Origin of the sequence: Stenotrophomonas sp. (genome assembly GCF_050737075.1) — a bacterium.
Classification (GTDB): Bacteria; Pseudomonadota; Gammaproteobacteria; order Xanthomonadales; family Xanthomonadaceae; genus Stenotrophomonas.
Window position 1 is genome coordinate 1 of the sequence record NZ_JBOHXV010000016.1, and the last position, 56,768, is coordinate 56,768.

48 protein-coding genes and 1 other RNA gene (1 of these 49 running past the window's edge) are annotated in these 56,768 nt (G+C 67.4%); 20 read left to right on the forward strand and 29 right to left on the reverse strand.

The window, feature by feature from the left end; genetic code table 11:
- Positions 1–214 precede the first annotated feature (214 nt).
- From fabV to queA, 6 genes are all read right to left on the reverse strand, one after another.
- Positions 215–1,471, reverse strand: coding sequence for an enoyl-ACP reductase FabV (fabV, locus tag ACREPD_RS05790; RefSeq protein ID WP_431598430.1), 1,257 nt, complete (start codon positions 1,469–1,471; stop codon positions 215–217).
- Between the two features lie 170 nt (positions 1,472–1,641).
- Positions 1,642–2,622, reverse strand: a complete 981-nt coding sequence (secF, locus tag ACREPD_RS05795; protein WP_431598431.1) for a protein translocase subunit SecF — start codon at positions 2,620–2,622, stop codon at positions 1,642–1,644.
- A 16-nt stretch (positions 2,623–2,638) separates the two neighbouring features.
- Positions 2,639–4,504, reverse strand: a complete 1,866-nt coding sequence (secD, locus tag ACREPD_RS05800) for a protein translocase subunit SecD (RefSeq protein ID WP_431598432.1) — start codon at positions 4,502–4,504, stop codon at positions 2,639–2,641.
- Between the two features lie 61 nt (positions 4,505–4,565).
- Complete coding sequence (gene yajC, locus ACREPD_RS05805) at positions 4,566–4,910, reverse strand: preprotein translocase subunit YajC (RefSeq protein WP_431598433.1); 345 nt, start codon at positions 4,908–4,910, stop codon at positions 4,566–4,568.
- Between the two features lie 152 nt (positions 4,911–5,062).
- A complete protein-coding gene (tgt, locus tag ACREPD_RS05810; protein ID WP_431598434.1) occupies positions 5,063–6,193 on the reverse strand; it encodes a tRNA guanosine(34) transglycosylase Tgt in 1,131 nt (376 codons plus the stop codon).
- Positions 6,194–6,231: 38 nt separating this feature from the next.
- The gene (gene queA, locus ACREPD_RS05815) at positions 6,232–7,299 is read right to left on the reverse strand and encodes a tRNA preQ1(34) S-adenosylmethionine ribosyltransferase-isomerase QueA (RefSeq protein ID WP_431598435.1); all 1,068 of its coding nucleotides are present in this window, start codon (positions 7,297–7,299) and stop codon (positions 6,232–6,234) included.
- Positions 7,300–7,511: 212 nt separating this feature from the next.
- On the opposite strand from queA, the gene ACREPD_RS05820 reads away from it, so the two are divergent.
- Both ACREPD_RS05820 and ACREPD_RS05825 read left to right on the forward strand, forming a co-directional pair.
- Complete coding sequence (locus ACREPD_RS05820; protein ID WP_431598436.1) at positions 7,512–9,008, forward strand: aminotransferase class III-fold pyridoxal phosphate-dependent enzyme; 1,497 nt, start codon at positions 7,512–7,514, stop codon at positions 9,006–9,008.
- 155 nt (positions 9,009–9,163) lie between these two features.
- Positions 9,164–9,757 carry a TIGR00730 family Rossman fold protein gene (locus tag ACREPD_RS05825; RefSeq protein WP_431598437.1) on the forward strand — a complete coding sequence of 198 codons (594 nt, stop codon included), beginning with the start codon at positions 9,164–9,166 and terminating at the stop codon, positions 9,755–9,757.
- Between the two features lie 26 nt (positions 9,758–9,783).
- Here ACREPD_RS05825 and ACREPD_RS05830 read toward each other — a convergent pair whose 3' ends face one another.
- Positions 9,784–12,660, reverse strand: a complete 2,877-nt coding sequence (locus tag ACREPD_RS05830; RefSeq protein WP_431598438.1) for a bifunctional diguanylate cyclase/phosphodiesterase — start codon at positions 12,658–12,660, stop codon at positions 9,784–9,786.
- Positions 12,661–12,903: 243 nt separating this feature from the next.
- Between ACREPD_RS05830 and ACREPD_RS05835 the strand changes: the two genes are divergently transcribed.
- From ACREPD_RS05835 to ACREPD_RS05855, 5 genes are all read left to right on the forward strand, one after another.
- Complete coding sequence (locus ACREPD_RS05835) at positions 12,904–13,458, forward strand: RNA polymerase sigma factor (RefSeq protein WP_431598439.1); 555 nt, start codon at positions 12,904–12,906, stop codon at positions 13,456–13,458.
- Positions 13,455–14,453 carry a hypothetical protein gene (locus ACREPD_RS05840; RefSeq protein WP_431598440.1) on the forward strand — a complete coding sequence of 333 codons (999 nt, stop codon included), beginning with the start codon at positions 13,455–13,457 and terminating at the stop codon, positions 14,451–14,453. Before ACREPD_RS05835 ends, ACREPD_RS05840 begins: the two co-directional genes overlap by 4 nt.
- Before the next feature lie 34 nt (positions 14,454–14,487).
- Positions 14,488–15,096 carry an IMPACT family protein gene (locus tag ACREPD_RS05845; RefSeq protein WP_431598441.1) on the forward strand — a complete coding sequence of 203 codons (609 nt, stop codon included), beginning with the start codon at positions 14,488–14,490 and terminating at the stop codon, positions 15,094–15,096.
- On the forward strand, positions 15,089–16,855 hold the full coding sequence (locus ACREPD_RS05850; protein ID WP_431598442.1) for an ABC transporter transmembrane domain-containing protein: 1,767 nt from the start codon (positions 15,089–15,091) through the stop codon (positions 16,853–16,855). The genes ACREPD_RS05845 and ACREPD_RS05850 overlap by 8 nt, the downstream gene beginning before the upstream one ends.
- A gap of 71 nt (positions 16,856–16,926) precedes the next feature.
- Positions 16,927–17,124, forward strand: a complete 198-nt coding sequence (locus ACREPD_RS05855; protein ID WP_431598443.1) for a hypothetical protein — start codon at positions 16,927–16,929, stop codon at positions 17,122–17,124.
- A 227-nt stretch (positions 17,125–17,351) separates the two neighbouring features.
- On the opposite strand, the gene ACREPD_RS05860 is transcribed toward ACREPD_RS05855, so the two are convergent.
- The 6 genes from ACREPD_RS05860 to hrcA all read right to left on the reverse strand — a co-directional run bounded on the left by ACREPD_RS05860 (position 17,352) and on the right by hrcA (position 24,464).
- Positions 17,352–18,464: a prephenate dehydrogenase gene (locus ACREPD_RS05860; RefSeq protein ID WP_431598444.1), complete on the reverse strand. Its 1,113-nt coding sequence runs from the start codon at positions 18,462–18,464 to the stop codon at positions 17,352–17,354.
- A complete protein-coding gene (gene pdxY, locus ACREPD_RS05865; RefSeq protein WP_431598445.1) occupies positions 18,461–19,369 on the reverse strand; it encodes a pyridoxal kinase in 909 nt (302 codons plus the stop codon). The genes ACREPD_RS05860 and pdxY overlap by 4 nt, the downstream gene beginning before the upstream one ends.
- A gap of 76 nt (positions 19,370–19,445) precedes the next feature.
- Complete coding sequence (dnaJ, locus tag ACREPD_RS05870) at positions 19,446–20,573, reverse strand: molecular chaperone DnaJ (protein WP_431598446.1); 1,128 nt, start codon at positions 20,571–20,573, stop codon at positions 19,446–19,448.
- Positions 20,574–20,734: 161 nt separating this feature from the next.
- A complete protein-coding gene (dnaK, locus tag ACREPD_RS05875) occupies positions 20,735–22,669 on the reverse strand; it encodes a molecular chaperone DnaK (RefSeq protein ID WP_431598447.1) in 1,935 nt (644 codons plus the stop codon).
- A gap of 129 nt (positions 22,670–22,798) precedes the next feature.
- Positions 22,799–23,314: a nucleotide exchange factor GrpE gene (gene grpE, locus ACREPD_RS05880; RefSeq protein WP_431598448.1), complete on the reverse strand. Its 516-nt coding sequence runs from the start codon at positions 23,312–23,314 to the stop codon at positions 22,799–22,801.
- An 82-nt stretch (positions 23,315–23,396) separates the two neighbouring features.
- A complete protein-coding gene (gene hrcA / locus ACREPD_RS05885) occupies positions 23,397–24,464 on the reverse strand; it encodes a heat-inducible transcriptional repressor HrcA (protein WP_431598449.1) in 1,068 nt (355 codons plus the stop codon).
- Between the two features lie 153 nt (positions 24,465–24,617).
- Here hrcA and recN point away from each other — a divergent pair, with 153 nt between their 5' ends.
- Entirely contained in the window at positions 24,618–26,282 is a 1,665-nt protein-coding gene (gene recN / locus ACREPD_RS05890; protein WP_431598450.1) for a DNA repair protein RecN, read from the forward strand.
- A 43-nt stretch (positions 26,283–26,325) separates the two neighbouring features.
- Here the strand turns inward: recN and ACREPD_RS05895 are convergent, their stop codons facing one another.
- Complete coding sequence (locus tag ACREPD_RS05895; RefSeq protein ID WP_431598451.1) at positions 26,326–27,243, reverse strand: LysR family transcriptional regulator; 918 nt, start codon at positions 27,241–27,243, stop codon at positions 26,326–26,328.
- A 94-nt stretch (positions 27,244–27,337) separates the two neighbouring features.
- Here ACREPD_RS05895 and ACREPD_RS05900 point away from each other — a divergent pair, with 94 nt between their 5' ends.
- Positions 27,338–28,567 carry an SGNH/GDSL hydrolase family protein gene (locus ACREPD_RS05900; protein WP_431598452.1) on the forward strand — a complete coding sequence of 410 codons (1,230 nt, stop codon included), beginning with the start codon at positions 27,338–27,340 and terminating at the stop codon, positions 28,565–28,567.
- Positions 28,568–28,605: 38 nt separating this feature from the next.
- Here ACREPD_RS05900 and fur read toward each other — a convergent pair whose 3' ends face one another.
- Positions 28,606–29,022: a ferric iron uptake transcriptional regulator gene (fur, locus tag ACREPD_RS05905; RefSeq protein WP_014646807.1), complete on the reverse strand. Its 417-nt coding sequence runs from the start codon at positions 29,020–29,022 to the stop codon at positions 28,606–28,608.
- 104 nt (positions 29,023–29,126) lie between these two features.
- On the opposite strand from fur, the gene ACREPD_RS05910 reads away from it, so the two are divergent.
- Positions 29,127–29,522, forward strand: a complete 396-nt coding sequence (locus tag ACREPD_RS05910; RefSeq protein ID WP_431598453.1) for an outer membrane protein assembly factor BamE — start codon at positions 29,127–29,129, stop codon at positions 29,520–29,522.
- Positions 29,523–29,587: 65 nt separating this feature from the next.
- On the opposite strand, the gene ACREPD_RS05915 is transcribed toward ACREPD_RS05910, so the two are convergent.
- Positions 29,588–29,845: an RnfH family protein gene (locus tag ACREPD_RS05915; protein ID WP_431598454.1), complete on the reverse strand. Its 258-nt coding sequence runs from the start codon at positions 29,843–29,845 to the stop codon at positions 29,588–29,590.
- 3 nt (positions 29,846–29,848) lie between these two features.
- Positions 29,849–30,277 carry a type II toxin-antitoxin system RatA family toxin gene (locus ACREPD_RS05920; protein WP_431598455.1) on the reverse strand — a complete coding sequence of 143 codons (429 nt, stop codon included), beginning with the start codon at positions 30,275–30,277 and terminating at the stop codon, positions 29,849–29,851.
- A gap of 56 nt (positions 30,278–30,333) precedes the next feature.
- Between ACREPD_RS05920 and smpB the strand changes: the two genes are divergently transcribed.
- On the forward strand, positions 30,334–30,837 hold the full coding sequence (gene smpB, locus ACREPD_RS05925) for an SsrA-binding protein SmpB (RefSeq protein ID WP_431598456.1): 504 nt from the start codon (positions 30,334–30,336) through the stop codon (positions 30,835–30,837).
- Between the two features lie 88 nt (positions 30,838–30,925).
- Here the strand turns inward: smpB and ACREPD_RS05930 are convergent, their stop codons facing one another.
- Positions 30,926–32,143, reverse strand: a complete 1,218-nt coding sequence (locus ACREPD_RS05930; protein ID WP_431598457.1) for a hypothetical protein — start codon at positions 32,141–32,143, stop codon at positions 30,926–30,928.
- Between the two features lie 247 nt (positions 32,144–32,390).
- On the opposite strand from ACREPD_RS05930, the gene ACREPD_RS05935 reads away from it, so the two are divergent.
- From ACREPD_RS05935 to ACREPD_RS05955, 5 genes are all read left to right on the forward strand, one after another.
- Positions 32,391–32,717, forward strand: a complete 327-nt coding sequence (locus ACREPD_RS05935) for a hypothetical protein (RefSeq protein WP_431598458.1) — start codon at positions 32,391–32,393, stop codon at positions 32,715–32,717.
- Positions 32,718–32,828: 111 nt separating this feature from the next.
- Positions 32,829–33,221: a transfer-messenger RNA gene (ssrA, locus tag ACREPD_RS05940) on the forward strand.
- Between the two features lie 274 nt (positions 33,222–33,495).
- Complete coding sequence (locus tag ACREPD_RS05945) at positions 33,496–33,960, forward strand: hypothetical protein (protein WP_431598459.1); 465 nt, start codon at positions 33,496–33,498, stop codon at positions 33,958–33,960.
- A gap of 161 nt (positions 33,961–34,121) precedes the next feature.
- On the forward strand, positions 34,122–34,466 hold the full coding sequence (locus ACREPD_RS05950; protein WP_431598460.1) for a DMT family transporter: 345 nt from the start codon (positions 34,122–34,124) through the stop codon (positions 34,464–34,466).
- On the forward strand, positions 34,463–35,026 hold the full coding sequence (locus ACREPD_RS05955) for a TetR/AcrR family transcriptional regulator (protein WP_431598461.1): 564 nt from the start codon (positions 34,463–34,465) through the stop codon (positions 35,024–35,026). The genes ACREPD_RS05950 and ACREPD_RS05955 overlap by 4 nt, the downstream gene beginning before the upstream one ends.
- A gap of 14 nt (positions 35,027–35,040) precedes the next feature.
- On the opposite strand, the gene ACREPD_RS05960 is transcribed toward ACREPD_RS05955, so the two are convergent.
- Both ACREPD_RS05960 and ACREPD_RS05965 read right to left on the reverse strand, forming a co-directional pair.
- Positions 35,041–35,352: a hypothetical protein gene (locus ACREPD_RS05960; RefSeq protein WP_431598462.1), complete on the reverse strand. Its 312-nt coding sequence runs from the start codon at positions 35,350–35,352 to the stop codon at positions 35,041–35,043.
- A 44-nt stretch (positions 35,353–35,396) separates the two neighbouring features.
- Positions 35,397–35,720, reverse strand: a complete 324-nt coding sequence (locus ACREPD_RS05965) for a hypothetical protein (RefSeq protein WP_431598463.1) — start codon at positions 35,718–35,720, stop codon at positions 35,397–35,399.
- 261 nt (positions 35,721–35,981) lie between these two features.
- Here ACREPD_RS05965 and ACREPD_RS05970 point away from each other — a divergent pair, with 261 nt between their 5' ends.
- The 3 genes from ACREPD_RS05970 (at position 35,982) to ACREPD_RS05980 (ending at position 45,587) form a co-directional block, all read left to right on the forward strand.
- Positions 35,982–43,826, forward strand: coding sequence for a deaminase domain-containing protein (locus ACREPD_RS05970; RefSeq protein ID WP_431598464.1), 7,845 nt, complete (start codon positions 35,982–35,984; stop codon positions 43,824–43,826).
- Between the two features lie 75 nt (positions 43,827–43,901).
- Positions 43,902–44,627 (forward strand): hypothetical protein, encoded by a 726-nt coding sequence (locus ACREPD_RS05975; protein WP_431598465.1) that lies wholly within the window; start codon positions 43,902–43,904, stop codon positions 44,625–44,627.
- 93 nt (positions 44,628–44,720) lie between these two features.
- Positions 44,721–45,587, forward strand: coding sequence for an endonuclease/exonuclease/phosphatase family protein (locus tag ACREPD_RS05980; RefSeq protein WP_431598466.1), 867 nt, complete (start codon positions 44,721–44,723; stop codon positions 45,585–45,587).
- Positions 45,588–45,829: 242 nt separating this feature from the next.
- On the opposite strand, the gene ACREPD_RS05985 is transcribed toward ACREPD_RS05980, so the two are convergent.
- From ACREPD_RS05985 to ACREPD_RS06015, 7 genes are all read right to left on the reverse strand, one after another.
- The gene (locus tag ACREPD_RS05985) at positions 45,830–46,096 is read right to left on the reverse strand and encodes a hypothetical protein (RefSeq protein WP_421570946.1); all 267 of its coding nucleotides are present in this window, start codon (positions 46,094–46,096) and stop codon (positions 45,830–45,832) included.
- Positions 46,097–46,246: 150 nt separating this feature from the next.
- Positions 46,247–47,677, reverse strand: coding sequence for an efflux transporter outer membrane subunit (locus ACREPD_RS05990; protein WP_431598467.1), 1,431 nt, complete (start codon positions 47,675–47,677; stop codon positions 46,247–46,249).
- Positions 47,671–48,408 carry an SDR family oxidoreductase gene (locus ACREPD_RS05995; protein WP_431598468.1) on the reverse strand — a complete coding sequence of 246 codons (738 nt, stop codon included), beginning with the start codon at positions 48,406–48,408 and terminating at the stop codon, positions 47,671–47,673. Before ACREPD_RS05995 ends, ACREPD_RS05990 begins: the two co-directional genes overlap by 7 nt.
- Before the next feature lie 25 nt (positions 48,409–48,433).
- Positions 48,434–51,604 (reverse strand): efflux RND transporter permease subunit, encoded by a 3,171-nt coding sequence (locus ACREPD_RS06000; RefSeq protein ID WP_431598469.1) that lies wholly within the window; start codon positions 51,602–51,604, stop codon positions 48,434–48,436.
- Positions 51,605–51,788: 184 nt separating this feature from the next.
- On the reverse strand, positions 51,789–52,991 hold the full coding sequence (locus ACREPD_RS06005; protein WP_431598470.1) for an efflux RND transporter periplasmic adaptor subunit: 1,203 nt from the start codon (positions 52,989–52,991) through the stop codon (positions 51,789–51,791).
- Positions 52,992–53,083: 92 nt separating this feature from the next.
- On the reverse strand, positions 53,084–53,857 hold the full coding sequence (locus tag ACREPD_RS06010) for an SDR family NAD(P)-dependent oxidoreductase (RefSeq protein WP_431598471.1): 774 nt from the start codon (positions 53,855–53,857) through the stop codon (positions 53,084–53,086).
- On the reverse strand, positions 53,854–54,081 hold the full coding sequence (locus tag ACREPD_RS06015; RefSeq protein WP_431598472.1) for a hypothetical protein: 228 nt from the start codon (positions 54,079–54,081) through the stop codon (positions 53,854–53,856). The genes ACREPD_RS06010 and ACREPD_RS06015 overlap by 4 nt, the downstream gene beginning before the upstream one ends.
- A gap of 142 nt (positions 54,082–54,223) precedes the next feature.
- On the opposite strand from ACREPD_RS06015, the gene ACREPD_RS06020 reads away from it, so the two are divergent.
- A complete protein-coding gene (locus tag ACREPD_RS06020; RefSeq protein WP_431598473.1) occupies positions 54,224–55,246 on the forward strand; it encodes a LysR substrate-binding domain-containing protein in 1,023 nt (340 codons plus the stop codon).
- Between the two features lie 259 nt (positions 55,247–55,505).
- Here the strand turns inward: ACREPD_RS06020 and ACREPD_RS06025 are convergent, their stop codons facing one another.
- The gene (locus tag ACREPD_RS06025; protein WP_431598474.1) at positions 55,506–56,201 is read right to left on the reverse strand and encodes an OmpA family protein; all 696 of its coding nucleotides are present in this window, start codon (positions 56,199–56,201) and stop codon (positions 55,506–55,508) included.
- Between the two features lie 118 nt (positions 56,202–56,319).
- Positions 56,320–56,768 carry the final stretch of a cryptochrome/photolyase family protein gene (locus ACREPD_RS06030; protein ID WP_431598475.1) on the reverse strand. It continues 961 nt past the right edge of the window, so the window shows 449 of its 1,410 coding nt (coding positions 962–1,410); its start codon lies off the right edge, out of view — the gene reads right to left on this strand; it ends in the stop codon at positions 56,320–56,322.

Below are 56,768 nucleotides of genomic sequence, written 5' to 3' on the forward strand. Positions count from 1 at the left end.
GTAGAAAACATCCATGTTTTCTACAGTCCCGCAAACCCACCCCCGCCGACCCTTTGACGGTTGGCTGGTGGCCATGGAAAACAACGCGTAGAGACACGCCATGCGTGTCTGCTCTTTTTGTACGCACGCGATAGCCCAAAAAAAATGCCGCCCATCGGGCGGCATTTTTCATGGATTGCCGGTAGATGCCGACCGTGGGTCGGCATGCCGTCAATCAGGTCATATCCACCAGGTTCGGAATCGCCACATCGGTCGCCACATCCGCGTCGTAATCCACGCCGTCCACGCCGAAGCCGAACAGGCGCAGGAAGTCGGCCTTGTAGCCGGCCAGGTCGCTGATCTCGTACAGGTTCTCGTTGGTCACCTGCGGCCACAGGGCAACGACTTCGCCCTGCACTTCCGGTCCCATTTCCTTGTAGTCGGCGCGCAGGCGACCTTCTTCGTCGACCAGTTCGACGGTGCGGCCATCGGCCAGCAGCTGGTGGCGCAGGCGCTCGACGGCGGTGCCGGTGTCCTTGCCGCCGTAGAGGATGTCGTACAGGGTGTCGAGCTGTTCGATGCAGCCCTCGTGCGTGCCCTTTTCCTTCATCACCTTGAACAGCAGCGAGAGGTACAGCGGCATGGTCGGAATGGCCGAGCTGGCCTGGGTGACGACGGCCTTGAGCACGGACACGCGGGCGTCGCCGCCGATCGGGGCCAGCTTGGCGCGGATGCCCTTGACCTTGTCGTCCAGGTCCTTCTTGGCGGCACCGATCGAGCCGTTCCAGTAGATGGCCTGGGTGATCTCTTCGCCCACGTAGGTGAAGGCGGTGGTGGTGGCGCCGTCGGCCAGCACGCCTGCGGCGAGCAGCGCGTCGATCCACATCTGCCAGTCTTCGCCGCCCATGACGGCGACGGTGCCGGCGATCTCTTCCGGGGTGGCCGGCTGGATCGTGGTTTCGGTGATCACTTCCTTGTCGGTATCCAGCCCGCGCAGGGTGATCGGCGCGCCGATCGGCTTGAGCGTGGAGGTGATGACTTCACCGGTCTTGGGATGCTTGCGGCGCGGCGCGGCGAGGCTGTAGACGACCTGGTCGACCTGGCCCAGGTCCTGCTTGATGAGCTCGATGACCTTGGCCTTGACCTCATCGGAGAAGGCATCGCCATTCACGCTTCGCGCGTACAGGCCGGCCTGTTCGGCGTACTTCTGGAACGCGGCGGAGTTGTACCAGCCGGCGGTGCCGGGCTTGGTCTCGGTGCCCGGGCGTTCGAAGAAGACGCCCAGGGTGGCGGCGCCGCTACCGAACGCGGCGGTGATGCGCGCGGCCAGGCCATAGCCGGTGGAGGCGCCCAGCACCAGCACCCGCTTCGGACCGTTGGGGATCTTCGGCTGGGCCTGGATGTAATCGATCTGCTGCTTGACGGCGGCGTCGCAACCGACCGGATGGGTAGTGACGCAGATGAAGCCGCGCACACGCGGTTTGATGACCATGAAGACCTCGGAGGGAACGGTGGGCCTCGGGAACGGCCGCACGCAACCCGGGAATCGTAGTGCGCGCGGCTGAACAGCACAACCGACGCCCCGGTACGGTGGAAACGAAAACGCCGCGCAGGGCGCGGCGTTTTCGTTGGCGTGGCGCCGGGCTCTGCCCGGCACGCACATCAAGGCCGGCGCGCGAGCGCCTCGACGTCCTTCGCCTTCGGCAGCAGGTCCTGCTTGCTGACGCGCAGGAAGCCGATGGTCAGCATGGGCACGGCCACCAGGATGGAGGACAGCACGACCACCACCGCACCCACCATGTGGGTCTCAGCCAGGCCTTCCATCGACGCACCGCCGTACATGTACAGCGCCAGGGCCGACAGGAAGAACATCACCGCAGTGATCACCGTACGCGACAGCGTCTGGTTGATCGAACGGTTCAGCACTTCCAGCGGCTCCACGCGCAGGCTGCGGAAGTTTTCGCGGACGCGGTCGAACACCACAATGATGTCGTTGATGGCAAAGCCCATCACCGACAACAGGCCGGCCAGCACGTTCAGGTCGAACTCGCGACCCAGCAACGACACGTAGGCCAGGGTCACCAGCAGGTCGAACAGGGCCACGATGCTGGCGGTGACCGCGAACTTCCATTCGAACCGGAAGCCGATGTAGATCAGGAAGCCGGCCAACATGAAGATGGTGGCGTACAGGCCATTCATCGCCAGGTCCTTGCCGATCTGCGGACCCACGAACTCGTTGCGCAGGATGGTGGCCGGGTTCTCGGTGGTGGTGATCGCCTTGAGCACGGCGGCGCCGGTGGCCTTGTCCTCGGCACTGGCGGCGCCGGTACCGGGGGCATGTTCACCGTGCGGGGCCAGGCGGATCAGGACGTCGGTGTTGCCACCGAAGCTCTGTACCTGGGTGCCCTCGAAGCCGGTGGACTCCAGGCGGGAGCGGACCTGCTCGACGTCCACCGGACGCTCGAAGCGGGCTTCGATCAGGGTGCCACCGGTGAAGTCGAGCGCGAAGGTGAAGCCCTTGAAGGCGACAATACCGACGGACGCCAGGAAAACCGCGATGGTGACGGCCATAGCAACATGGCGCCAACGCATGAAGTCGATCTTGGTGTCGTTCGGGAGGATATGCAGCGGAAACAGTTTCATTGTGCGTGTCGTCCCGTCAGATGGCCACGTTCTGGAGCTTCTTGCGGCGGCCGTAGATCAGCGTCGCCAACGCGCGCGATACGGTGATCGCCGTGAACATCGAGGCGAAGATACCGATGATCATCGTCAGGGCGAAGCCCTTCAGCGGACCCGTGCCGAAGGCAAACAGGGCCACGCCGACGATCAGGCCGGTCAGGTTGGCGTCGAGGATGGTGCCGCTGGCACGCTCGTAGCCGGTGACGATGGCCGTCTTGCCCGGCACGCCCGCCCGCAGCTCTTCACGGATGCGCTCGTTGATCAGCACGTTGGCGTCGACCGACAGACCCACCGACAGCGCCAGACCGGCGAAGCCCGGCAGGGTCATGGTGGCGCCGAACAGCGACATCACGGCCACCACGATCAACAGGTTGAACAGCATCGCCGCCGAGGTGATCAGGCCGAACATGCGGTAGTACACGGTGAAGAAGATCAGCGTGAACATGAAGGCGTAGATGACCGCGGTGATGCCGCGCTCGACGTTCTCGGCACCCAGGCTGGGGCCGACCACGCGCTCTTCGACGAAGTCCATGGGCGCTGCCAGCGAACCGGACTTGAGCAGCTTGGCCAGGTCTTCGGCTTCCTTCTTTGCCAGACCGGTGGTCTGGAACTGCTTGCCGAACACGCCGTTGATGTTGGCCACCGAGATCACTTCCTCGTTGACGCGGAAGCTGCGCACTTCCTTGCCATCCACCTCGGTCACCACCGGCACGCGCTCGGTGTAGACCACCGCCATCGGCTTGCCGACATTGGCGCTGGTGAAGTCGAACATGCGCTGGCCGCCGACGCTGTTCAGCGTGACGCTGACCGACGGGGTGCCCGTGGTGGCGTCGGTGACAGCCTGCGCGGCCACCATCTGGTCACCGGTGACGATCACGCGCTTGTTCAGGATGATCGGACCGCGCCCTTCACGCTGCTGGAAGACCTTGCCCTCCGGCGGAATGCGGCCGGTAGCGATCTTGTCCGCGACACTCTGCGGGTTGCTGTCGACCACCGCGCGGTATTCCAGCGTCGCGGTCGCGCCGATCATGCGCTTGGCTTCGGCGGTGTCCTGCACGCCCGGCAGCTGCACGACCACGCGGTCGGCACCCTGGCGCTGGATGATCGGTTCGGCCACGCCCAGCTGGTTGACGCGGTTGCGCAGCGTGTTGATGTTCTGCTCGATCGCGCCGTTGGTGATCTGGCTCAGCTCGGCGTCCGGCACGGTCATGGTGATGCGCTTGCCCGCAACGTCGTAGCCCATGGTCGGCTGCGCCTTGGCCAGCGCCAGGCGGGCACGCTCCACGGCGGCATCGTCGGTGGACGGGCTCAGCGTGGCGACAATCGCGTTGTCCGCGCGGCGTTCAACCGACTGGAACGGCACGCGCGACTCGCGCAGCGTACCGCGCACGTCTTCGGCGTAGGCATCCATGCGCTTGTCGACCGCGGCCTTCTGGTCCACCTGCAGCACGAAGTGCACGCCGCCCTGCAGATCGAGGCCGAGCACCATCGGGCGCCCGCCCAGTCGGGCCAGCCAGTCCGGCACGGTCGAGGCCAGGTTCAGCGCCACGGTGTAGTTTTCGCCCACGCTGTCGCGCAGCTTCTCGCTGGCGGCCGCCTGGGTCGGCAGGTCCGCCAGGCGCACGATCAGGCTGTCGCCCTCCACCTCGGCACCGATGGTGCTGATGCCGGCCTGCTTCAGGTCGGCCAGCACGCGGTCGCGCAGGGCGTCGTCGACCTGGCCGCCACGGTTGGCGGTGATCTGGACGGCGGGGTCCTTCTGATAGATGTTGGGCAGAGCGTACAGCGCGCTGAGCGCCAGTACGATCAGGATGACGACGTATTTCCAGCGTGGAAATTCAAGCATTGCCAGGTTCCTGCGCGGCGCCAGTCCCGGCGCCGCGGTTGTGCTTCGGAAAGGGAGTGGCTTAGTTGGCCGACTTCAGGGTGCCGGTCGGCAGCACGTTGCCCACGGCGCCCTTCTGCACGCGGATGTTGACGTTGTCGGACACTTCGATGGTGATGAAGTTGTCGCCGATGGCCTTGACCACGCCGGCAATGCCGCCATTGGTCAGCACTTCGTCGCCGATCTTGATCTTCTCCAGCATCGCCTTGTGTTCCTTCTGGCGCTTCATCTGGGGGCGGATCATCAGGAAGTACATGATCGCGATCAGGATGATCGGGAACAGCAGCGTGGTCAGGCCGAAGCCCTGCGGCTGGCCGCCAGCGGCCTGGGCGTGTGCGGCGGGGATCAGGAAAGCGAGCAGGTTCATGGTGTGTCCTTGGGTTGGGAGGCGCCCTGCCCCTTGTGGGGCCGGGTGTCGCCGCGAAACAGTGGTCAGCCGCGAAGTATGCCACGGCCCCGGCACTTCGTCCTTGGGCCGTTTGGCAGGGTCCGCGCGCCGGATCGGGGCCGGTGGGCCGGTTACAGCGGCGGCGTGGCCATGCCCCGGGCCGCATAGAAGGACTCGCGGAAGGCCTCGAAGGTTCCCGCCGTGATCGCCGCGCGCATGTCGGCCATCAGCTTCTCGTAGTAATACAGGTTGTGGATGGTGGCCAGCATGGGCGCCAGCATTTCATTGCAGCGGTCCAGGTGGCGCAGGTACGAGCGGGTATAGCCGCTGGTGCAGGCATGGCAGCCGCAGCCCGGCTCGATGGTGTCCATGTCACGCTCGTAGCGGGCATTGCGGATGCGCACGGTGCCGAACGAGGTGAAATAGTGGCCGTTGCGGGCGTTGCGGGTCGGCATCACGCAGTCGAACATGTCCACGCCACGGGCCACGCCTTCCACCAGGTCTTCCGGCCGCCCCACCCCCATCAGGTAGCGCGGGCGGTCGGCCGGCAGGATCGGATGCATGTGCTCGAGCATGGCGTTGCGCTCGTGCTCGGGCTCGCCCACGGCCAGGCCGCCGATCGCATAGCCATCGAAGCCGATCTGCTGCAGGCCCTCGGCCGAGCGGCTGCGCAGGTCGTGGTGGACCCCGCCCTGCACGATGCCGAACAGCGCCGCGTCGTTGCCCAGTTCGTCGTGCGCATTGCGGCTGCGCTGCGCCCAGCGCAGGCTCAGCTCCATCGAGGTGCGCGCCACCGGCTCGGTGGCCGGGTACGGGGTGCACTCGTCGAAGATCATTACGATGTCCGAATCGAGCACCTTCTGGATCTTCATGCTCTCCTCCGGGCCGAGGAACACCTTGGCGCCATCGGTCGGCGAGGCGAAGGTGACGCCCTGCTCGGTGATCTTGCGGCGGTGGGCCAGCGAGAACACCTGGAAGCCGCCCGAATCGGTGAGGATCGGGCCGTTCCAGCGCGCGAAGCCGTGCAGGCCGCCGTGGTCGGCGATCACGTCCAGGCCCGGGCGCAGATACAGGTGGAAGGTGTTGCCCAGGATGATCTCGGCGCCCAGCGCGCGGATCTGCTCCGGCAGGATGCCCTTGACCGACCCATAGGTGCCCACCGGCATGAAGGCCGGGGTTTCCACCGTCCCGCGCGGGAAGGTCAGGCGGCCACGGCGGGCACGCCCGTCGGTGGTCTGGAGCTGGAACTGGAGTCGGGACATGGAGCGGTCACAGGGACAAATAGTCGCCGATTATCGGCTCAATCCCCCTGTGGAAACAACAACATGGCGTCGCCATAGCTGAAGAAGCGGTACTTCTCCTCGATCGCGGCGCGGTACGCCTCGAACACCCGTGCCTGCCCGGCGAAGGCTGAAATCATCATCAGCAGCGTGCTTTCGGGCAGGTGGAAGTTGGTGATCATCGCGTCCACGCTGCGGATCCGGTAGCCCGGGGTGATGAAGATCTGGGTCTCGCCCGAGTACGGCAGCAGCTCGCCCTCGCGCATGGCGCTTTCCAGCGCGCGCACCACGGTGGTGCCCACGCCGATTACCCGGCCGCCCGCCGCACGGGTGCGGCGCACCTGCTGGACCAGCTCGGCGCCCACGTTGAGCCATTCGCGGTGCATCACGTGGTCCTTCAGGTCGTCGGCCCGGACCGGCTGGAAGGTCCCCGCGCCCACATGCAGGGTCACGTGACCGAACCCCACGCCCTGGGCGGCCAGAGCCCCCAGCAGGGTTTCGTCGAAATGCAGGCCGGCGGTCGGCGCCGCCACGGCGCCTACTTCCCGGGCGAACACGGTCTGGTAGCGCTCGCGGTCGTCCAGCCCCGGCTCGCGCTGGATGTACGGTGGCAGCGGCAGGCGCCCGGCGTGCAGCAGCCACTGCTCCAGCGGCTCGGGCACGTGGAACTGCAGCACGTAGAACTCGCCATCGCGGCCCAGCACCTCGGCCTCGCCGCCGGCATCGAGCGCGATCCGGCTGCCCGGCTTCGGCGATTTGCTGGCGCCCACCTGGGCGCGGGCCTGCTGCGCGCCGAGCAGGCGTTCGATCAGGATCTCCACGCGGCCGCCACTGGCCTTCTGGCCGAACAGACGCGCCGGAATCACCCGGGTATCGTTGAACACCAGCAGGTCGCCGGCCCGCAGCAGTGCCGGCAGGTCGTGCACCTGGCGGTGCTCGAACGCGGCCGGGGCCTGCTGCACCACCATCAGGCGGCTCGCGGAGCGCTCGGCGAGCGGCGCCTGCGCGATCAGTTCAGCGGGAAGGTCGTAATGGAAGTCGGACTTCTTCAAGGGAGCGCACGGCAACGTGTAGACAATGTCGGGCATTGTACGACTGGCCCCCGGTAGCAGCGCAGGAAGCCCTGAACGTCGCGCAAAATGCTGCTTTGCAACAGTTTTTTGCGGGGTTATCGCGCGAAAAACCGCGTGATAGCATCGAACCGGAAGTCTGATGCACGAGTCGCATTGCCCCAGGCGCGCGCCCCCGGTCGCGCGTTTTGCTTTTGCGCCGTGCCGCCAATCGTTTCAGGAGATCTGCAATGAGCTTCATCGAACGCCTCGCCCCCCTTCGCGCCCAGCCCGGCACCCGCCTCACTGCCGGCCTGGATGACGCCACCCTCGAACGCCTGGCCGCCGGCCACCCGCAGCTGGTGGCTGCGGTGGACGCCGCCGCCGCCGAATTCGAGCGCGTCCGCGCCGACCTGGCCGCTGTCCTGCCGCTGGACGAGCGCGCCCAGATCGACGCGATGCAGGACGGTTTCGTCAATTTCTATGCCGACGACGCGGTGACCCCGTACGTCGCCCTGGCCGCCCGTGGCGCCTGGGTGGTCACCCTCAAGGGTGCGGTGCTGTACGACGCCGGCGGCTACGGCATGCTCGGCTTCGGGCACACCCCGGAGCCGGTGCTGGAGGCGATGTCCGCCCCGCAGGTGATGGCCAACGTGATGACCCCCAGCCTGTCCCAGCAGCGCTTCATCCAGGCGCTGCGACGTGAGATCGGGCAGAGCCGTGGTGGCTGCCCGTACAGCCACTTCATGTGCCTGAATTCCGGCTCGGAAGCGGTCGGCCTGGCCGCGCGCATCGCCGACGTGAACGCCAAGCTGCAGACAGACCCCGGCGCCCGCCACGCCGGCGCCAGGATCAAGCGCGTGGTGGTCAAGGGCAGCTTCCATGGGCGTACCGACCGCCCCGGGCTGTATTCCGATTCCAGCCGCAAGACCTACATGCAGCACCTGGCCAGCTACCGTGGCGAGGACAGCGTCATCGCCATCGCGCCGTACGACGAGGACGCGCTGAAGCGCGTGTTCGCCGAGGCAGAGCAGCAGCACTGGTTCATCGAGGCCGTGTTCCTGGAGCCGGTGATGGGCGAAGGCGACCCGGGCCGCTCGGTGCCGCCCTCGTTCTATGCCCTGGCCCGCACGCTCACCCGCCAGCACGGCAGCCTGCTGCTGCTGGACTCGATCCAGGCCGGCCTGCGTGCGCACGGTGTGCTGTCGATCGTGGACTACCCGGGCTTCGAAGGCCTGGACGTGCCGGACATGGAGACCTATTCCAAGGCCCTGAACGCCGCACAGTTCCCGCTGTCGGTGCTGGCCGTTACCGACCATGCCGCGCAGCTGTACCGCAAGGGCATCTACGGCAACACCATGACCTCCAACCCCCGCGCGCTCGACGTGGCCTGCGCGACGCTGTCGCTGCTCACCCCCGAGGTGCGCGCCAACATCCGTGCACGTGGCGAGGAAGCGGTGCGCAAGCTGGAACAGCTCAAGACCGAGCTGGGCGGCCTGATCACCAAGGTGCAGGGCACCGGCCTGCTGTTCTCCTGCGAGCTGGCCCCGCAGTTCAAGTGCTACGGCACCCATTCCACCGAGGAATGGCTGCGCAACCATGGCATCAACGTCATCCATGGCGGCGAGAATTCGCTGCGGTTCACCCCGCATTTCGGCATGGACAGCGAAGAGCTGGACCTGCTGGTAGGCCTGGTCGGCCGCGCCCTCAAAGAAGGCCCGCGCCGGGAGCAGACGCAGGCGGCCTGAACGCAGCCGGGCCCAGCCCGGCGCGACCGCGTTGTGCCGCCATGCGATAATGGCGGCCTGTATTGCGGAAACCACCCCGTCATGAAACCGGTTCATCGGTGTTCGGCGGGGCTTTTTCGTTTCCGCTGCAGCACCTTAGAACACAGGAAGATCCAATGAAGTCGATTTGCGTTTACTGCGGCTCCAACGCCGGCAGCAAGCCCATTTACACCGAACGCGCCATCGCGCTCGGCGACCGCATCGCCCGCGACGGCCTGCGCCTGGTCTACGGCGGCGGCAACGTCGGCCTGATGGGCACCGTGGCCAACGCCGTGCTGGAAGGCGGCGGCCAGGTCACCGGCGTCATTCCGCAGCAGCTGGCGGACTGGGAAGTGGCCCACCGCGGCCTGACCGAGCTGGAAATCGTCGGCTCGATGCACGAGCGCAAGTCGCGCATGTTCGATCTTTCCGATGCGTTCGTCGCCCTGCCCGGCGGCTTCGGCACCATGGAAGAGATCTTCGAGATGCTGACCTGGCGCCAGCTCGGCCTTGGCAACAAGCCGTGCGCCTTCCTGGACGTGGACGGTTTCTACGCGCCCCTCATCGGCATGATCGACCGCATGGTCGAAGAGCGCTTCCTGCATCCGGAGCAGCGCGCCGACCTGTGGTACGGCTCGGACATCGACGCCATGCTGGAGTGGATGCGCGCCTATGAGCCCGCGCAGGCGTCGAAATGGATCGACGAGAAGCGGCGCACCGCGTTGCGGTGAGTAGAGCGGGGCTCTGCCCCGCTGCATCACCCGGTGACGAACGTGTCCATCGGCGCAGGGCGACCCAACAGGTAGCCTTGCCCGTAGTCGCAGCCCAGCTGCAGCAGCGTCTGCTGCTGGGCCATGTTCTCGATGCCCTCGCCCACCGTTTCGATGCCCAGCGTGCGCGCCAGCGACAGCACGCCCTGCACCAGCGCGTAGGTGCTCTGGATGTCCTGGCCATGCAGCCCGGCAATGAAGCTCTGGTCGATCTTCAGCGTCGAAATCGGGAAGCGGTGCAGGTAGGACAGCGCCGAGAACCCCGTACCGAAATCATCCAGCTGGACCAGCACGCCGCGCTCGCGCAGCGTCTGCAGGATGCGCAGGGTGCGCGGGCCGTCATCGAGCAGCGCCACCTCGGTGATCTCCAGCCGCAGCCGGCGCGGGTCGGCGCCGGCCGCTTCGATCAGCCCGAACAGGCGTGAACTGAAATCCGCCGAACGGAAGTGCCGCGGCGACACATTCACCGACAGGTAGCCCTCGCCGCCGCGGGCCAGCTGGCCGATCACCTCTTCGTACAACAGCCAGTCCACCTGCTCGATCAGGCCGCTCTCCTCGCCCAGGTCCAGGAACGCGCTGGGCAGCAGCAGCCCGCGGCGTTCATGCCGCCACCGCAGCAGCGCCTCGTAGCCCACCACTTCGCCATCGGTGAGGCGCACGATCGGCTGGTAATACGGAAGGAAATCGCGGTTGTTGATCGCCCGGCGAAGGTCCGCTTCCAGGTCCAGGCTGCGCAGGGCTTCCTCGCGCATGGCTTCGTCGAACACCGCGCAGCGGTCCTTGCCCTGTGCCTTGGCGCGGTACATCGCCGCGTCGGCGTCGCGCACCATCTCCTCGCCATTGCGGTAGCGCGGGCTCCACATGGCAATGCCCAGGCTGCCGGACGGGAACAGCTCGCGGCCCTGCACCCACATCGATTCTTCCAGGGCCACCAGCATGCGTTGCGAGAACTCGCGCGCCGAAGACAGCCCCTGCTCGCATTCGAGCAGGATCGCGAACTCATCGCCGCCGAGCCGCGCCACCACGTCATCGCCAGCCACCATCGACACAATGCGCTTGGCCACTTCGACCAGCATCTGGTCGCCGGCGGCGTGGCCGATGCTGTCGTTGACCAGCTTGAAGCGGTCCAGGTCCAGGAACAGCACGGCAAAGCGCAGCCCGTCACGCGAACGCGCCCGGGCGATGGCATCTTCCAGCCGGTCCAGCAGGTGCGCGCGGTTGGGCAGCCCGGTCAGCGCGTCATGCAGCGCCTGGTGGGTCAGCCGCTGCTCGGCACGCAGGCGTTCGCCGATCTGGCCCAGCAGCTTGCCGTTGACCTCGGCCAGCTCGCGGGTGCGTTCCTCCACGCGCTTCTCCAGCTCGGCATGCGCGTTGCGCAGCCCTTCCTGGTCGCGCTGGCGGGCCAGGCCGTTGCCGATGTTCTGCGCCACGAAGGTCAGCAGCCGCTGGTCGTGCGCGGTGAAGCTGATCTCGGGTGAGTAGCTCTGCACCACGATCACGCCCACCACGTCGTCGTCGCTGAGCAGCGGCACGCCCAGCCAGCAATGCGAGCGCGCGCCGAACTCGTTCACGCTGCCGGATGCACGCAACGCGTCGATATGCGCGCGCGAGGCCAGCAGCGGCTGCCGGTTGCGCACGATGTATTCGGTCAGTCCCTTGCTGAACGGCCGCGAGGCGCGCGCCGGGTTGTACTCGTCCACGGAATAGACGAACTCCAGCCCCTCGCCGCTCTCGTCCACCAGTGCGATGTAGAAATTGCGAGCGTCCAGCAGGGTGCCTACCACCCCGTGCACCTGCACGTAGAACTGGGCCAGGCTCTCGGCGCTCATCGCCATTTCGGCGATGTTGAACAGCGCCAGCTGCAGCTTCTCCGCACGGCGCCGCTCGACGACCTCGTCCTGCAGGCTGTGGTTGGCACGCTGCAGCTCCAGCGTGCGCCGCTCCACCTGGCGCTCCAACTGCACCTGCGCCTGGCGCCGGTCCATCGCGGTCAGGATGTGCTGGGCCACATACCCCAGCAGGGTGCGGTCGGCCTCGTTGTAGCGCACCCGCTGTTCATAGCTCTGCACCACGATCGCCCCGCAGACGCGGCCCTCGCGCAGCATCGGCACGCCCAGCCAGTCCAGGCTCTCCGGCCCCCGGCGGGGGTCGTACTCGTCGGTCATCGCCGCCAGCAGCTCATTGGAGGGCCCGCTGAGCGGCTGGCCATGGCGGAGCAGCGCGAAGGTGAGGCTGCGCGGCATTTCATGTTCTTCGTAGCTGCGGTCCGGATCGGCGACGAAGCTGTCGCGCTGGTCGGCGAAGTACAGGAAGCGGATCCGCCGGCGCACATCGTCGTACTCGACGATGTAGCAGTTCTGGGCGTACATCAGCGAATTCAGCACCCGATGGAAATGCCGCAGCATCTCGGTCATTTCCAGGTCGGCACCGGCCAGGTCCGCGATCTCGTACAGCGCCTGCTGCAGGCGCTTGGACGTGTCCAGCGATGTGATCTGCTCGCGTTGCCGGGCCAGGGTCAAGGCATCCTGCAGCCAGGGGCGGGCGACGGCCCACCACGCCTCATCCGGCGGCGTGCCGTCGGGCAGCACCGCACGGATGGCCAGTTCGCCGCCCTCGTGCTGCCAGCGGCGCAGGGGGCCATCCACCGATGCGGGGCTGCCCAGCAGCACGTCCAGGGTGACGGCGTGCGCCGACGGTGCAACCGGCTCCTGCAGCCAGCCCTCGCCCACGCCCGCTTCGGACCAGCCCAGCGCCACCTGCGCGCCACTGGGCAGCAACGCGCACAGCGTCCGCACAAGCGCGGTGGAAACCACCGCGCCACGGTCAGGATGCCCCGCGGACGTCTCTACCTGGCTGGACAGCATGTTGATCTCTTCTGGCGACGGAAGCCCGGCACCTCCCCTGTCCCCCGAGCATAACGCGCCACCCCGGGGGCAGTGGAAGCCCGGCAACCCCGTTTATCGCCGATGGACGTTGTTGTTTGTGTGTTCCCTCCCTGCCCGCTCCCTGTGATGCCCATTGCTGCGCCAGCCAGGCAGGGCCTGGCTCTACCCCGCCCTCCGCTCCTCGGCTATGCGGGGGCGCATTCAGCGCTTACTCTGTGCGCCGTGGATGCCGCTGCCCTGCCAACCGACGAGTCGCTGATGCTGGCCTGGGCCGGTGGCGACCTGCGCGCGTTCGAGACCCTGTACGCGCGGCACCGCAACCGCCTGTACAGCTTCCTGCTGCGCCAGCTGCGCGATGCGGCGCTGGCCGACGAGATGTTCCAGGACGTCTGGCAGCGGGTGATTGCCGCCCGCGCAGGTTGGCAGCCCGAGGCCGCCTTCACCACCTGGCTGTTCCGCATTGCCCATAATCGGCTCAATGACCACTGGCGCGCCTCACGGCACCGCCCTGCAGCACCCGGCGATGCCGACGAGCGGGTGGCGCGGATGAGCGACAGCCGCACCCCCGAGACCCAGCTGTCCGACTTCGAGCAGCGCCGCCGGCTGCAGCTGGCGATGGAGCAGCTGCCCGAGGAGCAACGCACGGTGCTGCAGCTCCGGCTGGAGCAGGAGCTGAGCCTGGAGGACATCGCCGAGATCACCGGCGTGGGCCGCGAGACGGTCAAATCGCGCCTGCGCTACGCGATGGACAAGCTGCGTGCGGAGTTGAACCCATGAACCGCCCTGACCCGCTGACGCCGGAAGAACGCGAGCTGGCCCGCCTGCTCGGCCGGCCCGCGCCGAGCGCGCCGTCCGCCGCGCTGGACGAGGCCGTGCTCGCCGCCGCGCGTGCGGCTGTGCAACCCACGGCCGTGCGCGCTGACGACGTGCCTTCGGGCGCTGCGGTGCCGCCTGCCCGACGCCGCCCGCGTTCGCGCCTGCCCGCGGCACTGGGGCTGGCCGCATCGCTGGTGTTCGCGGTGGGTATTGCCTGGCAGCTGAAACCGGACTCGTCGCCGCCGACGGCCCCGGCGGCCGCGGATGTGGCGGTCGACACGGCCACCGCGCCGCCGGCTGCCGACAGCAGCGCCCCCCCCGCCCCGGCCCGGGTCGCGCAGGAAACGGCTGCAGTGCCGCCCCCGGCGCCAGCCGAGACGCCAGCACCCGCACGTGCGCCGGCCGAGGCACCTGCACCCGCACCTGCGCCGGCCTTGGCCAAGACCCTGCCGCCGCCGGCGCCGGCCGCCCAGATGGCGGCCTCGCCTGCGCCGCCCGATCCCACTCCCGTCCTGTCCGCGCGCAGCCAAGCCTACGAAGCGGCGGCCGCCGACACGTCGGCCGAGCTGGACAGGGTCACCGTCACCGGCGCGCGCGTGGACGGCGCGCGCGAACGCGCCGACACCGCGCCTGTTGCGTTGGCGGCACCGCCGCCCGCAGCTGCACCTGCTGCGGCACCTGCACCTGCGGCGGCAGCAGCATCGCGCGCGACCAGCGCACCGGGCGTAATGGGTCGCACAAGATCGGCGCTTGTCAGCGGCACGCTCTCGACGCGTGCGCTGGAGACCGCCGTCGACGCCGACGCCGCCCTGCCCCGCAGGCAGTGGCTGACGCGCATCCGCGAGCGCCGTGACGCGGGCGATGTCGAAACGGCGCGCGCCAGCCTGGAGCGCTATGTGCAGCAGTACCCGGAAGTGCGCGTGCCGCGCGACCTGCGCCAGCTGCTCGATCCGTGAGCCGCGACACGGCATCCCCACTAGAATGAGCGGGATGTCCGATACGCTCGCCACCGCCGTCAGCCACAGCCTGGACATCAAGCACAGCCGCTTCGTCGCCCATGCGGCGCCCATCGACGCGGTCGCCGATGCGCTGGCCTTCCTGCAGCAGGTAGCGGTGGCCGATGCCACCCACAACTGCTGGGCATACCGCTACGGCAACGAATACCGCTCCAGCGACGATGGCGAACCCGCCGGCACCGCCGGGCGGCCCATCCTGGCCGCGATCGACGGCCAGGGGTTCGACCGCGTCATGGTGGTGGTGATCCGCTGGTACGGCGGCATCAAGCTGGGCGCCGGCGGGCTGGTCCGCGCCTACGGTGGCACCGCTGCCGAATGCCTGCGGACCGCGCCGCGCCTGCCGCTGGTGGCGCTGGCGGAACTGCGCGTGCAGGCCGGCTTCGAGGATCTGGGCACGCTGCATGCGGCGCTCGCCGCCCACACGGCCGAGAAACTGGGCGAATCCTTCACCACGGTGGGGGTCGAACTGCAGGTGCGCCTTCCTGCCGATCAGGTCGAGCCATTGAAAACCCGCCTGCGCGACGCCACCCGTAACCGTATCCGCATTCATCCGCGCACCGAACCAGGCCTTGTCCATGACTGACCCCGCTTCCCCGCCCGCCCCCTCGCTGCGCCGCCTTGGCAGCCTGGGCACGCTGTGGCCGTTCGTGCGCCGTCATTCGGGTCTGTTCAGTGCCTGGCTGGTGGCATTGGCGGTCTCGTCGGCGGCAACGCTGAGCCTGCCGCCGGCGGTCAAGCTGATGATCGACCACGGGTTCAACAGCAACGGGCAGATCAATCGCGCCTTCGCGCTGCTGTTCCTTGTCGCGGTGGTGTTGGGGCTGGCCACGGCCGCGCGCTTCTTCTTCGTCTCGCTGCTGGGTGAAAAGGTCGTGGCCGACCTGCGCAGCCGGCTGTATGCGCATCTCATCGCGCTGGGCGCCGGCTTCCACGACCGCAGCCGCAGTGGCGAACTGGTCTCGCGGCTGACCGCCGACAGCGAACTGCTGCGCAGCGTGATCGGCTCCACCATGTCCGTGGCCCTGCGCAGCAGCGTCACGGTGGTAGGCAGCCTGGTGATGCTGTTCGTGACCAGCCCGCGTCTGGCCGCATGGTCGCTGGTGGGCATTCCGCTGGCGGTCCTGCCCATCATCATCGGCGCGCGGCGCGTGCGCGGCATTTCGCGCGCCAGCCAGGACCGGATCGCCGATGCCAACAGCCTGGCAGCGGAAACGCTGGGCGCGGTGCGCACGGTGCAGGCCCACGCGCGCGAACCCTACGAACGCAACCGCTTCAACGCGGCCCTTGCCGAATCGATCCGCGCCGCGCGACGCCGCATCGGCGCCCAATCGCTGGTGACCGCCACCGCCATCGTGCTGGTGTTCGGCGCGATCGTGGGTGTGCTGTGGCTGGGCGCGCATGACGTCAACGACGGCCGCATGACGGCCGGCACCCTGGGCCAGTTCGTGCTGTACGCGCTGATTGGCGGCGGTTCGGTCGGCGCGCTGGCCGAAGTATGGAATGAACTGCAGCGTGCGTCCGGCGGCATGGGCCGGATTGCCGAGCTTCTGCACGAAGACATCGAGATCTCCGCGCCGGCCGACCCGTTGCCGCTGCCGCAGCCATTGCGCGGCGAGATCCGTTTCGACAACGTGGTCTTCCACTACCCGCAGCGCCCGGACACGGCCGCGCTGCAGCACTTCGACCTGCACGTACGGCCCGGCGAGACAGTCGCGCTGGTGGGTCCGTCCGGCGCGGGCAAGAGCACGGTGCTGTCGATGCTGTTGCGCTTCCACGACCCGGCCAGCGGCAGCGTGCAGGTGGACGGCATCGATGTGCGCCGGGTCGACCCGGCGCTGCTGCGCGCGCAGATGGCACTGGTGCCGCAGCAACCCACGCTGTTTGCCAGCAGCGCGCTGGAGAACATCCGTTACGGACGCCTGGAAGCCAGCAACGAGGACGTGCAGCGTGCCGCGGAAGCGGCCGAAGCCGATGAGTTCCTGGCGGCCTTGCCCGAGGGCTATCTCACTGAGCTCGGCGAACGTGGCGCGCGCCTGTCCGGCGGCCAGCAGCAGCGCATTGCGATCGCGCGTGCCCTGCTCAAGGACGCACCGATCCTACTGCTCGACGAGGCCACCAGCGCGCTGGACGCGCAGAGCGAGCGCGCGGTGCAGCAGGCGCTGGAACGGCTGATGGCCGGGCGCACCACGCTGGTCATCGCGCATCGTCTGGCCACCGTGCTCAAGGCCGACCGGATCGTGGTCATGGACCACGGCCGGATCGTCGCGCAGGGGACCCATGCGCAGTTGCTGGCCGAGGGTGGCCTGTACGCTGAACTGGCGAAACTGCAGTTCATCGATTGATGACACACCGCTAACGGGACAGGTTGCATGGTGCTCACGCCCCATGTCCCTGTCGCTGAAGGAGGTGCTGCATGTCGTTCCGCCAATTCCCCGCCACCGATGCCAATGGCGATGACTACGTCATCATCGAATTCAAGGATGAGCAGGCCGGCGATGCCGGTAGTGCAGCCGATCCGCACGTGCGCTATGAGCTGGCCGATGGCCGGCGCCTGGTGCGCGACGGTCGCGCATTCCGGACCAGCGGTGGCGAACTCACGTTGAGTACCTGACCCCCCGATGCGTATCGACCAACGGTCGATACCTACCGATTGCGCATCTACCAACGGTAGCGCACGACCGTTGGTCGTGCGGTGCGGCGCCCCGTCGCGCGACGATGTGCGTTGGCCAATTAATCGCCATCCATCTTGACAGCCTTGCATGGCGGGGGCTGCGGAAGGTTATCCACATGCTTGTCCGCAGTTCATCCACACCCCCTGTGGATGAATGTGGCACTGCGTCAGCGTGGCAGCACGCGCCCGAGACCACTCGCGTCGATCTCCACCGCCGCCCGCTGCATCGCCTGCAGGTCGCTGCCAGCCACGAAGCCCATCCGGAAGTGCACCTCACCGCCTGGTGTGCGCGAAGAATGGATCGACGCGAGACTCACACCGTGACGCTCGAACACATGCAACAGCTCGCGCAGCGAGCCGGGGCGGTCTTCGGGCAGGTGCACGCTGATCGCATTGCGTTCGGTCAGGTCAGCCAACAGGTAGCCGACCCGCTCGAAGGTGTAGTTGCCGGCCGCCAGCAGCGCCTGTCCCTGGTGCTCGCGGTTGTCCCGCAGCAGTTGCTCACGGAACGCGGCGCGCGCGGCATCGTCGCCCTGCCCGACCTGCTCGCGCAGCTGCTGCAGCTGTGCCAGCAGTCGATCAAGCATCGGCGCCACGTGCGGGTTGCCGAACTGGATGTCCTCGTAGATGGCCGGGTTCATCGACAGGATGCGCGCGATGATCGCCGTGTCCAGCTCGAACGACGCCGAGCGGTACGGCATCAGCTCGGGCAACGCGCCCAGCAGCGGCGCGTATTCGCGCAGGACGCCGGCCTGGGCGAGGTGGGTGGCATGCACCATCGCCTGCACCAGCGCCATGACCTGGTCGTGGTGTTCGGGCGTGGCACGCACGCACTCGGCCTCCAGCGCAGCGCACAGCGACTGCAGCCACGGCTGCCACTGCGACAGGCGCGCCTCGCACACCACCATCACCCGGCCCTTGAGCGTGGGTGCCTTGGGCGGCGCGGTCATCGGGTGCAGCCCGACCACCTCCGCGAGCGAGGTGAGCATGGCGGCCACCGGCTCGCTCTTGACCGAGGTGACATCCAGCCACAGGCGACCGGCCTCGCGGCCCGCCGAGCGGGTCACGTAGTCGGCGATCAAGGCCGGCGTGTGGCGGATCGGCGCGGAGAAGATCAGCACCTGCGCACGCGACAGCAGCGTCTCCGGATCCTCCGACTGTGGGTCGGCCGGGTCGTGGCCGATCACTTCAAGGCCCATGCGCTGCTGCAGGAACCCGCGCAGCCAGCGCCCGTAGGCACCCGCACTGCCGACGATGCCGACGACCGGTTGCAGGCTCACGCCAGGCGCTCGGCAAGGAAGCGATGAGGCTGCGCGAGCGCGGCCGGCGCGGCGGCCAGGACATCGAATTCTTCGTGGTCGTTGGCCAGGGTGGCTTCCAGCGCGGCGTGCACGCCCGAGATCGAGCGCGACAGCGCCTGTTCGAAGCGCTCACCGCGCAGCAGGAAGGCGACCAGCAGCGACATCAGCACATCGCCGGTGCCGGCGACGTCCACCGGCAGGTGTGGCGAGGACCAGCGCCAGATCGCATCGCGGCTGACCGCCAGGGTGACCAGTTGCCCCGGTTCGCCGCCGACGCTGTGCGCCAGCACCCACTCCGGCCCGCGTGCCAGCAACGCCTGCGAGGCCGCGATGGCGTCGGCCTCGGCCAGGCTGGGCATGCCGGTCAGGCGGCCCAGTTCGAAGGCATTCGGCGTGACCAGCCATGCATGTGGCAGCAGGCGTTCGGCGAAGATTTTTTCCAGGCCCGGCTCCACGTAGGGGCCGGTGTGGGTATCGCCGATCACCGGGTCAAGGCAATAGCGCAGCTGGGGCGACGCCGGCAGCACCGTGTCGAGCCAGTCGGCAAAGGCGGCGCCATTGCCGACGCTGCCGAAGTAACCCGAGACCAGCATCTTCGCGCGCGCGGGCAGGCCACGCTCGGTCGTACCCAGCAGCAGTTCGGCGAACCAGTCGGCCGGCAGCACGCGGCCACGCGTGGTCGGATAGAACGGCGCATTGCTCAGCAGCGTGGTGGGGATCTCGGCGACACGCACGCCCAGCGCGCGCAGCGGCGGCACCGCCGCACTGTTGCCGGCATGGCCGTAGACCAGCTGCGACTGGACCGAAATGACGTCGACCGGCGACGGACCGTCCGGGCGCTGGCGGCGCCCGTGGACCAGATGGCTTTCGAGGGATTCGTTCATGGCTCGATTTTAACGCCGCGGACACAAAAACACCGGGACATGCCCGGTGTTTTTGTGTTGCAGGTGAAACGATCGATTACGAGGTCATGCGGTCCCAGAACCCCTTCACGCCGTCGATGAAGGTCGCCGACTTCGGCGAGTGCTTGCGCGCTTCTTCGCCGGTGAAGGTGGTCTCGAACTGTTCGAGCAGCTTGCGCTGTTCAGTGGTCAGGTTCACTGGGGTCTCCACCACCACGCGGCAATACAGGTCGCCTTCGCTGCGGCTGCGCACCGAACGCACGCCCTTGCCGCGCAGACGGAACAGCTTGCCGGTCTGGGTTTCGGCCGGAATGCGGATTTCCGCATAGCCACCCAGGGTGGCCACGCGTACGGTGTCGCCCAGCGCGGCCTGCGAGATGCGGATCGGCACTTCGCAGTGCAGGTCGTCGCCATCGCGCTGGAAGATCGCGTGCTCGCGCACACGCACTTCCACGTACAGGTCGCCTGGCGGGGTGCCGGCCGGACCGGCTTCGCCCTCGCCGGCCAGGCGGATGCGGTCGCCGGTATCGACGCCCGCAGGCACCTTCACCGACAACACCTTGTCTTCCTCCACACGACCGTTGCCATGGCAGGTCTTGCAGGGGTTCTGGATGATCTGGCCGCGGCCGTTGCAGTTGTGGCAGGCCTGCTGCATGGCGAAGATGCCACGCTGGATGCGCACCTGGCCCTGCCCACGGCAGACGCTGCAGGTTTCCACCTTGCCGTCGTCCGAACCGCTGCCGTGGCAGTCGTCGCACTCGGCCAGGGTCGGAATTTCGATACGGCGCTCGATGCCGCGCACCGCTTCTTCCAGGTCCAGCTCCATCACGTAACCGATGTCGGCGCCGCGACGTGCCTGGCGCTGGCCACCGCCGGCGCCCCCGAAAATGTTGCCGAAGATGTCGCCGAAGATGTCGCCCATGTCCGGGCCGCCCGGACCACCGCCGCCGCCCATGCCATGCTCGAACGCCGCGTGGCCGTGCGCATCGTACATGCGCCGCTTGTTGGCGTCGGACAGGGTTTCGTAGGCTTCCTTGCACTCCTTGAACGCCGCTTCCGCGGCGCTGTCGCCGGGGTTGCGGTCAGGGTGGTGCTTCATCGCGCAACGGCGATAGGCCTTCTTCAGTTCTTCTTCGCTGGCCGTGCGGGACACGCCCAGCACTTCGTAAAAATCGCGCTTGCTCATGGTGTGAATCAGTATCCGGAAGTCGGGATTCGTCAAAGCGGAAGAGCGGAACCAGGTCCGCTCTTTCGTCGGGCGCCCCGGCACACCGGGGTACGGTGGTCAGGACCCAGTGGAAACGACAACGGGACGTTGCCTGCGCAACGTCCCGCGTCATGTCCGGATCAGGACTTCTTGTCGTCCTTGACCTCGGTGAACTCGGCGTCGACCACGTCGTCCTGCGCGCCGTTGTTGCTGCCGGCACCGGCATCGGCACCCGGGGCGGCACCGCCCTGCTCGGCCGCGGCCGAGGCGGCGAACAGCGACTGACCAGCCTCTTCCAGCACCTTCGACTTGGCTTCGATCTGTGCCTTGTCGTCGCCCTTCATCGCGGTTTCCAGGTCGGCCAGGGCCGATTCCACGTTGCCGATCACGTCGCCACCGACCTTGCTGCCGTGTTCCTTGATCGCGGTACGGGTACCGTGGATCAGCGCGTCAGCCTGGTTGCGGGCTTGGACCAGCTCGTGGAACTTCTTGTCTTCTTCGCGGTTGGCTTCCGCGTCGGCGACCATGCGTGCGATCTCGTCCTCGGACAGACCCGAACCGGCCTTGATCTCGACCTTCTGTTCCTTGTTGGTCTTCTTGTCCTTGGCCGACACGTGCAGGATGCCGTTGGCGTCGATGTCGAAGGACACTTCCACCTGCGGCAGGCCGCGCTGCGCCGGCTCGATGCCGGAGAGGTCGAACTTGGCCAGCGACTTGTTGTAGCGGGCCTGTTCGCGCTCACCCTGCAGCACGTGCACGGTCACGGCCGACTGGTTGTCCTCGGCGGTGGAGAACACCTGCGAGGCCTTGGTCGGGATGGTGGTGTTCTTCTCGATGATCTTGGTGAACACACCGCCCATGGTTTCGATACCCAGCGACAGCGGGGTCACGTCCAGCAGCAGCACGTCCTTGACGTCGCCGCCCAGCACGCCGCCCTGGATCGCCGCGCCCAGTGCCACGGCCTCGTCCGGGTTGACGTCCTTGCGCGGTTCCTTGCCGAAGAACTCGGTGACGGCCTGCTGCACCTTCGGCATGCGGGTCTGGCCACCGACCAGGATCACTTCGCTGATGTCGCTCGAACGCAGGCCGGCATCATTCAGCGCGATGCGGCACGGTTCGATCGACTTCTTGATCAGCTCTTCCACCAGCGCTTCCAGCTTGGCGCGGGTCAGCTTGATGTTGAGGTGCTTCGGACCCGACGCGTCGGCGGTGACGTACGGCAGGTTCACTTCGGTCTGCTGGCTGGTGGACAGCTCGATCTTGGCGCGCTCGGCGGCGTCCTTCAGGCGCTGCAGGGCCAGCGGATCCTTGCGCAGGTCGATGCCCTGGTCCTTGTTGAACTCGTCCACCAGGTATTCGATGACGCGGTTGTCGAAGTCTTCGCCGCCCAGGAAGGTGTCGCCGTTGGTGGCCAGCACTTCGAACTGCTTCTCACCGTCGACGTTGGCGATTTCGATGATCGACACGTCGAAGGTGCCGCCGCCCAGGTCGTACACGACGATCTTGCGGTCCTTGCCGTCGCCCTTGTCCAGGCCATAGGCCAAGGCAGCCGCGGTCGGCTCGTTGATGATGCGCTTGACTTCCAGACCGGCGATGCGGCCGGCGTCCTTGGTCGCCTGGCGCTGGCTGTCGTTGAAGTAGGCCGGCACCGTGATCACGGCTTCGGTCACGGTCTCGCCCAGGAAGGCTTCGGCCGTCTTCTTCATCTTCTCCAGCACGCGCGCGGAGATTTCCTGCGGCGCCATCTTCTTCGCGTCGCTGGTCTGGACCCAGGCGTCGCCGTTGTCGTGGGCCAGGATGCCGTAAGGCACGTGCGCGATGTCCTTCTGGACTTCAGCGTCGGTGAACTTGCGGCCGATCAGGCGCTTGACGGCGTAGAAGGTGTTCTTCGGATTGGTGACGGCCTGGCGCTTGGCCGAGGCACCCACCAGCACTTCGCCGTCCTTGGTGTAGGCGACGATGGAAGGCGTGGTGCGGTCGCCCTCCGCATTCTCGATGACGCGGGCCTTGCCGCCGTCCATGATCGCCACGCACGAGTTGGTGGTGCCGAGGTCGATACCAATGATCTTGCCCATGGGGGAGACTCCTGAAAAGTTGGGAACATCCGGCAGTTGCCGGGTTATGAATGGGATGTATGGGACGCTGCAAACACTTTCAAGCCATCTATCGAACGCTGTGTCCGATGGCGGCCAAACGCGTTCAGGTCAATCGCGGGCGACCACGACCAGCGCGGGGCGCAGCAGGCGGTCGTTGAGCTGGTAGCCCTTCTGGAACACCTGGACCACGCTGCCGGGCGCCGCGCCGGGCGCGTCGACCTGGCTGATGGCCTGGTGGTGTTCAGGGTTGAACGGCTGGCCGGTAGGATCGAGCAGGAGCAGGCCGTTGTCGGCGGCGACCTTGAGCAGCTGCTTGTAGGTCAGCTCCAGGCCTTCGCGCAGCGGGCTGGGTTCGGCACCGGCGGCATTCAGGCCGGCGTCCAGGCTGTCGAAGACCGGCAGCAGCTCGCCCAGCAGCTTCTCATTGGCGAAGCGGCGCGCCTGTTCGACGTCGCGGGCCACGCGCTTGCGCTGGTTGTCCAGGTCGGCGCGCTCGCGCAGCGACTCGGACCGGAGCAGGGCCAGCTCGTTGTGCAGGGCGTCCAGCTGCTGCTGCAGGGTTTCACCCACGGCGGCGTCGCCGGCCGGGGACTGGGATGCGATATCAGGCTGATCTTGGTTCATTTCCGGATCCTTGGCGGTGACTCTCCGCCTCCACCCACCCCTATGTGGGCGTCCGGACCCGATTCAAGAGCAGGAGGCGCGTTTAGGCCCTATCCCGGGACAATCCGCCGCCGGTCGGCGCATCCAGCGCCGCCCCCAGCACCTGCGCGGTGGCCTCCACCAGCGGGATCATGCGGTCGTAGGCCATCCGCTTCGGCCCGATCACGCCCAGGACCCCCAGCACCTGCCCACCGGCCGAATACGGCGCGGTGACCAGGGAGACATTCTCCAGCGGCATCACTCCGGTCTCCTCGCCGATGAAGATGCGCACGCCCGGGGCCTGGATGGTGCGCTCCAGCAGCTGCAGGATCTCGCGCTTGCTGGCGAACACGTCGAACAGCTCGCGCAGGCGGTCCAGGTCGGACAGGTCCTGCACGCCCATCAGCCGGGTCTGCCCGGCCAGCACCATGTCGTCGGCCGGCGGCGCCATCGCCTGCTCGGCCAGCTCCACGCTGTGGGCCAGCAACTGCTCCATTTCCGAACGCGCCTCGCGCAGCTCCACCAGCAGCCGCGAACGGATCTCGGCCAGCGGGCGGCCGGCGCAGTGCGCGTTGAGGTAGTTGGCCACCTGCTCCAGTTCGGCCGGCTCCCAGCTGCGGCGCGGCTCGATCACCCGGTTCTGCACCTCGTTGTCGGCGAACACCAGGATGGCCAGCACCCGGCGCGCGTCCAGCGCCACGAAATCGATGTGGCGGAAGGCGAACTGCTCGCGGCGCGGGGCGCCGACCACGCCGACGAAATGACTCATGGCCGACAGCAGCTCCGAGGCACTGCCCAGCAGCGCCTGGGTGCCGGCACCGCTGGAGAGCTCACTGCGCAGCCGGCTCAGCTCGCCCTCGCCGGGCGGCTGCATCTTGACCAGGCTGTCCACGAACACCCGGTAGCCGTGCGCGGTCGGCACCCGGCCGGCCGAGACATGCGCAGAGCTGAGCAGGCCCAGGTCCTCCAGGTCGCCCAGGATGTTGCGGATGGTGGCCGGGCTGACGTCCAGCCCGGCCAGCCGCGCCAGGGTCTGCGAGCCGACCGGCTCGCCGTCCTGGATGTGGCGCGCGATCAGCGTCCGCAGCAGATGGCGGGCACGCGGGGCAAGGTGGGTCGCGGAGGGATGCATGGAATCAGCCTGTGAGACGCCTTATTAGATAATGGCGGGGCCAGGCGTTGGCAAGTGAGCCCGCTAGGCCGATCGGCAGCCGCCGGTCAGTGAATGCCGATTGGAGCCGCCCGCCGCGCATGCTAGCGTTGCGCGGCTCGAGAACCGAAGACCATGCTTAGACATCTATCGATCAAGGATTTTGCCGTCGTCCGCGCTACCGAACTGGAATTCGGCGCGGGCATGACCGTGGTTTCAGGCGAGACCGGCGCGGGTAAGTCGCTGATGGTCGACGCACTGGGCTTCCTGTCCGGCCTGCGCGCCGACAGCGGGGTTGTGCGCCACGGCGCCGCGCGCGCCGAACTGTCGGCCGAATTCGCCCCTGCCGACGACGCCCCCGCGCGGCGCTGGCTGCGCGACAACGAACTGGACGACGACGACCAGTGCCAGCTGCGCCGGATCATCCGTGCCGACGGCGGCTCGCGCGCCTTCATCAACGGCCGCCCGGTGACGCTGTCCCAGCTGACCGAGCTGGCCGCCATGCTGGTGGAGATCCATGGCCAGCACGAGCAGCAGGCGCTGCTGTCGCGCCCTTCGCAGCTTTCGCTGCTCGATGCCTTCGCGCGCAACGATGCCGAGCGCGCCCAGGTGCGCCAGACCGCCGCACGCTGGCAGGCACTGGTGGATGAGGCCGAGGCGCTGTCGCGCCAGGGCGACGTCAGCGACCGGATCGGCTACCTGGAACACCAGCTCGGCGAGCTCACCCGCGAAGACCTGGATCCGGACTCGATCGCGACGCTCGGCAGCAGCCACCGCCGCCAGGCCCATGCCAGCGCCCTGATCAGCGCCTGCGACGTGGCCGTCGGCCGGCTCAATGGCGACGATGACGTCTCGGTACTGCAGGTGCTGCAGCAGACCCGCCACGACCTGAGTCGGGTGGCCGAGCACGACAGCCGCCTGGGCGAGGTCGACGCCCTGCTCGACAGCGCCGCCATCCAGCTGGACGAGGCGCTGGCCCTGCTCGACCGCATCCACGACGACCTGGATGCCGACCCGGAGCAGTTCGAGGACATCGAGCGTCGCCTGGGGCGCCTGCACGATCTGGCCCGCAAACACCGCGTGCCGATGGAAGCCTTGGCTGAGCACCGCGACGCGATGGATGCCGAAGTGGAGCAGCTGCGCGGCGCCGATGAGCGCCTGCAGGCCCTGGCGGGCGAGATCGACCGTGCCGCCGGCCAGTGGAAGAGCGTGGCCGAGGTGCTCAGCGCCAGCCGCCGCAAGGCCGCGAAGGCGCTGTCGGACACCACCACCACCCTGATCGGCGAGCTGGGCATGGGCGGCGGGCAGTTCCTGATCGACATCGAGCCGCAGACGGTGTCCAAGCCGGACCCGAACGGCGCCGAGCGGGTCGAATTCCTGGTGGCGGCCAATGCCGGCCAGCCGCCGCGCGCCCTGCGCAAGGTGGCCTCCGGTGGCGAACTGTCCCGCATCTCGCTGGCCATCGAGGTCGCCGCACTGGGCCTGGATGCGGTGCCGACCATGGTGTTCGACGAGGTCGATTCCGGCATCGGCGGCGCCGTGGCCGACATCGTCGGCCAGAAGCTGCGCGCACTGGGCGAGAAGCGCCAGGTGCTGTGCGTCACCCATCTTCCGCAGGTGGCCTCCAAGGGTCACGCGCATTACCGGGTCAGCAAGGCCCCGGTCGAGGGCATGACCCAGAGCGCGGTGGAGAAGCTGGATGCCAAGGCCCGCGAGGAAGAACTCGCGCGCATGCTGGGCGGCGTGGAAGTCAGCAAGGAAGCCCGCGCGGCTGCGCGCAAACTTTTACAGGAAACCTGACGCGCGTGCGTACCCACCAACGGTGGGTACCTACCGCTGCTGGTCACACCAACGGGTTGCCCAGGTCCACGTTCTCCACCAGGAAATCCAGGAAGGCCCGCACCCGCAACGGCAGGTGCCCGCCCTGCCCCACGAACACGGCGTGCACGTCTTCCAGGTCGCCCGGGTTGGCGTGCTCCAGCACCGGCAGCAGCCGGCCGGCGGCGACATCGGCCTGCACCTGGAACGCTGCCAGCCGCGCAATCCCCACCCCGCCCAGCACCAGCCGCCGCACCGCCTCGCCATCGCTTGCGCGTGCATTGCCACCGGTGGGCACCCTCTGCACCTGCCCCTGTTCGCGCACTGGCCAGCCCACCTGCGCACGTGCGTGACCGATATCCAGGCGGTTGTGCGCCATCAGCGCCGCCGCATCTGCTGGCAACCCATGCCGGGCTGCATACGCCGGCGCCGCCACGATCATCATCCGCGTCGCGCCCAGCCGGCGCGCCACCAGGCTGGAGCTCTTCAACGGCCCCGCACGCACCGCCACGTCGGTGCGCTGCTCCAGCAGGTCGATCACTTCGTCGTTCAGCACCAGGTCCACGTCCACCTGCGGGTGGCGCGCCAGGAACTGCGGCAGCAACGGCAACAGGAAGTGGTGGCCGAACGGCACATTGGCATTCACCCGCAGCCGCCCGCGCGGGTCGGCATGGGCGCCGGCGCAGCGCTCTGCCTCGTCCAGGTCGGCCAGCACCTGCAGGCCGCGTTCGTAGAACACGCAGCCTTCCGGGGTGAGCTGCAACTGCCGCGTCGAGCGCTGCAGCAGCCGCGTGCCCAGCCGCTGCTCCAGCCGTGCGACCAGCTTGCTCACCGCCGAGGGGCTCATGTCCAGCGCGCGCGCCGCCGCCGAGAAGCTCCCGGCCTCGATCACCCGCACGAAGATTTCCAGCTGGCCGGAGCGGTTGATGTCGGGCGTGGGCATTGGGGAATCCAGTTCACAGATGATTGTCCGCAGGCAGTCTAGTTCACAGATAAGCCACCGCGCACGATGGTCATCCCTTCCTCGGGATACCTCCATGAACCGACTTGCCCGCCTCGCCACCACCGCCCTGCTCACCCTTTCCGCCGCGGCGTCCGCCGCCGCCGGCACTGCCCTGCCCCCACACTGGGTCGCAAGCTGGCAAGCCAGCCCGCAGCCGGTGTGGGGCGCGGACTTCCTGTTTCCTACGGGCATTCCCGCGGCACTGAACGACCAGACGTTCCGCCAGACCGCCCGGATCAGCCTGGGCGGGCCGCGCCTGCGCGTGCGATTGAGCAATGCCTACGGCACCGCACCATTGCGGATCGGCGCGGCCAGTGTGGCCGGCAGCGCCGGTGCCGTCCCGGTGGCACTGACCTTCGACGGCCAGCCCGGGACGCTCATCGCGCCCGGCGCGGAGCGCGTGAGCGACCCGCTGCCGTTGCCCACCCGCGACCTGCAGGCCGTACAGGTCGACGTTTACGTTCCAGGTTCCACGCCACTGCAGACCTTCCACTGGGATGGACGCCAGACCAGCGCGATCGCCCCGGGCAACCAGACCACCCGCGCCACGCTGGGCGACAGCACCACCACCACCGCGCGGCTGTTCCTGACCGGAATCGACGTGGAAGCTCCGGCTGCGGCCCGAACCGTGGTGGTGATCGGCGACTCCATCACCGACGGCGCCACCGCCAGCCTGGACCGCGACCAGCGCTGGACCGACCACCTGGCCGCCCGCCTGGCGCCGCAGGGCATCGCGGTGGTCAACGCCGGCATTTCCGGCGGACGGCTGCTGCGTGACGGGATGGGGGACTCCGCCCTGGCGCGCTTCCAGCGCGACGTGCTGGCGCAGCCCGGCGTGGCCAGCGTGGTGGTGCTGGTGGGCATCAATGACATCAGCTGGCCAGGCACGGCCTTCGCCCGCGACCAGCCGCGACCGACCCTCGCACAGCTCCAGGCCGGCTATGGGGCCCTGATCGCGCAGGCGCATGCCCAGGGCGTGCGGGTCATCGGCGCCACCCTGACCCCATTCGCCGGTGCCCTGCCCGGCACGCCGCTGGACGACTACTACCACGCGGACAAGGACGCGCTGCGCCACCAGCTCAATGCCTGGCTGCGTGAGGGGGCGCCGTTCGATGACGTGATCGACCTCGACGCCGCCCTGCGCGATCCGGCCGACCCGGCCCGGCTGGCGGCCGCCTTCGACTCGGGGGACCACCTGCACCCGGGCGATGCCGGCAACCGGGCGATGGCCGAGGCGGTGGATCTTGCGGTGTTCGGGGAATAAAAAACCCGGGCGCGGCCCGGGTTTGTCATATCTCGCGGTTATTTGCGTTTTTTGCGCACGTAGAGCACCAGCGAGTGCTCTTCCAGCTCGTAGCCGTGGTCGGCGGCGATCTTGCGCTGCAGCTCTTCGATCTCGTGGCTCTCGAACTCGATGATCTTGCCCGAGTCCACGTCCACCATATGGTCGTGGTGGCCGCCGCGGTCCAGTTCGTAAACGGCCTGGCCGCCTTCGAAGTTGTGCTTCAGTACCAGGCCGGCGGCCTCGAACTGGGTCAGCACCCGGTATACGGTGGCCAAGCCGATCTCGTCACCGTGCTCCAGGAGCTGGCGGTAGATGTCTTCGGCGGTCATGTGGTGCTGGTGGTGCTGGGCGTTGCGCTGCTCGAGCAGGGCAAGGATCCGCATCCGCGGATGGGTCACCTTCAGGCCAACTTTGCGCAGGTCGTGGGTTTCCATAGGTCTCCGTTCATTGGCGATTTAGCGCCAGCTGCCTCGGATTGGGTCGCGGCGACACGTTCGGAGTGTATCATCGACTGGATTTCCCAAAACGCCATTCCCCGATGCGCAATCTCCTGCTGGTCGCCGCCGTTGCCCTGTCCACCACGGGCTGCGGCATCATCTATAAGCAACCCATCTATCAGGGCAACCTGGTCCGGGAGCAGAGCGTCGCTCAGCTGCAGGTGGGCCAGAGCAAGCAGCAGGTCAACGCCCTGCTCGGCACCCCCTCCATCGACGACCCGTTCCACGCCCAGCGTTGGGATTACACCGCCACCGAACGTACCGACCGCCTGGCCCGTACCGAGGTGAAGAACTTCGTGGTCTTCTTCGAGAATGACCAGGTGACCCGTTGGGAAGGCGACTTCTTCCCGAACCGTGACGCCCAGCTTGCCCAGGACACCGTGCGCCAGTTCGGCCGCAACCTGCCCAAGGACAAGAAGAAGCAGCGCGGGCGGTAATGGGTGGAGCCGGGCTCTGCCCGGCTGCTCCACTGATCCACCGGATAGCCGGGCAGAGCCCGGCTCTACCGCGCCCTTGCCCTTCGCCGGCGGTTGTCCTTCGGGTCGGCCAGCAACGGGCGCAGCAGCTCCACCCGGTCACCGTCCCGCAGCGGCTGGCTGGCCTGCGCCAGCACCCCGTGCACCGCCACTGCCGCACACGCCTGCGTGCCTTCGAGCGCGGCCAGGGCCACGGCCTCGCCCACGGTCGCACCGTCTGCCAGCTGCAACCGGCATGACAGCGCGCGGTCGGGCCAGGCCAGCACTACCTCGACCTGGATCACCGCTCAGTCCTGGGTGTCGGCGACACGGACGAAGTCATTCACCATGCGGTCGGCCAGGCCCTGGAAGCCCAGCGCCAGCGCCGGCCCCAGCAGGCGCGAGCTCGGCTCGAACTCCAGGGTGAGGGTCACCTTGCAGGCATCTTCGGCCAGTGCATGAAATTCCCAGCGGCCGTGCAGGCGCTTGAAGGGACCATCGCGCAGCTGCATGTCGATGTGATTCGGGCGCTGCAACGTGTTTTCGGTCATGAACCAGGTCGAGAACGACCCCAGGCCCAGGTCCAGCCGCGCGAGCAGCCGGTCCCGACCGGATTCAAGAATCTGCGCAGCCGAGCACCACCGGAAGCGGCGTGGGTAGGCATCAATATCATTGACCAGGTCGAACATGCGGGCAGCCGAATGTTCGACCAGGGCACTACGTCGGATAGTTGGCATGCGAAGGCTTGGCTGGCGAATCGACCAAGGAGGCCCGAATCGGAGACAATACGGAAATGAGCAAGAACAGCGGCAAGGATAAAGCAAAGAACGCGACGGCCAACAAAACCATCGCGCTCAACAAGCGTGCCCGGTACGAATACTCCCTCGAGGACCGGTTCGAGGCCGGCCTGGCCCTGCAGGGCTGGGAGGTCAAGTCGATCCGCGCCGGGCGCGGCAACATCATCGACGCCTACGCCTACGTCAAGGACGGCGAGATCTTCCTGATCGGCGCGCAGATCACCCCGTTGATCCAGGCCTCCACCCACGTGGTGGCCAACGACCGTCGTGATCGCAAGCTGCTCCTGCATCGCAACGAGATCGACAAGCTGATCGGCAAGGTGCAGCGCGACGGTTACACGATCGTGCCCACGGCGATGTACTGGAGCAAGAACAAGATCAAGCTCGAGGTCGCGCTGGCCAAGGGCAAGCAGACCCATGACAAGCGCGACGCCGAAAAGGACCGCGACTGGGCCCGCGAGAAGTCGCGCACCATGCGCCGCCACAACCGCGACGCCTGACCGCGCAACGCCGCCCCTGCCCGTAGAGCCGGGCTCTGCCCGGCTGCATGGCCGCCCGACCACGTAGCGCCGGGCTCTGCCCGGCCGCTCAAAGCCCCACGAACCGCTTCAACCGGGTCAGGTCTTTCTCGTGCACGGTCAGTGCATCCAGGAACAGGTTGGCCACCGCGCGCGCCTGCCGGCGCTCGCTGCTGGCCTCCATCACGCGCCAGGCGGTCTTGACCACCCCGGCCGGGAACTGCCCCTCCGGGGCCTCCACCACCCGGTGCACGCCGGAGGTCAGCCAGCCGGACACTTTCTCCGCCCAGGTGGCGTTCAACCCCGCGAATACCTTGCGGTCGGCGATCTCCTTGGTCTTGCTGGTGCTGAAGGGCGCGGTGGCATCCGGCCCTTCCGGCAGCGGCACCCAGGAATCCGAACGGCCCAGGTGCATGGAACTGGGCGCATAGCCGTTGGCATGCAGGAACGTACTGCAGCCGAAGCACGACGAAAGCTTGTGGGTTTTTGCACCCAACGCCAGTTCGAACGGCCGGCCCTTCGGGAAGTCGCAGCGCACCTCGGCCACCGCCCAGATCATGCCGTGGCAGTAGCCACATACCTGCCCCTGCCCGTCCCAGCGGCTGATCAGTTCGGTCGGCTCGATGGAACCGGCCTGCTTGGATGACTGCCGGGCCGTGCCGGCGCGGCGCGGATCGTCGTAGCCGATCAGCCCGTGGCAGGCCACCTGCCGATTCCAGCGCCCGCCCTCGGCGGCATAGGGAATCAGCCGGCGCACCGAGCTGATCACCTTGGGCAGCACGTTGTCGGCGGCGTCGACAATGCCGTAGTAGGCGCCGAATTCCTCATCGATGCCGGCGAAGGTGCCGGGCACCTTGGGATCGCTCGGGCGCATCAGCTCGCCGGTATCGAGCAGCGTGCGGATATGGCTGGCCACCTTCGGCGACCACTCGATCGGCTGGCGGGCCTCGTCCGACGCCTGCTGGCTCAGCGGTCGCGCCGTCGCCGCGATGGCCACCTGCGACACCCGCCCGTCGTCGTACTGCGGGCTGCGTCCGGCCTCGATCCTCGGCGCCTCGACACCGGTCAGGTCCTGCAGCTTGCCCAGCACCTGCTGCAGTTCCTTGACGTGGGTCGCGGTGACCGCGGGGTCGCCCGACTCCAGGTCCCACCGCAGCACCACCCCGTCCTGCAGCGCATCGCGCAGCAGGCCCAGGAACACGCAGCCGAAGATCACGTCCGATTCCAGCTGCGCCTGTCGCGCGTCCACCTCACCCAGGCCCAATGGCCGTCCATCGATGATGCCCATGCTCGTTCTCCGCCAGTGGAAGGAGCGGCGGCGGCGCCTGCCTAGGGGGTGCATGCGCCGCCACCGCATCGCGCTGCCGAAGGCAACCACGACAGGCCCAGCATCGGCTCGGGCGGCGGACGCGGTTTGGCCGCAGGTTGCGTCGGCTTGTCGAAGATTCCCGCCGCAGGCCTACAAGTGTCAGAATCTCCGCCTAATACTCAGTCTGGAGCGTTGCGTGACACAGGAAATTCCCCAGGAGACGGTCGTGACCGCCGATCCGATCGCCGAGCTCCAGGCCGACGTCGCCGCATACGAGTCGATCTTCGGCGAGCTGGCCCGCGCGATGGACCCGGCCGCCCTGCTCAAGGTGCTGACCTACCTGCTGCGCAACGCCAAGCGTGAGGCCTCGGAGAACCAGACCTACGACTCGCTCGAGCACCGCCGCCTGGTTGCCCGGGTCGAAGCGCTGATGGCCCGGGTCCAGCCCGAAGCCCGCAAGCAGGCCATGACCCAGCGCAACGCGCAGAACCACGAGCGCAAGGTCCGGGCCAAGCACCAGGCCGACAGCAAGCGCCAGCGCGAGGGCAGGTAGGCCCATTCAGGGCCGCGCCACGATTCAGGTGACTGTTCAGCTGAATTGGAGTAGGATCGGCCCTGTCAAGTAGCGTCTGGTCGCAGACGGCTTGCAGTTCTTGAAGAAACCGGGGGTGCATTGGTTTCGACGGGGGTTGTGAAGTTACTTGGTGCATGCCGAGGGGGCAGCTTTCCTCGTAAATCCAGCAGCAAACTTTTAGTTGCCAACGACGACAACTACGCTCCGGTCGCTCTCGCAGCCTAACAGCTGTTTGAGTTACCTTCTGCCAACTTAGGCGGAGCCCCGAACCCACTTGTGTCCATGCTCGTCGGTGTAGGGTCATTATCATGGAATCGGTTGTGATGGCTGCCCGTCAGTCGCGACCTAACCTAAAGCGGGCTGGTCCTGGGGTGCGCTTTGCACACCGTGCTGCCACAGGGCGAGATTCAACGGTGAGCTAAGCATGTAGTACCGGGGATGGAGTGCCTTCGGACGGCGGTTCAATTCCGCCCACCTCCACCATTAGACGGTCCCACAAGGACCACAGAAAGCCGGAACCTCCCGTCAAACAAGGGGTTCCGGCTTTTTTGTTGTCTGGAGCCCGCCCACCTTGGGCGGCCTCTCCTCTCGTTGTTGGCGCTGAGAATCACTCGGCAAGCGTGGGGGACGTCTCGCAGCTGAATCGTATGAATCGCATTGCTGCCCCATCACGATCCTTATTAGGATCGAGCTGCCTCGCAGTCTGCATCGCAGAGGAAAGCGGAAGACGCGCAAGCACAGAGTCAACAGCCCATGAATGCGTGAGATGCACTGTACTTACACACTCCCCATCCATATTCCAGTCTCACTCGTTGCCATTTCGATCGTCATGGTTGTTGCTGGAATCATGAATAAAAGGCGAGACCAGCGTCTCAACAGATTCAATATCATTCACCTGGGCTTTTGGTTGGCAGCAGGATTCGGGCTCCTTTGTGCGGTTGCAACGGGATCAGACAGAATTGTCTTCGATGAACAAAAGCTCGAGGAAGATGGCTGGATCCAAGCTAGAAAGGGCTTCCCTCTCAAGAACCTGGTCCAAGTGACGATTACCAATGAAAATCGACTTGGGGGAAAGCTGCGCACCGATTCTATCGAGGTCTGGACAGCAACCTACCGTGACGATTCGTCGATCCGAGTTCAGGCGGGAGATCTCTGGAAAACCAATCGTCCGGCTATCGTAGAGAAGCTTCTCGCTCTCGGCGTCACTGTCACGGAGCGGTAAACACGCCACGCAGCGAGGATCTGTTGCGGCAGGCGGCATGGGTAGCCTGTCAAACCGCAGCGGCACCCAGGGTCAGATCCACGATGAAGATGGTGGCATTGCTTCGACAGGCGCACCGGACTTAACATACCGCCCGGTCGGTATCCAAATAAAGCTCGCGCATGTCTCCTCTTCTCACCGCATACCTCTTCCTTTCGGGCGCCATCGTCTCCGAAGTCACCGCGACGATGCTGCTGCAGAAGACGGAGCAGTTCACCCGGCTGGCGCCTACGGTCACGATGGCCCTGCTCTACGGGCTGTCGTTCTATCTGCTCAGCCACGCGCTGAAAACGCTGCCGCTGGGCATCGCCTACGCCCTCTGGGGTGGCGTGGGGATCGTGCTGACCCTGATCATCAGCGTCACCGTCTTCAAGCAGACACTGGACTGGCAGGCCATCACCGGTGTGGCGCTGATTGTCGCCGGCGTCGTCATGATCAATGCGTTCTCGAAGGCGGCCGCACATTGAACGCCGACCTGAAACGCCGCAGACAGCCCACCGTGGTGCGTGCCGCCCTGCTGGACGCCGTGGTCCAGGAAGCCGTGGCAGGTGGACTGGCCAGCGTCACGGTGCTCGGCGTGGCAGCGCGCGCCGGGGTGAGCAAAGGCGCGCTGTTCCACCACTTCCCCTCGCGTCAGGCACTGCTGGAAGCGGCGTATGCCGAGTGCCTGCTGCAGTTCGACACCGAACTGGATGCGTGCATGGCGCGGGATGCGGTCGAGGCAGGCAGATTCACCCGGGCCTATGTGATCGTCACCTTCGAGGGGATGACGTCCACCGACCGCAGCTGGGCACATTTCTCATTGACCGCGCTGGTCGAGCCCGCGTTTGCCCAGCTGTGGCGCGACTGGCTAGCCACGCGATTGGAAAGCGTTCCGTCGGAACGCTCGGACCCGCGGTGTCGGGCGGCGCGGCTGGCCGCCGATGGGTTCTGGCTTCAGATGCTCAGTGATCCCATTGCGCAGACTGTGCCGGAACACAATGACGCCCTGCTCGCCTGCATCCTGACACTCACGCATGCCGCGTAGGTATCGGTTACGCCTCAGGGCAGCGTGAACTTGCGCGCCATGCGGATCGGCCATACCGAGGTGAACTGCGCGCCGCCGACCAGCCGGTAGGCGGCCGACACACTGTGCAGTACGCCCAGCCGTTCCAGCACATCCTTGGCGCGGCGGAAGGCCGGGCGCGGGTCGGCAGTAAACATGAAGAGGTTGATCTCCTTCGCGCTGACGTCGTAGCCGTCCAGCGTCGCAGCACTGCCCATCGCCGCCTTCAGCTCGGCCTCCAGCGTGGCCAGGAAGGCCTCATCGTCGAGCGACTTTCTCCAGAACTTGATGACAAGCTGGTAATCCATGGGACGGACCCGGCATTCGGCAGTGGGGGACAGGCCAGATTACGCTAGATGATCTTCCACGTGTCGGCGGCGTAGTAGCGCCACGCGCCCGGCGCGAAGTAGCTCGCCGCCCATCCGAATGGAACGGCGAACCATACCGAGCCAAGTTTGGCTATCGGCACGCAGACCCACAACGCTGCCATCAGCGATGCCAAGGCGAACAGAAACGCCACGCATTCGATCCAAAAGCGCAGCCGGAGCGGCCGCGAGCAGAACGGACAAGTACCGCGCCAGGGAGCGGTCAGATGCCGGGACATGCGCGAGCACAGCTCCCAATACGTCAGATCGAAAAAGCGCCTGCAGCGCGGGCACTGTGCACGTACCGCCATGGTGTCTCCCCCTCCGCCCTCCCGGCGGCCTCCGCACCTTATACACGCAGCGTGCGGCGGATAGACATGCTCGATACAAAAATTCCGATCCCGACAGCGCGGCCTATGCGAGGCGGCGTTTCGTTCAGCGGCGGAGATCCGTGTGGCGCAAGGCCTGCCGTCGCACCGCGCGCGGCCGCGACGACGACAACGCAGCCGACCTGAGCGCGGGGGGGGATGCATTGCGTAGCCTCTGCGCCCCCTCCCCCACGGCTCCGCAACATGCTCAGCACGACGCCTGCATCCTCCTCCCTCGGCGCGCCGGCAACGCCGTCGTCGCGCATGCCCTCCCCGCTCGGCACCGAAGCCGACAGCGGGCTGCGCAGTGTGCGCAACGGCGGACCGTCGTCGCTGCAGCAGCTTCGCTCCGAACGCGCGGCGCACATTGCACGGCAACCCGCCCCGCAGCTTGCGCTGGTCGGCGTGCCGCGCGACGCATTGGCCTCGTTGAGCAACGCGCTGAACGCGGCCACCATCGACACCGCGCTGCTCGACGCGCTCATCCGCGGCGGCGTTGCGGATACGGAAATGGGCCGGGCCATGGCCGAGGAACTGGCGATGCGCTGTGCGCTTCCGACCGTCACAACTACCGAAGAGCAGGCGAGCTGGCGCAGCGTGTTGTGCTGTGCGCTGTCGCTCCCGGCGCCGGCGCCGGCGTGGACAGTGGAGTGCGCAGGCGAGCGCGCCCGCCTGGGCGCGGCCGCGGCGCAGGCCGACCCGGTACTGCAGCGGCTCCGCGACGCGCTGTACCGCCCCGTCGATGTCAGCCACACGGAATGGGAAGCGCGGCTCCACGCGCAGCGTAAGGACGCACCCGGCACAGACAGCCGCGACCTTGCGCTGGCGCACCAGCGTGCGCAACTGCCCCGCTGCACCACGGCGGAACGACATGCAGGGGTGGAGGCGCAGCTGCGCGAACTGGCGCCAGCGGCCTCTGCGAAAACGTTGCAGCGTGCGATGCGGCTGATCCGCCGCCACGAACAGCGCGATGGCGGCCTGCTGGATGTGCGCGCGGGACTGCCCGCCGTGTTCGATGCGTCACGTGGCGATCCGAACAACGCACAGGATCCCGCCTCCGTCGCGGCCATCCACGCGCAGCTCCAGCGCCTGGCTGCGCCTGCCCACGAAGCAACCTCCACGGCGAACGGCCTGCGTGCGCCGTTGCCGGTCCATGCCCTCGCCGAACAAGTGTTGCAGGTCGCCCGCCAGGCTCAGCTGGACAGAGCCCCAGCGCTGGTGCCGCTGGGTCGCTACGACAGCGTGTCGCATGCGCTGGTGAGCCTGCTCAGCAGTCCGTGGCAGCTGAACCAGTTGGCAGGCGCGGCATGGGATACCGCGTTCGCGACAACTATCGCCGCCCGCAGACTCGGCAGCACGCAGCTGCCGTCACCCGCACGCGTGGAAGAGGCGGCGGACGCGTTCGGACGCTCGGACGCATGGATGCACCCGGTACGCGCAATACAGTGCACGCCCCTGCCGGGTCAGCGCGACAGCCGCATGGACGCGCAGGCGGCAACGTCGCGCGCGCTGCTTGGCAGGCCGCCCACCAGCACGGCACTGGCAGTTCCCGGACAGTGCCGTGAGGCGACCTGGAGGGTTGCCGGGCTGCGTCGGCAACAGACGCGCGACATCGGCGCATTCCTCGGGCGTCAGCACCGCGGCGGCGACGCAGCGGACGCCGTGCGTACCACCACCCCATCACCGCCTGCACCGTCATCTGCAGACGAGCGCATCGCGACGACGGCCGAAACCTGGGCGACCACGCGTGCCCAAACGGGCGCGTTGACCGAACCGGGTCGGCCGAGCGTGAATCATGCCGAGACCCCGCAAATGACCTACGGCGCCTCGGCGCAGTTCATGGTGCCGATGCAGGGCTACCTGCCGCTGAAGGTCCTCGTGCCGCTGCTGGACGGCACTTCTCGCACGGCCTGGTGGGATGCGTTCGACTGGCAGACGCCGCGCACGTTGCCTGGGCTGCGCGCGGCCGTGGAGGATCTGTTCGGGCACGCGAACATTGCCCTGGATCAGCGCGCGCCGTCGTTCGAGGCACTGGAAGGCTTCTTCGCGTCCGCGTCCGTGCTGCATTGGTTCGATGTCATCCGTGAGCTTCCCGCCGCCGAAGGTGCCCGGCGCAATCTTGCACGCGGTGGGGAAGACATCCGCGTGTATGCCTTCACCCTCATGCTGCAGCATCTGCTGCGGCGCACCCGCAGCACGGGGACCGAAGAGGATCGCGCCGCGATGCATCTGCTTTCGCGGATCGCCACACAGTGCGTGGGCTATCTGCAAGGCTTGGACGGCACGCCCGCCGACGCCTTCGTGGGCGCGTTCGAGCCGATCGTCGCGCGTAGCCAGAGCGCCGCAAGCAGCAGCACTGCCCCCCTGACCGAGGCGATGCTGCTGGACCACGCGGCGCGTCTGCGCGACGCGCAGGGCGTGCCGCTTGCCCTCAAGCCCGACCAGCCTTACGTGCGCGCCTGGCTGGTCCAGGGCGAGCCTCCTGTCCTCGACGCGGCCACGTTCGCCAGCCTGTCCTCGGCCGATGCGTTGCTGGCCAACATCATGGTGACGCTGCGGCGCAAGCTGGACGACTACCGGTTCGGAAAGCACTGGGCGTGGCGTGAAGCACCGCCCACGCCGCAGGACTGGCGCGACCATCTTGATCGACGCGCCAGGTTGCAGGGGACCCCGTGGCAGACAGAGCTAGGCGTTTTGATCCAGCAGGTTGCGGCGTCGCTCCGGCGCTACCACGACCTGCGGGCATCGACCGATGCACCGATCGGCACAGGCGTCAACGATCTACGGGTACTGACCCGCGCACTGGTCGAACCGCTGCTGCACCTGTACACGAGCGTCGACCTGCCGATGGACAAGGTGGACCCCCACTATGCGAGCGCCTACCGGACCTGCACGGCCTTCTTCGAGCTCGCCGGCACCACGCTGTCGTCCGATTCCGGTGTCGGGCTGGATGCGAACATGGTGGTGGGCGACGCGACGCGGTTACGTGCGCTGCTGCCATCCGACACAGCCGGCCTGCCGGTGCCGCAGGCGGTGCTGCAGTACCTGCTCGGTCATTCGGATTTTCCGGCCGATGCCCCAGCGCTCGATCACGCCACCCTGCTCCTGCATCGCGGCGAGCGCAGTCGGCAGCTGATCGCTCGGTTGCTGGAGGTCGACAGCGACGCCGTCGGTCCCGACCTGGCCCGACGCTTCTTCCGGCTGCTGGCAAACGCCGACGAGGCAGGCGCGCTGGGCGACTGGCGCGCGGAACTGGTGCGGGGGGCCGACTGGCCGGTGTCCCCCGCCGAATGGCTGACCCTGCAACCGCCGGGTGCCCTTGCGAGCGCGTGGCATACCCCGGCCATGGCCAACCCCCGCGAGGGCCTGGTGCGCTGGATACAGGCGGCGATGGACTCGACGTGGCGGGCGCGCAACGCCACCGACCTTCCTGCCCACTGGACGCGGATCATCGACGGGCCGCGCGCGCTGGACGAGTGGCTCGCCAGCGACGCCGGCGAGCAGGCGCTCCGGGAGGTCCTGCGCACGGTCGTGCCCGGCGGGCTGCCGGTGTCCCGCCTCGATCAACACGCACCGTTCTCCTCGCCCACCCGCATCGCGGTGTTGGCTGCGGCGGTGGAGGCCCAGCTGCAGCAACTGCCGCCAGGTATCGCGACCGACAACGAACTCGACGGCGCGCCCGCGCTGTCACTGGCCATCGAGCTGTCGGCGCTGCATCCCGCGTTGACCGCTGCCGAGGCGCTGGCCTTCGCCACTGCGCTGCTGGACGCCGATGGACGTGCCGCACCGACGGCCCGCGCCCCGCTGCAGTTCCCGGTGTTGTTGAACCGCACGGAAGCCTCGTCTACTCCACTCTCCACCGCACCCCAACTGGACGCACCGGATGCGTTGCTGGAACGGTTCGGCTTCGCGCTGCTGCAACCGGACCCTGGCAGCGCCGAGGGATCCGCGTTGCGGGCATCGGAGCAATGGGAGCTGATGAGCCGCACCCGCCAGTTCGCCGCCTACTGCCGCCCCCTGTTGGCGCAGCTCGGCTGGTACGGCGGCAGCACAGAGCAGGCCGCCTCGCCACGCGGTGCACAGGCGCTGTTGGCCCGCCTGATGCTGGAGCAGTACATCGGAACCCATCACATCGAGGCAATGCGCGAACGGCTGGCCTCACCGGCGAGCCTCGAAGAGACCTATATGGCGCTGGCCGGCCGCATAAGGACACTGATTGCCGAACGCCAGCCGCATGCCTCTGCCGCGGCACGCAACCTGCTGTACTGGATGCTGGTGCGCGAGCTGCAACAGCCGACACTGCTCGTATCGGGCATTCCCGAGTCGCTGTACTACGGCCGCTCGTTGCAGGCCGCCGCATTCCACCATGGCGCGACCCTGCTGGACGCATTGCAGCCCGGCGCCACCGAGCGCGCGCATTTCGACGATGTCTGCGCGCTGCCCTCGCAACTTGCGCGACCACCGCATCATGCGGGCGACCTCGATGAACTACACGATGCCTGGGCCAAGGCCATGCTGCCGGCCGCCGTGTTGTATGCCACCGCAGAGGCGGTGATCGAGCCGACACGTACCGATGCGGTCAGCGCGGAACAGGCACGCACCGCGCTGGACCATCTGCAGGCGCGGCAGCGCCTGCATGCGTTGCATGTGGCAGAGCTCGACGCGCGACCGCCGCAGCGCATGGACATTGCCGCGCACACGTTGACCGCGGCCGGCGTCGACCCGCAGTACTGGACACAGCGCCCTGATGCGCTGCCCGAAGGCTATCTGGTGGAACATGGCATCGCCCCCTCGGAGGAGATTGAACGCGAGATCGCGATCGAGTCGTCGCAGACCGCCTTCTTCCATCCCTTCCCGGTGGCCGGCCATGTCACCGCCTATGACAGCCTGCAGGCGCTGCTGGTGTCCGATGCCTACGGCGTGGTGGGCGCGCCAACGACCGCCACCCTGTTCGAGCGCACGTTCACGCTGTACCAGCAGCGCCTCGAGAGCGGTCTCGCCGGCATCATCGGCATGCTGCTGGAGGCGTTGCCGGCGCGTGATCGCCAGGTGCTGACACATGCCACCTGCGTTCCCCTGCGCGTGCAGCACGCCGGGCGCGATGCCGACCGGGGCATCGTGCTGCGCTGCATTCCGACAGAGGCCGGCCAGCCCGACATGCACTTCGAAGTGTTTCCCAGCGCGGGCGTGATTCGGCGCCTGCGCAGCGGGGAGCACGGCGAGATGATCGAGCTCGAGGGGTTCATGAGCGGCCGGCTTACCCGCCAAGCGGATCCCGGGCGCTGGCGCGCGCTCTCCGAGCTGACCCTGCTGCCGTCGGACGTTGCCGTGCAGGGCAACGGCCCGGACAAGCTCGGCCTGATTGCCCGGGCCGCCGCCAACCACCTGTGGCAGCCGTTCCTCGAACGCACCAAGCAGGCCGCGCTGGCGCGCCGGACCCGTCTGGAGCACCTGCACGAGGAAGACCGGCGGCTGCGCATGGCGTTGCTGGAGTTTGCGGTGCCGTTCTTCCGCTGCGCAGAAGAGATCGCCAATCAGGACAGCGCAGGGGCAGCCGTGGACTGCACGCTCGACGCCGGCTTCGCCCTGCTGCCCTTCGGTGGCTTCGTGGCCAGTACCGTGCGCGTGCTGGACAGCGCCGGCGTGCGCAGCATCCACGCATTGTGCGAAGAGGCCGGTGGCGCACTGCTCACCCTCGCCGCCGGGCTGGCGGAACAGAGCGGCGTGTTCGTGCTGCGCGACGTCGGCAAGGCAACGTTCTGGGTCGGCAGCAAGGCGTTCAACAGCGCGCTGGATGGCGCGGCGTGGTTGCGCCGGGTGCTGCGTGGCGGCACGCTGCTGGACCATGCCGCGATGGCCACCGAGCATGCATTGGCTGCAGGGGCGGCCGATGCCGAAGGCTGGCACGCGCTCACCGATGCGACCCCGTCACTGGGCATGGCCCGGCTGGCGGATGGCGGCATCCACCCGGTCAGCGCCGATGGATTGCTCTGGTACCGCTGGGATACCGTCGGCCATCGCGCCTATGGCGCGCCGCTGCTCCAGCTGGACTGGATCGGCGAGCGCCTGCCGCAGGCGTTCCCGGTGCACGCGACCGACGCCGGGCTGGAGATCAACCTGGGTAGCACCGACGAGGTTGTGTTCAACCGGCGCAGTGCGACCCAGTGGGAAGTCGTCGTTCATGACACGACGTATCGGCTCGATGCTGCTGATCCATGGCTGCGCCGCCACCCGCACGAGCCGCTGCCGGACGAAACGGGCACGCTGGAGCCGGTGGGCAACTGCCGTACAAAACGCGCCCTGGAACCTGCCGCGTGCTCAACCGGGCTGCGCCTGCGCTTCGTTCCCGATACACCGACCGAGCTGGGTGCGGCCCCCTCCCTCACCGAGCTGGGCGGGCATGCGTTGGCCAGGCGCGAATACATGCTGGCACCGCGGTACACCGTCGCAGCGGACGGTACCCGGACCGACGTCCGGCTGATGGTGCATGAGGGCAAGGTCCAGAAATGGATCGTGCAGGCTACCCGGCGCAACCCGATCGCGAACACGCTGGTGCCCGTGTCGGGCTGGGAATCGAACGCATTGGGCGTGCCGCAGGCAGTGGAGTATCCGCAGCAACTTTCGGCCACGCTCTCACGCGACCCGACGCTGGGCCTGCCGGGTTCCGTCGGCGCGGCCGAGCGCGATGCGCTCTACCGGCAGATGCCGGTGATCCTTGTCGGGCCGCTGGTGTCCAGCGTGGCGGACGGACGTCGCCTGCGCGGCGTGGTGATCGACGGCTACGTCCATATCGAACCGGATACGGGCGTGTTCTATCGCGCCCCGCTGCCGGCCGAAATGGCCGGTGGGACCACATTGACGTTCACCCGGTTGAGCGACGCACCGCGCATGCAGGTGGGCGGCGGTGACGTCCCGCCAGCTGCACCGTCCCATACGGGGCATCGGCCGCAGGCGGGCGCGCGCGAGCACAACGCCGGTTTCATGGTGGTTGTCGACGAAGATCAGCCGGCGCTGCCGGACGTGGATGCGCACACCAGTGATCGCAGCGCGATCAATGCCTACCTGCGCGAGGTGGAGAGATACCGCATGGCACGCCTGTATGGTGCGATGGAGCAGGACCGCGAGAACATCGCGCGACTGGCGTTCGGCCACCTGCAGGCGCAGTTCAGCGGCGAGCCGCTGGGGCAGTACCCCAGCTACGAGGCCTACCGCGATGCCTGCCGTGATACGGGCCGCGCGAATGTGTTAACCCGCTATGCCGACGGCGTGCTGTCGGGCGCCAGCTCCCAGCGCATCTTCGTGCGGCTGGCGCGCACCCTGATTCCAGACTGGCGATCGCTGGCCACCGGCACGCGCGAAGAGCGCCAGGGCATCACCGACATCCTCAACCAGTTGCTGCCCGTCGCAGGGAAACAAGGGGATTGGACCCCATTGAGCGCCAACACGCTGCTTTCCAATGGGGCCAGCCGCCAGCTGATGTATCAGCTCAACGGCGTGAATCTTGCCTTTGCCGAGGTGATCCTCCGCGACGGTCGGCGCGTGGTGTACTACGCGCTGTCCGATGGCAAAAAGGCCGCACAGGTGACGTTGCGCGACGCCTCGCGGCTGCGCGGTGATACCCGCTACGTGAATGCGCGCGAGGCGGTGCGCGGGATGTCGAACAAGCCCACCTACACCAGCCTGCCGGTGCTGCGCGATGTCGACGACAACAAGCAGGAAATCGTGTTCTTCCGTGGCAAGGACTCGGAAGTGGCGATCGCCGATGCCATTGCCAACGATCCCAACGTCGACGAGACGCAGATCGTTTCCTTCCGGTTGTTCTCGCTGTTGGGCATGTGCCCTTCCTGCGCGGGCGTGACGATGCCGCAGCTGTTCGACCGTCTGCCCAACGCAGAGACGTTCTCCATCCGCTACCTGCGCGAGTACCGCGGGTCCACCGTGGTGGAGCTGCCACCGCCGGTCGTCGCCGCGCCCCGTCCTGCCGCCGTACCCGACCCCGGCTTGCGCACGTACTACCGCCAGTGGCGGCAGGCCCTGCAGGGGGTGTGAGGGTCCGCCCCGGCTGCGCGGCCCAGCGCAGCCGGGGCCACAACCGCCCCCTGTACGCGGCACCGCCGCTGCGCCATGCTGGCCACGCCGGCCGCCGCATGCGCGGCCGCCCTGCCCGCGCCCGAGGTGGTCATGGATTTCCTCAAGCTGTTGCGTTCGCTGGAAGAGTTCCTCTACGAACTCTGCACCTGGTTCCTGTTCTTCCCACGCACGCTGTACCGGGTGATCGTCCATCCGCGCCGCATGGCGCAGTACGTGAACACCGAGCTGAAGGAGAAGTTCGAGCGCCAGTTCGACGATGCGATCAGCCCGCCGATGTTCCTGATGCTGGCGGTGCTGGCCGCGCATGGCGTTGAACTGCTGATGCACCAGACCGTGGTCGGCACCAGCGAGCTGTCGCGCACGGTGATGGGCAACGAGGAAAGCCTGCTGCTGTACCGTTCGATCACGTTCGCGATCTGGCCCCTGGTGGCGACCGTGCATCTGTTGCGCCGCAAGCGCGTTGCCCTGACCCGCGAATCGCTGCGCCGGCCGTTCTTCATGCAGTGCTACCTCACCGCACCGTTTGCGGTGGCGTTGTCCACCAGCATGGTGTTCGTGCGGCTGCCCGGCGAGCTGTCGACCACCCTCGGTATTGCCACCGCGCTGCTGTCTGCCGCCTGGTTCGTGGTGGTGCAGGCCGGGTGGCTGAAGGTGGCGCTGGAGCGCTCGTGGCTCAACACGATTCTGTCCACGCTGTGGGTGCTCGCGCTGGGTGCGGCGATCAACATGACCATCGGGGTGTTGTTGCTGGCCAGCTGATCCCCCGCGCCGCTGCCGCCAATCTCCGCATATCCAGGCCCTGCCTTTCCATGGCACCCTCTGCAAACGATTTCACGGAATGGAGGGATTCCCATGTTGTCTCGTTTTCGCCGCCCGGTCCTGCTGGCCCTGATCGCAGTGGCCCTGCCGCTTGGCTCCGCCTTGGCCAAGGCCCCCGAGCCGTTGCGGGTCATGTCGTTCAACGTCCGCACCCCGGTGGATACCGAACCCAACAAGCGCTGGGAGGACCGCCGCGATGCGATGGTGGCGCTGCTGCGCGAGCAGCACCCGGCGGTGTTTGGCACCCAGGAACTCAAGACCAACCAGGCCGATTACCTGGTGCAGCACCTGCCCGGCTACCGTTGGTTCGGCGAGCCGCGCGGACCTGGCGACAATGAAGAACACATGGGTGTGTTCTACGACAGCGCCGCGCTGAAGGTGGTGGAGTCGGGCAATTTCTGGTTGTCGGACACGCCAGACGTTGCGGGCAGCATCACCTGGGGCAACCTGATGCCGCGCATGGTGACCTGGGCATTGTTCCAGCGCCAGGCCGACGGCAAGCGCTTCTATCTGTACAACACCCACCTGCCCTACCGCGATGAAGACGAGCCGCGTCGCGTACTGGGCGCCAAGCTGATCAGCCAGCGGCTGGCCGCGCTGCCGCAGGACGTTCCCGTGGTCGTGACCGGCGACTTCAACAGCGAACCCGGTGGTACTACGTATGCAGCGTTCACGGAAACGCTGGGTGACGCGCGCAAGCTGGCACGCAAGGTCGAGGGCCCGCGCCTGACGTTCCAGAATTTCAGCGATACGCCTACGGCCGAGATCGACTGGATCCTGGTGCGTGGCTTCGGCGTGAACCGCTTCAGCACGCTGGACCAGAAGCCCGGTGGCGTGGTGCCGTCGGATCATTATCCGGTGATGGCGGAGCTGGTGTTTCCCGCTGCAACGTCGCGCTGACTGGCAGCGGGGCGAAATGCCTTCCTCGACATTGGTCATGCCATCACCGAACGCGGGCAGTGCAACGGCAGTCGATCGGGATGCGACCCTACCAAGGGAGCATCCCAGCACCGGCATCATGTTCCCGTCGCGGACACCGCGGCGGTAGGGTCGGTTCCCGAACGACTGCCGTCAACGGTGCAATGTTCGGTAACGCATGACCACGAACTGAGCAGACGCCGTCCACGCCGACGGTCATACCTTCACCGCACGCGCCGCAGCCCATCCAGCGCCCTGCACAGGGCCTGGTGCTGTTCGCGGGCCTGGCAGATCCGGGCACTGATCGCCAGGAACACCCCCACGCCCACCACCCCGATGCCGAGCAGGCCATCCGGCAGCCGTGCAAACCCGAGACTCACAGCGAGCGCGGCCACCACCAGCAGCACGATCACGCTGGCCGACAGGCCCGAGTTGATCGGCACATGTACTTCGTGGACCGTGCGTGACGGCTTCCAGCAATTCCGTTGCATTCCACATCTCCCGGGCAGGCGGTGTTTTTAGCACTGCGCCGGTCGGCCCCGGCAGAGGCAAAGCCGTCAGCGCGGGGTTCCCCGGTACGCCATCGCGGCGAACCATTACAAAACAGGCAGAGGGCGACCCATGTCGCCCTCTGCATCACCTCATCGCATCGTGCCAGCCACTGCCGGCGGTGCCACGTCCTGCTGCTGGCCCCAACCGCCCAGCGCCTTGTAAACACCCACCACACTGACGTTGACGGTGGATTCCGCCGCCGCCAGCGCGTCGTCCGCCGCCAGCTGGGTACGTTGCGCATCGAGCAGGGTCAGGAAGTCCTCCGACCCCTCGCGGTAGCGGATCTGCGCAAGCTGTTCGGCGCGCCGCGCGGCCTGCGCCTGCTCGGCGACGATCGCCAACCGGGCCTGCTGCTTGGCGTAGCGGGTCAATGCGTTCTCGGTATCTTCCAGCGCCAGCAATACGGCCTTCTCATACTCGGCGGCCGCACCGTCGGCCTGCGCCTTGCTCGCGCGCAACCGTGCCTTGACCGTGCCGAAGTCGAAGGCCGCCCAGCTGATCGACGGGGTCACCGACCAGGCCTTGTTGTTGCCGTTGACCAACCCGCTGGCATCGCCGGACAGGAAACCGACGAAACCGCTCAGGCTGATCCGCGGGAACAGATCGGCGGTGGCCACGCCCACCCGCGCGGTGGCGGCGGCAAGGCGACGCTCGGCAACGCGCACGTCGGCACGCTGGCGCAGCAGGTCGGTGGTGTCGCCCAGCGGCAATGCCTTCGCATACGGGGCAACATCACGCGGTTCCAGCAACGCGTCCAGCGCATCCGGGCGCTGGCCGAGCAGTACCGCCAGGCGATGCCGCGACTGCACTTCGGCCACTTCCAGCAGCGGAATGTCGGCCTCGATCGCCTTCAACCGCGCGCGGCTGCTCTGCACATCCAGTTCGCTCCCCGCGCCCAGGTTCCAGCGGGTTTCGGTCAGCTTCTGGGTGTCACGCAGATTCACCAACGTGCGCTGGGCAACGTCGATGCGCTTCTGGGTACCGCGCAGCTCGAAGTAGTTGCGCGCTACTTCCGCGGCCACGGTGACCTGTGCGTCCGCCAGGTTGTCCTGCTCGGCGCCGAGATCGGCACGCGCCGCTTCGGCGGCACGCCGCTGGCGCCCGAACAGGTCCAGCTCCCAGCCGGCATCGAAGCCGAGGTGGTAGGTCTCGCTGAAGACACGCTCACCGCCGGCGGTCAGGTCCGGCTGCTTGCGGCGATCGTAGCTGTCGCCGCTGGTGACGTGCGGCAGCTGGTCCAGGCGCTGCTCGACGAAGACCGCGCGGGCCTCGCGCACCCGCGACATCGCAATGCGCAGGTCCAGGTTGTCGCCCAGCGCGTCATGCACCAGCTGTTCCAGCACCGGGTCATCGAACTGCGCCCACCAGCTGGCCACCGGCGAGGTGGTGCTGAACACCGGCGCGGCCGCGCCCTGCAGGACCACCGGCTGCGCCGGCGGTGCCTGGTAGTTGGGGCCGACGCTGACGCAGCCGGCCAGCAGCGCGCTGGCAACGGCGGCGGTCAACACACGGATCACCATGGCAGCACCTCGCCCAGGTAGGTGAAGCTGCCGTTGGGGCCGTCGGCACCGATCAGCGCCATGCCCACGCTGGAGCGTGCGCCGTCGGCGATTTCCAGCTCGCCCTCGCCACTGTTCATGTCGGTCTTCACGTAACCGGGGTGCACGGTGTTGACCTTGGTGGTGCTCTCGCGCAGCTCGTAGGCCAGCTGCACGGTCCAGGCATTCACCGCGCTCTTGGAGGCGTTGTAGGCCGGCACCGCGAAGCCATAGATCGGCGAGCCCGGCTGGCTGTGCAGGGTGAGCGAGCCCAGGATGCTGGACACGTTGACGATGCGGCCGGCCGGCGACTGGTTGAGCAGCGGCAGGAAGGCCTGGGTCACGGCGATCACCGCGAACAGATTGGTGTCGAAGGTGCTGCGCCAGGTGTCCAGGGTCTGCGCCGACGGTGCCAGCGCCGGGTTGTCGACCAGGATGCCGGCGTTGTTGACCAGGATGTCGAGGCGGCCGTGGCGGTCAGTGATCTCCTGCACGGCGGCCGCGATGCTGGCCGCATCGACCACGTCGAGCTGGATCGCTTCCACCGGCAGGCCTTCGGCCTGCAGCTTCAGCGCCTCGGCAACGGCGGTGTCGCGCTTGCGCCCGCCCAGCAGCGTGTGCACGCCGGCCTGGGCCAGCTGGCGGACGGTTTCCAGGCCGATGCCACGGGTGGCGCCGGTGACCAGCGCGATCTTGGAAGTAGCGGTATTCATGGGTAAGTCCTCGTGGGGGTCGGGATCAATGATGGAGGGTGGATTCGCCGTGGGCGACCAGCTTGCCGCCGCCATTGCGGCTGACGAACTTGCGCAGCGCCACGTAGAACACCGGGGTCAGGAACAGGCCGAACAGGGTCACGCCCAGCATGCCGGCGAACACGGTAATACCGGTCACCGAACGCACCTCCGCACCGGCGCCGTGCGAGAGCACCAGCGGAATGGTGCCGGCGATGAACGCGATGGAGGTCATCACGATCGGACGCAGACGCAGGCGGCAGGCTTCCAGCGCGGCTTCCACGATCCCCTTGCCGCCCATCTCCAGTTCGCGGGCGAATTCGACGATCAGGATCGCGTTCTTGCACGCCAGGCCCATCAGCACCACCAGGCCCACCTGCACGAACACGTTGTTGTCACCGCCGGTCAACCATACGCCGAACAGCGCGGACAGCAGCGTCATCGGCACGATGAGGATCACCGCCAGCGGCAGCGACCAGCTTTCATACAGCGCGGCCAGCACCAGGAACGCCAGCAGGATCGCTACCGGGAACACGATGAAGGCAGCCTTGCCCTGGGTGGCCTGCTGGTAGCTCAGGTCGGTCCACTCGGTGGTCATGCCCACCGGCAGCACCTTGGCGGCGATGGCGGTCAGGTTGTTCATCGCCTCGGCCGAAGACAGCAGGCGCGGGTCGGCTTCGCCGGCCAGATCGGCCGCCGGGTAACCGTTGAAGCGCAGCACCGGGTCCGGACCGTAGGTTTCCTTGATGGTCACCATCGAGCCGATCGGCACCATTTCGCCGCGGTCGTTGCGGGTACGCAGCTTGCCGATGTCTTCCACGCTGTTGCGGAACTGGCCGTCGGCCTGCGCGATCACCTGCCAGGTACGCCCGAACTCGTTGAAGTCGTTGACGTACGACGAGCCCAGGTAGGTCTGCAGCGTGTCGAACAGTTCGGTCAGCTGCACGCCCTGCGCCTTGGCCTTGACCCGGTCCACCTCGGCATCCAGCTGCGGCACGTTGGCCTGGTAGCTGGTGATCGGGAACGCCATGCCCGGGGTCTGCGCCACCGCGCCCTGCATCTGGCTCACCGCCGTCTGCAATGCGCCATAGCCCAGGTTGCCACGGTCTTCGATGAACATCTGGTAGCCGTTGCCGTTGCCCAGGCCCAGGATCGGCGGCGGCATCATCGCGAAGGCGAAGCCTTCCTGCAGCCCGGCGATCTTCTGGTTGATCTCGGCATTGATCTGCGCGGCGGTACGGCCATGACGCTCGTTGAACGGCTTGAGCGGAATGAACGCCACGCCGGTGTTGGGCGTGTTGGTGAACTGCAGCGCGTTCAGGCCCGGGAACGAAATGGTGTGCGCCACGCCGTCGGTTTCCTGCGCGATCTTGGCCACCTTGCGCAGCATTTCATCGGTGCGCGCAATGGACGAGCCTTCCGGCAGCTTCACGCCCGCGATCAGGTACAGCTTGTCCTGGGTCGGAATGAAGCCCGGCGGCACCACCTTGAAGATGAAGCCGGTGGCAACCAGCAGCACCGCGTACACCACGAACACCGCACCACGACGACCGAGGATCTTCGAGACGCCGCGCTCGTACTTCTCCGAGCTGGACTTGAAGAACCGGTTGAACGGGCGGAACACCCAGCCGAACAGGCGGTCGATGATCCGGGTCGGGGCATCCTTCGGCGCGTCGTGCGGCTTGAGCAGACGGGCGGCCAGGGCCGGCGACAGGGTCAGCGAGTTGATGGCCGAGATCACCGTGGAGATGGCGATGGTGACCGCGAACTGCTTGTAGAACTGGCCGGTGACGCCCGACAGGAACGCCATCGGCACGAACACGGCGCACAGCACCAGCGCGATCGCGATGATCGGGCCAGAGACTTCCTTCATCGCCTGGTGTGCCGCGGCGAGCGGGGTCAGGCCTTCCTCGATGTTGCGCTCGACGTTCTCCACCACCACGATCGCGTCATCGACCACGATGCCGATCGCCAGCACCAGGCCGAACAGGCTCAGCGTGTTGATCGAGAAGCCCAGCACGTACAGCGCGGCAAACGTACCCACGATGGACACCGGCACGGCGATCAGCGGAATGATCGAGGCGCGCCAGGTCTGCAGGAACAGGATCACCACCAGCACCACCAGTGCGATGGCTTCGAGCAGCGTGGAGACCACGGCCTTGATCGAGTCACGCACGAAGATGGTGGTGTCGTACACCGCTTCGTACTTGACGTCGTTGGGGAAGGTCTTCTGCATTTCGTCCATCGTGCCGATCACCGCATCGCGGATCTCCAGCGCGTTGGCACCCGGGGCCTGGAAGATGCCGATGCCCACCGCGTTCTTGCCATCCAGCTGCGAACGCAGGGTGTAGTCGCCCGCACCCAGTTCCACACGGGCCACGTCGGCCAGGCGCACCACTTCACCGTCGGTACCGGCCTTGAGCACGATGTCGCCGAATTCCTGTTCGCTGCGCAGGCGGCCCTGCGCGTTGATCAGGGTCAGGAACTGGCTGTTCGGCATCGGCTCGGCGCCGAGCTGGCCGGCCGACACCTGCACGTTCTGCTCGCGCATGGCGCGCACCACGTCGCTGGCGGTCAGGCCGCGCGCGGCCACCTTGTCCGGGTCCAGCCACGCACGCATGGCGTAGTCGCCGCCACCGAAGATCTGCGCGTCGCCCACGCCCTGGATGCGCGCCAGCGCGTCCTTGACGTGCAGGCGGGCGTAGTTGCGCAGGTACAGCGTGTCGTACTTGCCGTTGGGCGAGGTCAGGTGCACCACCATCAGGAAGGTGGGCGACTGCTTCTGGGTGGTCACACCCTGGCGCCGCACGTCTTCGGGCAGGCGCGCCTGCGCCTGGGCGACGCGGTTCTGCACCTTCACCGCCGCGTCGTCCGGGTCGGTGCCCGGGCGGAAGGTGATGGTCATCTGCAGCACGCCATCCGAGCCGGCCACCGACTTGAGGTACATCATGCCCTCAACGCCGTTGATCGCCTCTTCCAACGGGGTGGCCACGGTTTCGGCGATCACCTTCGGGTTCGCGCCCGGGTAGACGGTGCGCACGACGACCGACGGCGGCACCACTTCCGGGTACTCGCCGATCGGCAGCATCGGTATGGAGATCAGGCCGGCGGCGAAGATCACGATCGACAACACCGCCGCGAAAATTGGCCTGTCGATGAAGAAACGGGAAAAGTCCATTAGCGGATTCCTGGGGTTTTCACCAACGCCGGCGTGCAGCACCCCTGCCGCTGTCGCAGGCGACAGCGGGAGCGGGTTCCCCTGCACGGGGCATTGGAAGAGACGGGGGTAGAGCCGACTGTGTAGGGCCGGCTGTGTAGAGCCGACTGTTAGTCGGCTGCTTCCCAATTCAAATCAAATCAAATCAATTCAACGCAACAGGACGCGAAGCCGCCGCCGGCTGCATCGCAACCGCCTTGGCCTGCACCGGCATGCCGGGCATGAAGACCTTCTGCACGCCGTCGATGATCACGCGGTCGCCGGCCTTCAGACCCTGCTGCACGATGCGCAGGCCTTCTGCGGTACGGCCCAGCTGGATATCGCGGCGCTGCGCCTTGCCCTCCTTGTCGACCACGTACACGTACTTGCGGTCCTGGTCGGTGAGCACGGCCTTGTCGTCGATCAGCATGGCCTGGAACTCGCCGCTGCCGAGCAGCTGCACGCGGGCGAACAGGCCCGGGGTGAAGGCGCGGTCGGCGTTGTCCAGCAGCGCACGCACGCGGATGGTGCCGGTGCTGCGGGTGACCTGGTTGTCCAGGAAGTCGACCTTGCCTTCGTGCGGATGGCCCTCCTCGCCCGACAGGCCCACCTTCACCGGCAGGTCGCTGTCGCGCTCGCTCGGGCGTTCGCCCTTGCGCGCCATCTGGGCGTAACGCAGGAAGGTGCCCTCGTCGGCATCGAAGTACACGAACACCTTGTCCAGCGAGACCAGCGTGGTCAGTACGCTGGCGCTGTCGCCGGCGGTGACCAGGTTGCCGGCGGTGACCATCGCGCGGCCGGCACGGCCGTCGATCGGCGCGCGCACCTTGGTGAATTCCAGGTTCAGTGCCGCCGCATCCAGCGCGGCCTGTGCGGCCTGCACGCTGGCACCGGCCTGGTCGGCGGCGGCGCGGCGCTGCTCCCAGGTCTCGGTGGAGATGGCCTGCTGGTCGGACAGCTTCTTGGCGCGCTCGGACTCGCCGCGGGCCAGCGTGGACTGGGTACGGGCACGGGCGAGTTCGGCGCGGGCACGGTCGTACTCGGCCTGGTAGCTGCGGGCGTCGATGGTGAACAGGACATCGCCCTTCTTCACCTCCTCGCCCTCAACGTAGTTGACCTTGTCGATGTAGCCGGACACACGCGGACGCAGCTCGACGCTCTGCACGGCTTCGACGCGGCCGCTGAAGTCGTCCCACTGGCTGACCGGCTTGATCAGCACCGGTGCGGCGCTCACCGACGGCGGCGGCGGCATGCCGGCTTCTTCGGCGTGGCCGCCGCTGCAGGCGGCCAGCACGGCCGCGGCGAGGATCGACACCCCGGCCATGGCCAGCCGTCGGGTGAAACGAGGGGAAGTGGAAATAGAGGTCATGACATGCATCCGTACGTAGGGGGTGGTGATACGAAATTCGAGGTGCTGGGCAGCGTGGGTGGCGAAGCTTGAGACCTCAACCTTGGTAGAGGTCAAGCGGCACCGGCGGTGTTGTGCGACAGGGGGGGAGGCCAATCCCGATGCAGCAGGCCGCGCGGCAGTTCGGCGTCGCGGGTGTCGCAGCGGACGATGGCCCGGTTGTCGATACAGTTGTCGAGCAGCGACACCAGCCGGCGCCCGACCAGCAGCGCGCTCGGCCATTCGATGCAGGCATTGGCGGCGTTGGTCGGCGTGCACACCGGATTGCACACTTCCAGCATCTGCGCGCGCACGCCCAGCGCCTGCGCTTCCTGGTGCAGCACCTGCGCGTACATGCGCGTGGCCGACATGGTGATGGACGACTCACCGTGCCCGGCCCAGGGCTTGAAGCCGGCCGGGCCGCCTACCAGCACATAACGGCGCGCATGCGCGCCACCGCGCAGCAGCGGCAGCAGATGGCGGCCGGCATGCACGTGCGGCATCACGTCGGCCTGCAGCGCCTGCAACAATGCGTCGCCGCTGCGGTCGGTCACCCGGCCGCGGTTGTAGGGGCCGCCCATTGCGTCCACCACCGCCGCCAGCGGACGGCGCCGCACCAGCATCCGTTCGGCCACGGTGCGTGCCGAGCCATCGTCGCCGAGCGAACCGAGCAGGGTCTCCAGCCCCGGCTCGTCGGCGAACTGTTCCTGCAGGGCCGCCAGCCGTTGGGGATCGCGGCCGACCACCAGAACCGGGCTGCCGGCCTCCAGCAGCGCAGCCACGACGCCCTGCCCGACGCTGCCGGTGCCGCCCAGCACCAGCACTTCGGGGGCCAGCGTCCCACTCATGGGACTTTAACTCCCGACACCGGGATAATCCCAATTCGACCCAGTCGGCCGCCATTGCGGGCGCCCAGGGTCAGGCTGCCACCGCGCTGCATGTTGGCGGGGGGAGTGAACTCGCGGAAAGCCTTGTGGGAGAAGGCCGAAGGGCGCTTCTCAACGGTCAGGGCAAGGTCCAGCGAGGGCGTGTGGCCGCCGAGTACGCGGCCAAGAATGTTCTGCAACCACATGGTTGGCGTCCTCCAATTCGGGAATGGCGCCAGATTAGTCCTCGAACTCCCCCTTGATTAGTCCGGATTAAGGGGAATAATCGTCCCGTACCCGGCACAATCTTTCGGGCACCCTATCCCCACCCCCGATTTGGACATCGCCATGGCCCACGATCTCAACGACACCCTGATCTTCGTCAAGGTGGTCGAGCAAGGCAGCTTCATTGCGGCCGCCAATGCGCTCGGCCTGCCCAAGACCACCGTCAGCCGCAAGGTCCAGGAGCTTGAGACGCGCTTGGGCGCGCGGCTGCTGCACCGGACCACCCGGCGGCTGGGCCTGACCGAGGCCGGCTCGGTCTACCACGAGCATTGCCAGCGCATCGCACGCGAGCTGGAAGAGGCCGAGGGTGCGGTGAACCAGCTGCAGTCCGGTCCGCGCGGTTGGCTGCGCTTCACCGTGCCGTATTCGATCGGCATCACCTGGATCGCGCCGCTGCTCGGCCAGTTCCATGCGCAGTACCCGGAAATCCAGCTGGACATGCACCTGGGCAACGAGAAGCTGGACCTGATCGCGGGCGAGGCCGACCTGGCGCTGCGCGTCGGTACCCTGCCCGACTCCAACCTGGTGGCGCGCAAGCTGGGCAGCCTGCGTACGCAGGTGTTCGCCAGCCCGGCCTACATCGAACGCTACGGCGAGCCGCTGCACCCGGACGAGCTGCAGTTCCACCGCATCCTGGCGATGCGCAAGGCGCGCAACCTCAACAACAACCGGTTCTTCTGGCAGCTGGGCGAGAACGGCGGCGACCTGCGTGATTTCCCGGTCAATCCGCTGCTGGTGGCCAATGATCCGTCCGCGCTCAATGGCGCCCTGGTCTGCGGCGAAGGCCTGCTGCTGACCGGCGACGTGATGGCCAAGCCGTTCGTCGAATCGGGCATGGTGCGCCGCGTACTGGCGGGCTGGACCGGCCCGGAAGTGGACTTCAACGCGGTATTTGCAGGCGGCCGGCTGGTCTCGCCCAAGGTGCGTGCCTTCGTCGACTTCCTGGTGGAGAAGCTCAACTTCGACGCCAACTACATGCTGGCCCAGTGCCCGAACGCGAAGTTTGCCAAGCAGCAGCAGAAGGAAGCGGAAGCGGAGCTGCAGGAGACCGGGAAGCGGATTCTGGAGACGATGACGGCGGGCTGACCCATCGTTTACGACCTGATTCGTCGGTAGGGTCGGTCGCAAGACGACTGCCGATGGAGTGGATCGGTGCCTTGGCGCATGGAGCGTTGAAGAAAGCGCGCCTTCGATTGGAGGTCATGCGTTACAGAACGTTGCACCGTTACGGGCAGTCGTCTGGGGACCGACCCTACCAGCGATACAAAAATGCCGCCCATTGGGGCGGCATTTTCGCATTGCGCCGGCATTACCGACGCAATGCAATAAAACGCGCGAGCGCGTTTTATTGTTGCAACGGAATCACGCGGATCTCGACGCGGCGGTTCTTGGCGCGGCCGGCATCGGTGCTGTTGTCGGCAATCGGGTACGCCTTGCCGGCGCCCAGCGTCTCGATACGCACGCTCTGCACGCCCTGGCCGGTCAGGTACTGCGCCACCGAATCGGCACGCTCCTTGGAGAGCTTGTTGTTCACCGCATCGCTGCCGATGCTGTCGGTGTGGCCGACCACTTCAATCATGGTCTGGTTGTACTCGTTGAGAGTGCTGGCCACCCCGTTGAGGGCACCGTAGAACTGCGGCTTCAACGCGGACTTCCCGAAATCGAACGTCACGCCATCGGGCAGGTTCAGCACGATGTTGTCGCCCTGGCGCTGCACGTCGATCCCGGTGTTGGCGGTACGCGCACGCAGCTCCCGCTCCTGCTTGTTCTGATACGCACCTACGCCGGCACCGGCCAGCGCGCCGATACCTGCGCCCACCATCGCGTGCTGGCGACGCTCGGTCGCGCTGTCACCGGTCAGCAGGCCGGCGGCGACCCCAATGGCGGTGCCGATCAGCGCATTGCGGCCGGTGCGGCTCTGCTGATCGGTCGGATTGCCGTACTGGTCGCTCTGCACGTACGAACCGCCGGTGGCGCAGGCCGACAAGGCGGCAGCGGTCATCAGGGCGAGGGCCACGTTGCGGGGTGCGGATCGGATCATGTGTTTTCTCCTTGGTTGCCGGCGGTCGGCGTGCGAACGGCGAGAAGCATAAACACGCAAACGCGATGCCGGCATGATGAACACGCACGTATTCGGCATTTCATTCAGGTTTCTGTGCTCAGTTCGTATGGCGATAGGCCGCCAGCGCGGCCTCTCTTCCCGCCGACAGATCGACCAGCGGCACGGTCGGATAGCCCGGCGCAAGCTCGGCCAGCAACGCCGGCGACTGCCACGGCGCGAACCGCGCCTTCACCGGCAACGGCGCCAGTTCCGGTACCCAACGGGTGATGTAGCGGGCCTGCGGATCGAACTTCTGCGACTGCGTGACCGGATTGAAGATGCGGAAATACGGCGCGGCATCCGCCCCGGTCCCCGCGACCCATTGCCAGCCCATGGTGTTGTTGGCCAGGTCGGCATCCACCAGCGTGTCCCAGAACCAGCGCGCGCCGTGCAGCCAATGCTGGCGCATGTGCTTGCACAGGAAGCTGGCCACGATCATGCGCACGCGGTTGTGCATGTAGCCGGTGGCCCACAGCTCACGCAGGCCGGCGTCGACGATCGGTACGC

What these genes read in the sequence shown, in the direction of transcription:
- fabV (WP_431598430.1), bottom strand. Translation starts at nt 1,471, where the DNA reads ATGGTCATCAAACCGCGTGTGCGCGGCTTCATCTGCGTCACTACCCAT.
- secF (WP_431598431.1), bottom strand. Translation starts at nt 2,622, where the DNA reads ATGAAACTGTTTCCGCTGCATATCCTCCCGAACGACACCAAGATCGAC.
- secD (WP_431598432.1), bottom strand. Translation starts at nt 4,504, where the DNA reads ATGCTTGAATTTCCACGCTGGAAATACGTCGTCATCCTGATCGTACTG.
- yajC (WP_431598433.1), bottom strand. Translation starts at nt 4,910, where the DNA reads ATGAACCTGCTCGCTTTCCTGATCCCCGCCGCACACGCCCAGGCCGCT.
- tgt (WP_431598434.1), bottom strand. Translation starts at nt 6,193, where the DNA reads ATGTCCCGACTCCAGTTCCAGCTCCAGACCACCGACGGGCGTGCCCGC.
- queA (WP_431598435.1), bottom strand. Translation starts at nt 7,299, where the DNA reads ATGCCCGACATTGTCTACACGTTGCCGTGCGCTCCCTTGAAGAAGTCC.
- ACREPD_RS05820 (WP_431598436.1), top strand. Translation starts at nt 7,512, where the DNA reads ATGAGCTTCATCGAACGCCTCGCCCCCCTTCGCGCCCAGCCCGGCACC.
- ACREPD_RS05825 (WP_431598437.1), top strand. Translation starts at nt 9,164, where the DNA reads ATGAAGTCGATTTGCGTTTACTGCGGCTCCAACGCCGGCAGCAAGCCC.
- ACREPD_RS05830 (WP_431598438.1), bottom strand. Translation starts at nt 12,660, where the DNA reads ATGCTGTCCAGCCAGGTAGAGACGTCCGCGGGGCATCCTGACCGTGGC.
- ACREPD_RS05840 (WP_431598440.1), top strand. Translation starts at nt 13,455, where the DNA reads ATGAACCGCCCTGACCCGCTGACGCCGGAAGAACGCGAGCTGGCCCGC.
- ACREPD_RS05845 (WP_431598441.1), top strand. Translation starts at nt 14,488, where the DNA reads ATGTCCGATACGCTCGCCACCGCCGTCAGCCACAGCCTGGACATCAAG.
- ACREPD_RS05850 (WP_431598442.1), top strand. Translation starts at nt 15,089, where the DNA reads ATGACTGACCCCGCTTCCCCGCCCGCCCCCTCGCTGCGCCGCCTTGGC.
- ACREPD_RS05855 (WP_431598443.1), top strand. Translation starts at nt 16,927, where the DNA reads ATGTCGTTCCGCCAATTCCCCGCCACCGATGCCAATGGCGATGACTAC.
- pdxY (WP_431598445.1), bottom strand. Translation starts at nt 19,369, where the DNA reads ATGAACGAATCCCTCGAAAGCCATCTGGTCCACGGGCGCCGCCAGCGC.
- dnaJ (WP_431598446.1), bottom strand. Translation starts at nt 20,573, where the DNA reads ATGAGCAAGCGCGATTTTTACGAAGTGCTGGGCGTGTCCCGCACGGCC.
- dnaK (WP_431598447.1), bottom strand. Translation starts at nt 22,669, where the DNA reads ATGGGCAAGATCATTGGTATCGACCTCGGCACCACCAACTCGTGCGTG.
- grpE (WP_431598448.1), bottom strand. Translation starts at nt 23,314, where the DNA reads ATGAACCAAGATCAGCCTGATATCGCATCCCAGTCCCCGGCCGGCGAC.
- hrcA (WP_431598449.1), bottom strand. Translation starts at nt 24,464, where the DNA reads ATGCATCCCTCCGCGACCCACCTTGCCCCGCGTGCCCGCCATCTGCTG.
- recN (WP_431598450.1), top strand. Translation starts at nt 24,618, where the DNA reads ATGCTTAGACATCTATCGATCAAGGATTTTGCCGTCGTCCGCGCTACC.
- ACREPD_RS05895 (WP_431598451.1), bottom strand. Translation starts at nt 27,243, where the DNA reads ATGCCCACGCCCGACATCAACCGCTCCGGCCAGCTGGAAATCTTCGTG.
- ACREPD_RS05900 (WP_431598452.1), top strand. Translation starts at nt 27,338, where the DNA reads ATGAACCGACTTGCCCGCCTCGCCACCACCGCCCTGCTCACCCTTTCC.
- fur (WP_014646807.1), bottom strand. Translation starts at nt 29,022, where the DNA reads ATGGAAACCCACGACCTGCGCAAAGTTGGCCTGAAGGTGACCCATCCG.
- ACREPD_RS05910 (WP_431598453.1), top strand. Translation starts at nt 29,127, where the DNA reads ATGCGCAATCTCCTGCTGGTCGCCGCCGTTGCCCTGTCCACCACGGGC.
- ACREPD_RS05920 (WP_431598455.1), bottom strand. Translation starts at nt 30,277, where the DNA reads ATGCCAACTATCCGACGTAGTGCCCTGGTCGAACATTCGGCTGCCCGC.
- smpB (WP_431598456.1), top strand. Translation starts at nt 30,334, where the DNA reads ATGAGCAAGAACAGCGGCAAGGATAAAGCAAAGAACGCGACGGCCAAC.
- ACREPD_RS05930 (WP_431598457.1), bottom strand. Translation starts at nt 32,143, where the DNA reads ATGGGCATCATCGATGGACGGCCATTGGGCCTGGGTGAGGTGGACGCG.
- ACREPD_RS05945 (WP_431598459.1), top strand. Translation starts at nt 33,496, where the DNA reads ATGCGTGAGATGCACTGTACTTACACACTCCCCATCCATATTCCAGTC.
- ACREPD_RS05950 (WP_431598460.1), top strand. Translation starts at nt 34,122, where the DNA reads ATGTCTCCTCTTCTCACCGCATACCTCTTCCTTTCGGGCGCCATCGTC.
- ACREPD_RS05960 (WP_431598462.1), bottom strand. Translation starts at nt 35,352, where the DNA reads ATGGATTACCAGCTTGTCATCAAGTTCTGGAGAAAGTCGCTCGACGAT.
- ACREPD_RS05965 (WP_431598463.1), bottom strand. Translation starts at nt 35,720, where the DNA reads ATGGCGGTACGTGCACAGTGCCCGCGCTGCAGGCGCTTTTTCGATCTG.
- ACREPD_RS05970 (WP_431598464.1), top strand. Translation starts at nt 35,982, where the DNA reads ATGCTCAGCACGACGCCTGCATCCTCCTCCCTCGGCGCGCCGGCAACG.
- ACREPD_RS05975 (WP_431598465.1), top strand. Translation starts at nt 43,902, where the DNA reads ATGCTGGCCACGCCGGCCGCCGCATGCGCGGCCGCCCTGCCCGCGCCC.
- ACREPD_RS05980 (WP_431598466.1), top strand. Translation starts at nt 44,721, where the DNA reads ATGTTGTCTCGTTTTCGCCGCCCGGTCCTGCTGGCCCTGATCGCAGTG.
- ACREPD_RS05985 (WP_421570946.1), bottom strand. Translation starts at nt 46,096, where the DNA reads ATGCAACGGAATTGCTGGAAGCCGTCACGCACGGTCCACGAAGTACAT.
- ACREPD_RS05990 (WP_431598467.1), bottom strand. Translation starts at nt 47,677, where the DNA reads ATGGTGATCCGTGTGTTGACCGCCGCCGTTGCCAGCGCGCTGCTGGCC.
- ACREPD_RS05995 (WP_431598468.1), bottom strand. Translation starts at nt 48,408, where the DNA reads ATGAATACCGCTACTTCCAAGATCGCGCTGGTCACCGGCGCCACCCGT.
- ACREPD_RS06000 (WP_431598469.1), bottom strand. Translation starts at nt 51,604, where the DNA reads ATGGACTTTTCCCGTTTCTTCATCGACAGGCCAATTTTCGCGGCGGTG.
- ACREPD_RS06005 (WP_431598470.1), bottom strand. Translation starts at nt 52,991, where the DNA reads ATGACCTCTATTTCCACTTCCCCTCGTTTCACCCGACGGCTGGCCATG.
- ACREPD_RS06010 (WP_431598471.1), bottom strand. Translation starts at nt 53,857, where the DNA reads ATGAGTGGGACGCTGGCCCCCGAAGTGCTGGTGCTGGGCGGCACCGGC.
- ACREPD_RS06015 (WP_431598472.1), bottom strand. Translation starts at nt 54,081, where the DNA reads ATGTGGTTGCAGAACATTCTTGGCCGCGTACTCGGCGGCCACACGCCC.
- ACREPD_RS06020 (WP_431598473.1), top strand. Translation starts at nt 54,224, where the DNA reads ATGGCCCACGATCTCAACGACACCCTGATCTTCGTCAAGGTGGTCGAG.
- ACREPD_RS06025 (WP_431598474.1), bottom strand. Translation starts at nt 56,201, where the DNA reads ATGATCCGATCCGCACCCCGCAACGTGGCCCTCGCCCTGATGACCGCT.